The sequence below is a fragment of the Mesorhizobium sp. 2RAF21 genome (assembly GCF_052115345.1).
GTDB lineage: Bacteria > Pseudomonadota > Alphaproteobacteria > Rhizobiales > Rhizobiaceae > Mesorhizobium > Mesorhizobium terrae.
In genome coordinates, this window is sequence record NZ_JBFRGM010000030.1 from 1 (window position 1) to 56,491 (window position 56,491).

Annotated in this window: 53 protein-coding genes, 1 tRNA gene and 1 pseudogene (1 of these 55 cut by a window edge); 37 read left to right on the top strand and 18 right to left on the bottom strand. The window is 64.4% G+C overall.

Annotation, left to right across the window (positions count from 1 at the left end; all coding sequences use genetic code 11):
- The first annotated feature begins 587 nt into the window (after positions 1–587).
- The 10 genes from nrdR (at position 588) to AB4136_RS30750 (ending at position 9,068) form a co-directional block, all read left to right on the top strand.
- Complete coding sequence (gene nrdR, locus AB4136_RS30705; protein ID WP_024926294.1) at positions 588–1,052, top strand: transcriptional regulator NrdR; 465 nt, start codon at positions 588–590, stop codon at positions 1,050–1,052.
- 51 nt (positions 1,053–1,103) lie between these two features.
- Positions 1,104–2,183: a bifunctional diaminohydroxyphosphoribosylaminopyrimidine deaminase/5-amino-6-(5-phosphoribosylamino)uracil reductase RibD gene (gene ribD, locus AB4136_RS30710; RefSeq protein ID WP_137900615.1), complete on the top strand. Its 1,080-nt coding sequence runs from the start codon at positions 1,104–1,106 to the stop codon at positions 2,181–2,183.
- A complete protein-coding gene (locus AB4136_RS30715) occupies positions 2,183–2,800 on the top strand; it encodes a riboflavin synthase (RefSeq protein WP_137900616.1) in 618 nt (205 codons plus the stop codon). The genes ribD and AB4136_RS30715 overlap by 1 nt, the downstream gene beginning before the upstream one ends.
- Before the next feature lie 94 nt (positions 2,801–2,894).
- On the top strand, positions 2,895–3,389 hold the full coding sequence (ribH, locus tag AB4136_RS30720; protein ID WP_024926297.1) for a 6,7-dimethyl-8-ribityllumazine synthase: 495 nt from the start codon (positions 2,895–2,897) through the stop codon (positions 3,387–3,389).
- Positions 3,386–3,883 (top strand): transcription antitermination factor NusB, encoded by a 498-nt coding sequence (gene nusB, locus AB4136_RS30725; RefSeq protein ID WP_024926298.1) that lies wholly within the window; start codon positions 3,386–3,388, stop codon positions 3,881–3,883. Before ribH ends, nusB begins: the two co-directional genes overlap by 4 nt.
- Complete coding sequence (locus AB4136_RS30730) at positions 3,880–5,091, top strand: MFS transporter (RefSeq protein WP_137900573.1); 1,212 nt, start codon at positions 3,880–3,882, stop codon at positions 5,089–5,091. Before nusB ends, AB4136_RS30730 begins: the two co-directional genes overlap by 4 nt.
- 155 nt (positions 5,092–5,246) lie before the next feature.
- Positions 5,247–6,161 (top strand): glycine betaine ABC transporter substrate-binding protein OsmF, encoded by a 915-nt coding sequence (osmF, locus tag AB4136_RS30735; protein WP_024926300.1) that lies wholly within the window; start codon positions 5,247–5,249, stop codon positions 6,159–6,161.
- 59 nt (positions 6,162–6,220) lie between these two features.
- Complete coding sequence (locus AB4136_RS30740) at positions 6,221–7,387, top strand: ABC transporter permease (RefSeq protein WP_137900574.1); 1,167 nt, start codon at positions 6,221–6,223, stop codon at positions 7,385–7,387.
- Positions 7,384–8,322: an ABC transporter ATP-binding protein gene (locus AB4136_RS30745; protein WP_137900575.1), complete on the top strand. Its 939-nt coding sequence runs from the start codon at positions 7,384–7,386 to the stop codon at positions 8,320–8,322. The genes AB4136_RS30740 and AB4136_RS30745 overlap by 4 nt, the downstream gene beginning before the upstream one ends.
- On the top strand, positions 8,319–9,068 hold the full coding sequence (locus AB4136_RS30750; RefSeq protein ID WP_137900576.1) for an ABC transporter permease: 750 nt from the start codon (positions 8,319–8,321) through the stop codon (positions 9,066–9,068). The genes AB4136_RS30745 and AB4136_RS30750 overlap by 4 nt, the downstream gene beginning before the upstream one ends.
- A gap of 33 nt (positions 9,069–9,101) precedes the next feature.
- On the opposite strand, the gene AB4136_RS30755 is transcribed toward AB4136_RS30750, so the two are convergent.
- Positions 9,102–9,368 (bottom strand): hypothetical protein, encoded by a 267-nt coding sequence (locus AB4136_RS30755; protein WP_441932109.1) that lies wholly within the window; start codon positions 9,366–9,368, stop codon positions 9,102–9,104.
- Positions 9,369–9,417: 49 nt separating this feature from the next.
- On the opposite strand from AB4136_RS30755, the gene AB4136_RS30760 reads away from it, so the two are divergent.
- Positions 9,418–9,915, top strand: coding sequence for a DUF2165 domain-containing protein (locus tag AB4136_RS30760; protein ID WP_137900578.1), 498 nt, complete (start codon positions 9,418–9,420; stop codon positions 9,913–9,915).
- 273 nt (positions 9,916–10,188) lie between these two features.
- Positions 10,189–12,333 (top strand): sodium-translocating pyrophosphatase, encoded by a 2,145-nt coding sequence (locus AB4136_RS30765; RefSeq protein WP_137900579.1) that lies wholly within the window; start codon positions 10,189–10,191, stop codon positions 12,331–12,333.
- A gap of 120 nt (positions 12,334–12,453) precedes the next feature.
- Here AB4136_RS30765 and AB4136_RS30770 read toward each other — a convergent pair whose 3' ends face one another.
- Positions 12,454–12,963, bottom strand: a complete 510-nt coding sequence (locus AB4136_RS30770) for an outer membrane protein assembly factor BamE (RefSeq protein WP_024926307.1) — start codon at positions 12,961–12,963, stop codon at positions 12,454–12,456.
- Between the two features lie 122 nt (positions 12,964–13,085).
- Here AB4136_RS30770 and AB4136_RS30775 point away from each other — a divergent pair, with 122 nt between their 5' ends.
- The 8 genes from AB4136_RS30775 to AB4136_RS30810 all read left to right on the top strand — a co-directional run bounded on the left by AB4136_RS30775 (position 13,086) and on the right by AB4136_RS30810 (position 19,698).
- Positions 13,086–13,625, top strand: coding sequence for a ubiquinol-cytochrome C chaperone family protein (locus AB4136_RS30775; protein ID WP_137900580.1), 540 nt, complete (start codon positions 13,086–13,088; stop codon positions 13,623–13,625).
- Between the two features lie 12 nt (positions 13,626–13,637).
- Positions 13,638–14,189, top strand: coding sequence for a YceD family protein (locus tag AB4136_RS30780; RefSeq protein WP_036253999.1), 552 nt, complete (start codon positions 13,638–13,640; stop codon positions 14,187–14,189).
- A gap of 103 nt (positions 14,190–14,292) precedes the next feature.
- Positions 14,293–15,363, top strand: a complete 1,071-nt coding sequence (plsX, locus tag AB4136_RS30785; RefSeq protein WP_024926310.1) for a phosphate acyltransferase PlsX — start codon at positions 14,293–14,295, stop codon at positions 15,361–15,363.
- Between the two features lie 6 nt (positions 15,364–15,369).
- Positions 15,370–16,341: a beta-ketoacyl-ACP synthase III gene (locus AB4136_RS30790; RefSeq protein WP_024926311.1), complete on the top strand. Its 972-nt coding sequence runs from the start codon at positions 15,370–15,372 to the stop codon at positions 16,339–16,341.
- Positions 16,342–16,440: 99 nt separating this feature from the next.
- Positions 16,441–16,764, top strand: coding sequence for an integration host factor subunit alpha (locus tag AB4136_RS30795; RefSeq protein ID WP_024926312.1), 324 nt, complete (start codon positions 16,441–16,443; stop codon positions 16,762–16,764).
- Between the two features lie 195 nt (positions 16,765–16,959).
- Positions 16,960–17,499 (top strand): MerR family transcriptional regulator, encoded by a 540-nt coding sequence (locus AB4136_RS30800; RefSeq protein ID WP_024926313.1) that lies wholly within the window; start codon positions 16,960–16,962, stop codon positions 17,497–17,499.
- A 134-nt stretch (positions 17,500–17,633) separates the two neighbouring features.
- Positions 17,634–18,311: a response regulator gene (locus AB4136_RS30805; RefSeq protein ID WP_024926314.1), complete on the top strand. Its 678-nt coding sequence runs from the start codon at positions 17,634–17,636 to the stop codon at positions 18,309–18,311.
- Entirely contained in the window at positions 18,301–19,698 is a 1,398-nt protein-coding gene (locus tag AB4136_RS30810) for a sensor histidine kinase (RefSeq protein WP_024926315.1), read from the top strand. The genes AB4136_RS30805 and AB4136_RS30810 overlap by 11 nt, the downstream gene beginning before the upstream one ends.
- A 9-nt stretch (positions 19,699–19,707) precedes the next feature.
- Here the strand turns inward: AB4136_RS30810 and AB4136_RS30815 are convergent, their stop codons facing one another.
- The 3 genes from AB4136_RS30815 to AB4136_RS30825 form a co-directional block, all read right to left on the bottom strand.
- Entirely contained in the window at positions 19,708–20,586 is an 879-nt protein-coding gene (locus AB4136_RS30815; protein WP_024926316.1) for an ABC transporter permease, read from the bottom strand.
- A gap of 11 nt (positions 20,587–20,597) precedes the next feature.
- The gene (locus AB4136_RS30820) at positions 20,598–21,413 is read right to left on the bottom strand and encodes an ABC transporter ATP-binding protein (RefSeq protein ID WP_024926317.1); all 816 of its coding nucleotides are present in this window, start codon (positions 21,411–21,413) and stop codon (positions 20,598–20,600) included.
- A gap of 118 nt (positions 21,414–21,531) precedes the next feature.
- Positions 21,532–22,548 carry an ABC transporter substrate-binding protein gene (locus AB4136_RS30825; RefSeq protein ID WP_024926318.1) on the bottom strand — a complete coding sequence of 339 codons (1,017 nt, stop codon included), beginning with the start codon at positions 22,546–22,548 and terminating at the stop codon, positions 21,532–21,534.
- A 168-nt stretch (positions 22,549–22,716) separates the two neighbouring features.
- On the opposite strand from AB4136_RS30825, the gene AB4136_RS30830 reads away from it, so the two are divergent.
- Together AB4136_RS30830 and AB4136_RS30835 are read left to right on the top strand one after the other, a co-directional pair.
- Positions 22,717–23,202, top strand: a complete 486-nt coding sequence (locus tag AB4136_RS30830) for a hypothetical protein (RefSeq protein WP_244431371.1) — start codon at positions 22,717–22,719, stop codon at positions 23,200–23,202.
- Positions 23,203–23,811: 609 nt separating this feature from the next.
- Positions 23,812–23,888 (top strand) — tRNA-Pro (locus AB4136_RS30835).
- A 115-nt stretch (positions 23,889–24,003) separates the two neighbouring features.
- Here AB4136_RS30835 and AB4136_RS30840 read toward each other — a convergent pair.
- The 4 genes from AB4136_RS30840 to AB4136_RS30855 all read right to left on the bottom strand — a co-directional run bounded on the left by AB4136_RS30840 (position 24,004) and on the right by AB4136_RS30855 (position 28,897).
- Positions 24,004–25,350: an O-antigen ligase family protein gene (locus AB4136_RS30840; RefSeq protein WP_024926321.1), complete on the bottom strand. Its 1,347-nt coding sequence runs from the start codon at positions 25,348–25,350 to the stop codon at positions 24,004–24,006.
- Positions 25,347–26,885, bottom strand: a complete 1,539-nt coding sequence (locus tag AB4136_RS30845) for an undecaprenyl-phosphate glucose phosphotransferase (RefSeq protein ID WP_024926322.1) — start codon at positions 26,883–26,885, stop codon at positions 25,347–25,349. The genes AB4136_RS30840 and AB4136_RS30845 overlap by 4 nt, the downstream gene beginning before the upstream one ends.
- A gap of 207 nt (positions 26,886–27,092) precedes the next feature.
- Positions 27,093–28,256, bottom strand: coding sequence for a DmpA family aminopeptidase (locus AB4136_RS30850; protein ID WP_024926323.1), 1,164 nt, complete (start codon positions 28,254–28,256; stop codon positions 27,093–27,095).
- Positions 28,257–28,294: 38 nt separating this feature from the next.
- Positions 28,295–28,897: a TetR/AcrR family transcriptional regulator gene (locus tag AB4136_RS30855; protein ID WP_024926324.1), complete on the bottom strand. Its 603-nt coding sequence runs from the start codon at positions 28,895–28,897 to the stop codon at positions 28,295–28,297.
- Positions 28,898–29,044: 147 nt separating this feature from the next.
- On the opposite strand from AB4136_RS30855, the gene AB4136_RS30860 reads away from it, so the two are divergent.
- Positions 29,045–30,439, top strand: a complete 1,395-nt coding sequence (locus AB4136_RS30860; protein WP_024926325.1) for an APC family permease — start codon at positions 29,045–29,047, stop codon at positions 30,437–30,439.
- 221 nt (positions 30,440–30,660) lie between these two features.
- On the opposite strand, the gene glnA is transcribed toward AB4136_RS30860, so the two are convergent.
- Positions 30,661–32,070, bottom strand: a complete 1,410-nt coding sequence (gene glnA, locus AB4136_RS30865; protein WP_024926326.1) for a type I glutamate--ammonia ligase — start codon at positions 32,068–32,070, stop codon at positions 30,661–30,663.
- A gap of 51 nt (positions 32,071–32,121) precedes the next feature.
- Positions 32,122–32,460, bottom strand: coding sequence for a P-II family nitrogen regulator (locus tag AB4136_RS30870; RefSeq protein WP_024926327.1), 339 nt, complete (start codon positions 32,458–32,460; stop codon positions 32,122–32,124).
- Positions 32,461–32,815: 355 nt separating this feature from the next.
- Between AB4136_RS30870 and AB4136_RS30875 the strand changes: the two genes are divergently transcribed.
- Complete coding sequence (locus tag AB4136_RS30875; protein WP_137900581.1) at positions 32,816–34,342, top strand: NAD(P)H-hydrate dehydratase; 1,527 nt, start codon at positions 32,816–32,818, stop codon at positions 34,340–34,342.
- Here AB4136_RS30875 and AB4136_RS30880 read toward each other — a convergent pair.
- A pseudogene (locus AB4136_RS30880) lies at positions 34,317–34,950 on the bottom strand (bleomycin resistance protein). The gene AB4136_RS30875 and the pseudogene AB4136_RS30880 sit on opposite strands and share 26 nt — an antisense overlap.
- A 238-nt stretch (positions 34,951–35,188) precedes the next feature.
- Here AB4136_RS30880 and AB4136_RS30885 point away from each other — a divergent pair.
- From AB4136_RS30885 to AB4136_RS30900, 4 genes are all read left to right on the top strand, one after another.
- Entirely contained in the window at positions 35,189–37,972 is a 2,784-nt protein-coding gene (locus AB4136_RS30885) for a valine--tRNA ligase (protein ID WP_137900582.1), read from the top strand.
- Between the two features lie 419 nt (positions 37,973–38,391).
- On the top strand, positions 38,392–39,603 hold the full coding sequence (locus tag AB4136_RS30890; RefSeq protein WP_024926331.1) for an outer membrane protein transport protein: 1,212 nt from the start codon (positions 38,392–38,394) through the stop codon (positions 39,601–39,603).
- Positions 39,604–39,909: 306 nt separating this feature from the next.
- Complete coding sequence (locus tag AB4136_RS30895; protein ID WP_024926332.1) at positions 39,910–40,089, top strand: hypothetical protein; 180 nt, start codon at positions 39,910–39,912, stop codon at positions 40,087–40,089.
- A complete protein-coding gene (locus tag AB4136_RS30900; protein ID WP_024926333.1) occupies positions 40,076–40,909 on the top strand; it encodes a tetratricopeptide repeat protein in 834 nt (277 codons plus the stop codon). Before AB4136_RS30895 ends, AB4136_RS30900 begins: the two co-directional genes overlap by 14 nt.
- Before the next feature lie 70 nt (positions 40,910–40,979).
- On the opposite strand, the gene xth is transcribed toward AB4136_RS30900, so the two are convergent.
- Complete coding sequence (gene xth / locus AB4136_RS30905; protein WP_024926334.1) at positions 40,980–41,774, bottom strand: exodeoxyribonuclease III; 795 nt, start codon at positions 41,772–41,774, stop codon at positions 40,980–40,982.
- A 128-nt stretch (positions 41,775–41,902) separates the two neighbouring features.
- Between xth and AB4136_RS30910 the strand changes: the two genes are divergently transcribed.
- Entirely contained in the window at positions 41,903–43,387 is a 1,485-nt protein-coding gene (locus tag AB4136_RS30910; RefSeq protein WP_065998062.1) for a nucleobase:cation symporter-2 family protein, read from the top strand.
- 119 nt (positions 43,388–43,506) lie between these two features.
- On the opposite strand, the gene AB4136_RS30915 is transcribed toward AB4136_RS30910, so the two are convergent.
- Together AB4136_RS30915 and AB4136_RS30920 are read right to left on the bottom strand one after the other, a co-directional pair.
- Entirely contained in the window at positions 43,507–44,463 is a 957-nt protein-coding gene (locus AB4136_RS30915; RefSeq protein WP_024926336.1) for a hypothetical protein, read from the bottom strand.
- Positions 44,464–44,566: 103 nt separating this feature from the next.
- Positions 44,567–45,550 (bottom strand): DMT family transporter, encoded by a 984-nt coding sequence (locus tag AB4136_RS30920; protein WP_024926337.1) that lies wholly within the window; start codon positions 45,548–45,550, stop codon positions 44,567–44,569.
- A gap of 146 nt (positions 45,551–45,696) precedes the next feature.
- On the opposite strand from AB4136_RS30920, the gene AB4136_RS30925 reads away from it, so the two are divergent.
- Together AB4136_RS30925 and AB4136_RS30930 are read left to right on the top strand one after the other, a co-directional pair.
- Positions 45,697–45,975 (top strand): type II toxin-antitoxin system ParD family antitoxin, encoded by a 279-nt coding sequence (locus tag AB4136_RS30925; protein WP_024926338.1) that lies wholly within the window; start codon positions 45,697–45,699, stop codon positions 45,973–45,975.
- Complete coding sequence (locus tag AB4136_RS30930) at positions 45,975–46,277, top strand: type II toxin-antitoxin system RelE/ParE family toxin (protein ID WP_024926339.1); 303 nt, start codon at positions 45,975–45,977, stop codon at positions 46,275–46,277. The genes AB4136_RS30925 and AB4136_RS30930 overlap by 1 nt, the downstream gene beginning before the upstream one ends.
- Here AB4136_RS30930 and AB4136_RS30935 read toward each other — a convergent pair.
- A complete protein-coding gene (locus AB4136_RS30935) occupies positions 46,274–46,657 on the bottom strand; it encodes a VOC family protein (RefSeq protein WP_024926340.1) in 384 nt (127 codons plus the stop codon). The two genes, AB4136_RS30930 and AB4136_RS30935, sit on opposite strands and share 4 nt — an antisense overlap.
- A gap of 1 nt (position 46,658) precedes the next feature.
- On the bottom strand, positions 46,659–47,006 hold the full coding sequence (gene erpA, locus AB4136_RS30940; RefSeq protein ID WP_024926341.1) for an iron-sulfur cluster insertion protein ErpA: 348 nt from the start codon (positions 47,004–47,006) through the stop codon (positions 46,659–46,661).
- A 73-nt stretch (positions 47,007–47,079) separates the two neighbouring features.
- On the opposite strand from erpA, the gene AB4136_RS30945 reads away from it, so the two are divergent.
- The 4 genes from AB4136_RS30945 (at position 47,080) to AB4136_RS30960 (ending at position 54,127) form a co-directional block, all read left to right on the top strand.
- On the top strand, positions 47,080–48,294 hold the full coding sequence (locus AB4136_RS30945) for a deoxyguanosinetriphosphate triphosphohydrolase (protein ID WP_024926342.1): 1,215 nt from the start codon (positions 47,080–47,082) through the stop codon (positions 48,292–48,294).
- 61 nt (positions 48,295–48,355) lie between these two features.
- The gene (argS, locus tag AB4136_RS30950; RefSeq protein ID WP_024926343.1) at positions 48,356–50,113 is read left to right on the top strand and encodes an arginine--tRNA ligase; all 1,758 of its coding nucleotides are present in this window, start codon (positions 48,356–48,358) and stop codon (positions 50,111–50,113) included.
- Between the two features lie 102 nt (positions 50,114–50,215).
- The gene (locus AB4136_RS30955; RefSeq protein ID WP_024926344.1) at positions 50,216–53,290 is read left to right on the top strand and encodes an SPOR domain-containing protein; all 3,075 of its coding nucleotides are present in this window, start codon (positions 50,216–50,218) and stop codon (positions 53,288–53,290) included.
- Between the two features lie 237 nt (positions 53,291–53,527).
- Positions 53,528–54,127: a YdeI/OmpD-associated family protein gene (locus AB4136_RS30960; RefSeq protein ID WP_137900583.1), complete on the top strand. Its 600-nt coding sequence runs from the start codon at positions 53,528–53,530 to the stop codon at positions 54,125–54,127.
- Positions 54,128–54,182: 55 nt separating this feature from the next.
- Here AB4136_RS30960 and cml read toward each other — a convergent pair whose 3' ends face one another.
- Complete coding sequence (gene cml, locus AB4136_RS30965) at positions 54,183–55,385, bottom strand: CmlA/FloR family chloramphenicol efflux MFS transporter (protein WP_024926346.1); 1,203 nt, start codon at positions 55,383–55,385, stop codon at positions 54,183–54,185.
- A 359-nt stretch (positions 55,386–55,744) separates the two neighbouring features.
- Here cml and AB4136_RS30970 point away from each other — a divergent pair, with 359 nt between their 5' ends.
- Both AB4136_RS30970 and AB4136_RS30975 read left to right on the top strand, forming a co-directional pair.
- Positions 55,745–56,065 carry a DMT family transporter gene (locus AB4136_RS30970; protein ID WP_024926347.1) on the top strand — a complete coding sequence of 107 codons (321 nt, stop codon included), beginning with the start codon at positions 55,745–55,747 and terminating at the stop codon, positions 56,063–56,065.
- A 385-nt stretch (positions 56,066–56,450) separates the two neighbouring features.
- Positions 56,451–56,491, top strand: partial view of an MFS transporter gene (locus AB4136_RS30975; protein WP_024926348.1) — the beginning only. It continues 1,168 nt past the right edge of the window; the window shows 41 of its 1,209 coding nt (coding positions 1–41); it begins with the start codon at positions 56,451–56,453; its stop codon lies beyond the right edge, outside the window.

The window sequence follows — 56,491 nt, forward strand, 5'->3', positions numbered from 1 at the left end:
TGCCGTCGCTGCCGTCGCGAACGACGGCGAGGTCGGTCCGGGGCAAGAACACTGGCGGGGCGCCCGGAAGGCGCCAGCATCTAAATAGCGTGAGGCACCGACCCGGCGCCCCGCTTCCCACCTCCCTCAAGGGGAGTGTTTTTTGACAATGGCCAGACGCGAAAGCGGGCGTGGCGATGAATAAGTGTATCAACGCGTCATCGCGTCATCGCGCCGACGCGACTGCACCGCCGCCGTCATTCCGGCCGAGCGCAGCGAGAGCCGGAACCCATTGGCCGCCCGTCGTCGGGCACGGCCCGGTCCTCGTCCTGAACCGTTCAGACAGCCGACCCGGCGCTGTGCGTTTCGTTCTCATCAGCGCGACCTTCGTTCCCGGCCGCGCTGCTCAATGGGTTCCGGGTCGGCGCTCGGCTTCGCCTCGCTGGCCCGGAATGACGAAGGCGTGGGATGGGACAAGCCCGCGACTGCGGGCCGCCGGTCGAAGACCACAAGCGCGACTGACCGATTGGATTCCGCATCCGCGCTTCCTACTTGTGCCGAAAGGCTCTAGCCTCCCGCGCAATCAGAATCGCTAGCCAAGGCTCACCATGCGCTGCCCCTATTGCCAGTCCGAAGACACGCAGGTGAAGGATTCGCGTCCCGCCGAGGATGGCGCCGCCATCCGCCGGCGCCGCGTCTGCCCCGATTGCGGCGGTCGTTTCACCACTTTCGAGCGCGTGCAGCTGCGCGATCTGGTCGTCGTCAAGAAATCGGGCCGCAAGGTGCCGTTCGACCGCGACAAGCTCGCCCGCTCGGTCGAGACGGCGGTGCGCAAGCGCAATGTCGATCCCGACCGCATCGACCGCGCCGTCACCGGCATCGTGCGCCAGCTCGAAAGCTCGGGCGAGACCGAGATTCCCTCGGCCGAGGTCGGGCGCCTGGTGATGGACGCGTTGAAGTCGCTGGACGACGTCGCTTATGTGCGGTTCGCCTCGGTCTATCGCAATTTCCGCGAAGCCAAGGATTTCCATGACGTGCTCGGCGAGCTGAAGGGCGACGAGGACGCCGGCTAGACCGTGGTTTCGCACAGCAGCCCAGAACAGCACGCCCTCGACCGCCGTTTCATGGCGGCGGCGATCCGCCTGTCGCGGCGCAATCTTGGCCGCACCGCCACCAACCCCTCCGTCGGCACCATCATCGTGCGCGACGACGGCAATGGCCCGATGATCGTCGGCACCGGAGTAACCGCGATCGGCGGGCGTCCGCATGCCGAGACCGAGGCCCTGGCCGAGGCCGGCCCGCTGGCGCAAGGCGCCACCGCCTATGTGACGCTGGAGCCCTGTGCGCATCACGGCCGCACGCCGCCTTGCGCCAACGCGCTGGTTTCGGCCGGCATCGCCCGGGTGGTCGGGGCCGCCAGCGACCCCGATCCGCGGGTGTCCGGCAAGGGCTACGCCATTCTGAGGACCGCCGGCGTCGAAGTGGTCGAGCGGCTGCTCGCCGAGGAAGCCGCCGAACAGATGGCCGGTTATATGAACCGGTCGCTCAAGAAGCGGCCTGAAGTGGTTCTGAAACTTGCGCTGTCGGCCGACGGCATGATCGGCCGCAAGGGCGACGGCCAGATATCGATCACCGGCGACGCGGCGCGGCGCGAGGTGCATCTGATCCGGGCGGAAACCGACGCGGTGCTGATCGGTATCGGCACCGCGCTGGAGGACGATCCGGCGCTCACCGTGCGATTGCCCGGACTGGAGACACATTCGCCGGCGCGCATCGTGCTCGACCGCCACATCCGGTTGCCGGAAAACGCCAAGCTGGTGGCCGAGGCTGACCGTGTGCCGCTCTACATCGCCGCCTGCGCCGAGGCCGACCCGCATCGGCGGGCGGCGCTCGAACGGCGCGGCGTGCGCTTCATCGGCACCGAGACGATCGATGGCCGCGTCGCCTTGCCGGAACTCATGGAGGATCTGGCCGCGCTCGGCATGGCGAGTGTGCTGGTCGAGGGCGGCGCGGAGGTGGCGAAAGCCTTTCTCGACGAGGGCTTGGTCGACCGTATCGTGCTGTTCACCGGGCCGGAGGCGATCGGCGAGGGCGGCATTGCCTCGCCCGTCGACGCGGGCAGCATTCCGGCCGGATTCCGCAAATTGCGCGAGACCCGCTTCGGCGAGGATCGCGCCACCGAATGGATAAGGGATATCTACTGATGTTCACCGGCATCGTCACCGACATCGGCACCGTCGCCGCCGTCAGCCCGCGCAAGGAAGGCGTCGGCCTGCGCATCGACACCAGATACGATCCCGCCACCATCGACATCGGCGCCTCGATCTCCTGCGGCGGCGTCTGCCTGACGGTGACGGCGCTGCCCGAACAGGGCTCGAACGCCCGCTGGTTCGAGGTCGAGGCGTGGGAAGAGGCGCTGAGGCTGACGACGGCGTCCGGCTGGCAGGCCGGCACGCGCATCAATCTGGAACGGGCGCTGAAGATCGGCGACGAACTGGGCGGCCATATCGTGTCCGGCCATGTCGACGGCACCGCCACTATCCTGGCGCGGGAGGACGAGGGCGAGGCCGTGCGTTTCACGCTGGAAGCGCCGCGCGAACTCGCCAGGTTCATCGCGCCGAAGGGGTCGGTGGCGTTGGACGGCACCTCGCTCACCGTCAACAAGGTGGAAGGCACACGCTTCGACGTGCTTCTGATCCACCATTCGCTGCAGGTCACCACCTGGGCGGACCGGCAGGCAGGCGACCGCGTCAATCTCGAGATCGACACCATGGCGCGTTATGCGGCGCGCCTGGTGGAGGCCGCTAAAGAGGGGCTCTGACGGAGCCGAACGCCGCCGGCCGGCCAAGACACTGAAACGTCGCTTGCGCCCGCCGCCGCTTCGGCCTAAGTCACCGGCAATCCCGGAGACCTTCATGGCTGGCATATCCCAACACGGCAAGGCGTTCATCCGTCCCGAGCGGAACGCCCATCTACTCATCATCGAGGCGCGTTTCCACGACGACCTCGCCGACGCGCTGCTCGACGGCGCCACCAGCGCGCTCAAGGAAGCCGGCGCAACCTGCGACATCGTCACGGTTCCGGGTTCCCTGGAAATTCCGGCGGTCATCGCCTTCGCGCTCGACGGCATGGCCGAGGGCGGCAAGGTGTATGACGGTTTCGTCGCGCTGGGTTCGATCATTCGCGGCGACACCTATCATTTCGACATCGTGGCCAACGAATCGAGCCGCGCGCTGATGGACCTTTCGGTGCAGGAATCGCTTTGCATCGGCAACGGCATCCTGACCACCGAGAACGACGAACAGGCCTGGGTGCGCGCCAGGAAGAGCGAAGGCGACAAGGGCGGTTTCGCCGCGCGCGCCGCGCTCACCATGATCGCGCTGAAAGACAGACTGGGAGCGCAATCGTGACCGAACCGTCCGAGCCCGGCTCCGTTCCGCGCCAGGCCAACAAGCGCGGTGCCGCTCGGCTTGCCGCCGTGCAGGCGCTCTACCAGATGGACGTCGCCGGCTCCGGCCTGCTAGAGATCACCGCCGAATACGAGGCCTTCCGGCTCGGCAAGGAAGTCGACGGCGCGCTTTACCGCGAGGCTGATGCGCAGTGGTTCCGCGCCATCCTGGCCGGCGTGGTGGAGAACCAGAAGACGGTCGATCCGGTGATCCGCCAGGCGCTGACCGACGACTGGCCGCTGTCGCGGCTCGATTCGACGCTGCGCGCCATCCTGCGCGCAGGCGTCTACGAGTTGATGAAGCGCGAGGACGTGCCGGTGGCGGTCATCGTCTCCGAATATGTCGACATCGCCAAGGCCTTCTATTCCGAGGACGAGCCGAAGCTGGTCAACGCCGTGCTCGACCGTGTGGCGCGCCGCATGCGCGGCGAGGGAAGAGGCAAGGACGCACGATGAGCGTGGTGACGGCGGCCGCACAAAACGAGGCGCGCCGCACCGCCTACATCCTGTCCGCCGCGCAGGCGGTGTTGGGCTCGGCCGGGCCGATCTGTTTCGCGCTCGGCGCGCTGGCCGGCGAATACATGCTGGGGCCGGACAAGTCGCTGGCCACCGCTCCGCTCACCGGTTACTCGGTCGGCCTGGCCGTGGGCGCGCTGCCTTCGGCGGCGCTGATCCGCAAGCTCGGCCATCGCGACGGATTTCTGGTCGGCACGGGCGTGACCGGGCTTGGCGGGCTCGTCGCCACCATCGCCCTGTTCCAGTCGAGCTTCTGGCTGTTCGTCTTCGGCCTGCTGGTCATCGGCGCGGGTGCTGCCTTCGTGCAGCAATTCCGCTTCGCCGCCGCCGACAACGCCCCGCCTGAATTCAAGGCGCGCGCCATTTCCTTCGTCCTGGCCGGCGGCATCATAACCGCCATCCTCGGCCCCCAGGTGGTGATCTTCACCAAGGACCTTCTGGCGCCGGTGCCTTTTGCCGGCGCCTTTGCCTCGATCCTCGGCCTGGTGGCCTTGGGCGCGGCGATCCTGTTCTTCCTGCGCCCCAACCATGCGACCAAGACCGTCGAGGTCGCCGCTGACGGTGGTCGCCCGCTTGCCGAAATCATCAGCCAGCCGCGCTTCTTCATCGCGCTTTTGTGCGCGGTCGGCTCCTATACGCTGATGACCTTCGTCATGACCGGCGCGCCGTTGGCCATGGTCGGCTGCGGCCTCTCGTCGGACGAGGCGACGCTCGGCATCTCCTGGCACGTAATGGCCATGTTCGGGCCGAGCTTCTTTACCGGGCGGCTCATTCACCGTTTCGGCGCTCCGGCCATCGTGGCGATCGGCTTCGTTTTGTTGATCGCCTGCGCAGTGGTGGCGCTCTCGGGAATCCAGCTGTGGCAGTTCTGGACCACGCTGATCCTGCTTGGGCTCGGCTGGAATTTCGGCTTCATCGGTTCGACCGCCATGGTGACGGAAAGCTACCGGCCGGAAGAGAAGGGAACCATCCAGGGTTTCCACGACCTCGTGCTGTTCGGTGCGGTGGCGTTCGCCTCGCTGATGTCAGGAGCGGTCTACAATGCCTGGGGCTGGAACATGCTGGCCTGGGTGGTGTTTCCGATATCGCTTCTGTGCCTTGTCGCGCTCGGCGGGCTTCGCATGACGGCTTTGCGCGCAGCCAACTGACACGACGCTGTCGGGATAGGTGCCGCGAACGCGCGCGGCCCAGATAAAAATATTGCGCTTACCCTCCATCTTATGAAACCGTATGCCCCGACTGGCCGTCTGGGTCGTGCGATATGCAATAATCGTTTCCGGTTCCATCAGAGGGATTTGCCGCCATGTCTTCAACCAGGTTTTTCGCCGGCGCGCTCGTGGCGTTCGGCCTTTCCGTCGCCTCGGCCAATGCCGCCGACGTCGTCGTTTCCTCCAAGATCGACACCGAGGGCGGGGTGCTGGGCAACATCATCCAGTCGGTGCTGAACGCCAACGGCATCAAGACCGTCGACCGCATCCAGCTCGGCGCCACGCCGGTGGTGCGCAAGGCGATCATCGCCGGCGAGATCGACATTTATCCCGAATATACGGGCAACGCCGCCTTCTTCTTCGAGAAGGCCGACGATCCGATCTGGAAGGATGCGGCCAAGGGTTACGAAGCGGCCAAGAAGCTTGAATACGACGCCAACAAGATCGTCTGGCTGACGCCGTCGCCGGCCAACAACACCTGGGCGATCGCGTTGCGCAAGGATGTCGCCGATGCCAACAAGCTGGCCTCGCTCAGCGACTTCGGCAAATACGTCTCCGGTGGCGGCAAGGTGGTGCTGGCGGCCTCGGCCGAGTTCGTCAATTCGGCGGCGGCCCTGCCGGCTTTCCAGACCACCTACGGCTTCAAGCTGAAGTCGGATCAACTGATCACGCTTTCGGGCGGCGACACGGCGGCCACCATCGGCGCCGCCGCCAACCAGACCAATGGCGCCAATGCGGCGATGGTCTACGGCACCGACGGCGGCATCGCGCCGTCCGGGCTGGTGGTGCTCGCCGACGACAAGAACGTGCAGCCGGTCTATCAGCCGACGCCAATCATCCGCGAGGCGGTGCTGAAGGAAAATCCGAAGATCGCCGACCTCCTGAAGCCGGTCTTCGAGAAGCTCGATCTGGTGACGCTGCAGGAACTGAACGGCCGCGTCCAGGTCGGTGGCGAGCCGGCCAAGGCGGTTGCCGAGGACTTCCTGAAGAAAAACGGCTTCCTGAAGTAAGGCATGAAGAGCTTGCCGGCGCCCGCTGAACGGGCGCCGGTTCGCCGGGGACAGGCATTGTGGGCATTCGCTTCGACAAGCTGGGCGTTGTGATCGCCGCGATTGCCGCCTATGCGGCGTTCCTGGCGCCGTTTGCCACGTTCCGTGCCAATCGCATCGTGCCGGGGCAAGGGCGATCCATCGTCGAGGCACTCCCATCGGGCAGTGGGGCGCTGCTTTTGGCGCTGGTGGTTGTCGCGACCGTCGTGGCGCTCGTGAAGACGCCATTGATCTGGCGTCTGGTGGCAAGCGTGGCCGTGCTTGGCGCGCTGGCGCTGGCGATCGGCGCCGCCGGCACCTTTTTGACCCCGGCCGGCAATACCTTCGCCCGTATCTCGCCGGCTTCCGGCTTCTGGCTGCTGATCTTCGCCTTCACGCTGCTCTTGGCCGACGTCCTGACCCGGCTCGAGCTGTCGCCGCTGGCGCGCATCGGCATTCTTGTGATCGCCGCGGTTGCGATCGGCATCCTGCTCGCCTCGGGCAGCTGGGACAGCCTTTCAATCCTCAAGGAATATGCCAATCGCGCTGGCAGCTTCTGGGCCGAAGCGCGCAAGCATCTGACGCTGGCGCTGGGTTCGCTGGCTGCGGCGGTTGTCGTCGGCCTGCCGCTGGGCATCCTGTGCCACCGGGTCGAGCCGATGAAGGCGGCGGTGCTCAACGTGCTCAACATCATCCAGACGATCCCGTCGATCGCGCTGTTCGGCATGCTGATCGCGCCGCTCGGCTGGGTGGCGCTGCATGTGCCGGGGGCGGCGGCGCTCGGCATTCGCGGCATCGGCACCGCGCCGGCCTTCGTGGCGCTGTTCCTCTATTCGCTGCTGCCGGTCGTCGCCAACACCGTGGTGGGACTGGCCGGCGTGCCGCAGGCCGCAAACGAGGCGGCGCGCGGCATGGGCATGACCAGCCGGCAGCGCCTGTTCGACGTCGAGTTCCCGCTGGCCTTTCCGGTGATTTTGACCGGCATCCGCATCGTGCTGGTCCAGAACGTCGGGCTCGCCACCATCGCCGCATTGATCGGCGGCGGCGGTTTCGGGGTTTTTGTGTTCCAGGGCGTCGGCCAGACGGCGATGGACCTTGTTCTGCTCGGTGCCGTGCCAACCGTGGCGCTGGCCTTCGCGGCGGGCATCGTGCTCGACGCCATCATCGAACTGACCGCAACGAGACGGCGCAGGGAAGCGGTAGCATGATCGAGATCGAAAACATCACCAAGCGTTATGACGACCAGACCGTGGTCGACGATGTCTCGATGGTGATCGAGCCGCGCACCATCGCCGCCATCGTCGGCACGTCGGGGTCGGGCAAGACGACGCTGTTGCGCATGATCAACCGGCTGGTCGAGCCGACCTCCGGCACGATCAAGCTGGACGGCGTCGACAACCATTCGCTGCCCGACTACGAACTGCGCCGCTCGATCGGCTATGCCATCCAGGGCCATGGCCTGTTCCCGCACCGCACGGTGGCCCAGAACATCGCCACCGTGCCGCTGCTGCTCGGCTGGGACAAGGAGCGTATCGACGAGCGCGTCGACGAGTTGCTGCGCCTGTTCCAGCTCGATCCCGCCGCCTTCGGCCCGCGCTATCCGCACGAATTGTCCGGCGGTCAGCAGCAACGCGTCGGTGTGGCGCGCGCGCTGGCCGCCAAGCCCAACGTGCTTTTGATGGACGAGCCGTTCGGCGCGCTCGACCCGATCATCCGCACCAAGGCGCAGGAAGACCTGCTGGCGATCCAGAAGCATTTCGGCACCACCATCATCCTGGTTACGCACGACATGGAGGAGGCGGTGCATCTCGGCCACAAGATCGCCGTCATGGATGGCGGCAAGCTGGTGCAATATGCCAAGCCCGCCGAGATCCTGGCGAAACCGGCCAGTTCCTTCGTCGAGACACTGGTCGGCTCGTCCGAGCGGCCGTTCCGGCTCCTGTCGCTCGGCCGCGTCGCCGATGCGGTCGAGAAGGGTACGGCGGAAGGCGAGGCCATCCCCGCCGAGGCCAGCCAGCGCGACGCGCTGGCCGAGCTTTTGTGGTCGGGTCGTCCCGCATTGCCGGTCAAGGGCGCCGACGGCAAGGCGCTCGGTCGGGTCACCGTGGATGGGCTGGTCAAACTGGCGGCGAGACCGGCATGAGACGGTTCCTGCCCGCACTGTTGCGGTTGGCGCTGTTCGTGATCCTGGTGGCGTTCATCGTCAGCCCGGACTGGTTCGAGCCGTTGCTCAAGCCGCTGACGGAAAACAACGCGCCGGCGATCTACAATCAGGGCAGCCTGTTGACGCTCACCTTGCAGCATCTGGGCACAGTGGCGGTCGCTACGCTCGGAGCAATCATCGTCGCCATCGGGCTGGCGATCCTGGTGACACGGCCCTTCGGCGCCGAATTCCTGCCGCTGTCGCGCAGCCTGGTCAATATCGGCCAGACCTTCCCGCCGGTGGCGGTGCTGGCGCTGACCGTGCCGGCGGTCGGCTTCGGCGAGAAGCCGACGCTGATCGCGCTCTTCCTCTACGGCCTGCTGCCGATCTTCGAGAACGCGCTGACCGGTCTCACCACGCTGCCGGGCAATGTGGTTGAGGCGGCGAGGGGGGCCGGCATGACCAGTCGTCAGCGACTGCTCAAGGTGGAGCTGCCGCTCAGCCTGCCGGTCATCCTGGCCGGCATCCGGCTTTCGGTGGTCATCAGCCTGGCTACCGCGACGATCGGTTCCACGGTGGCGGCCAAGACTTTGGGTGAGGTCATCATCGCTGGCCTCATCTCCAACAATCTCGCCTTCGTCGTGCAAGGCGGCCTGATCGTCGCCGGGCTCGCCGTCTTCATCTATGACGGCCTGGTCGCGTTGGAACGCGTGGCGGCGCGCCGCATGGGTCTGTCGGGCCTTTAACCGCCTCAGGCTGGGCCGAACGGCCGTCGTCCTTCAGCGTCGGGATGCCGCCGCGGGATGGTCGAGCGTGATTTCCAGCCTTGTCCCGCTGCTATCCGCGATCCAACGGCGCCGGATGATGGAAAACGCGTGATGATCGGCGGCGTTTTCCAGTGAGACAAGATCATCCACCGCGCAGGTTTCCGGCAGTTGCAAGGCCGCAAGCGTCGCCGAAAGGCCGTGGGCGGCAGCGTGGCGGCTCGCGGTCGCGGTCAAGGCGATGACGACGGGATGGATTGCGTGCCGGGCGGGACTCGGCAATCTTCCGTCACCGTGACTTGCACCATCGAAAGCAGAAGGGGCTTTTGCCATGACGTCACGTCTTTCCAAGATCATCATGTGCCTGTGTCTGGCGGTTTTCGCCTTCCTTGTCGCCTTTGGCAACATCACCGACTATGGCTCGAACTTCGCCTTTGTCCAACACGTGCTGTCCATGGACACGACGTTCCCTGGCAACGCATTGATGTACCGCTCCATTACCAATCCGGCGCTTTGGACAGCCGGCTACTGGTTGATCATCGCCGGCGAGGCGTTGACCTGCGTGCTCTTCCTGATCGCCGCATGGAACCTGTGGAGCGCCCGCAACGGCAGCGGGGCAGCGTTCAACAAGGCCAAGAATTTCGCGATCGTCGCCACCACCATGGGCTTTCTCGTATGGTATTTCGGCTTCATGGCGATTGGCGGCGAATGGTTTGCCATGTGGCAGTCAAAGACCTGGAACGGCCAGGAAGCGGCTTTCAAGTTCTACATGACCATGCTTGTCGTGCTGATTTACGTCATGCAGCCGGACCACGATCTGGCCGATTAACAAGGGGTCGTCCTATCGGGGCTCGTCGCCGGCGCCGCGAAACGACGGCGCCGGCGTTCACCACCTTGGTGCGGACAGGCCGACTGGCCCAACAAGACCGCGCTAAAGTGTCGCAAGGAAATGCGGGCAAATGTCGCACGCCGGCTTGACGGTCGAGACCGCGGCTCTGCATAAATCGCTGCGAGGGGTCGGGACTCTGCTCAGAGCCCCGGTTCGGTTCCACGGCCCGGGGGAGGAGGTCTGCCGGGCCACAGATCGAGGAAAAATCCGCACATGAGTATGCTTTTTGTCGTCATCCTCTGCGGCGTGCTTTCGATCGTCTACGCCATATGGGCTACGCAGTCCGTACTGGCATCCGATCAGGGCAACGCCCGCATGCAGGAAATCGCCGCGGCCATCCGCGAGGGCGCGCAAGCCTATCTGGCGCGCCAGTACACCACCATCGCCATTGTCGGGGTCGTCGTGTTCCTGCTGGCCTGGTGGCTGCTTTCGGGTACCGCTGCGATCGGTTTCCTGGTCGGCGCCGTGCTTTCGGGCGCCGCTGGCTTCATAGGCATGCACGTTTCGGTGCGCGCCAATGTGCGCACCGCGCAGGCTGCATCGAACAGCCTGGCGGCCGGTCTCGACATCGCCTTCAAGTCGGGTGCCATCACCGGCCTTCTGGTGGCCGGCCTCGCGCTGCTCGGCGTCTCCGTCTACTACTGGGTGCTGACCGGCCCGCTCGGCCTGGCCCCCGGCGACCGCAAGGTCATCGATTCGCTGGTGGCGCTCGGCTTCGGCGCTTCGCTCATCTCGATCTTCGCCCGTCTCGGCGGCGGCATCTTCACCAAGGGTGCCGATGTCGGCGGCGATCTGGTCGGCAAGGTCGAAGCCGGAATTCCGGAAGATGATCCGCGCAACCCGGCCACGATCGCCGACAATGTGGGCGACAATGTCGGCGACTGCGCCGGCATGGCGGCCGACCTGTTCGAGACCTATGCGGTGACCGTGGTCGCCACCATGGTGCTTGCGGCGATCTTCTTTGCCGGCACGCCCGTTCTGTCGAGCATGATGCTCTACCCGCTCGTCATCTGCGGCGCCTGCATCGTCACCTCGATCATCGGCACCTTCTTCGTCAAGCTGGGGTCGAACGGCTCCATCATGGGCGCGCTCTACAAGGGCCTGATCGTCACCGGCCTGCTCTCCATCGTCGGCCTAGGTGCCGCCACCTCGATGACCATCGGCTGGGGCGACATCCAGGCCGCTGCCGGGCAGCATCCGGTCAACGGCACCAAGCTGTTCATCTGCGGGCTGGTCGGCCTCTTGGTGACGGCGCTGATCGTGGTGATCACCGAATACTACACCGGCACCAACAAGCGCCCGGTCAATTCGATCGCCCAGGCCTCGGTCACCGGTCACGGCACCAACGTCATCCAGGGCCTCGCGGTCTCGCTGGAATCGACGGCGCTGCCGGCCATCGTCATCGTCGGCGGCATCATCGGCACCTATCAGCTGGCCGGCCTGTTCGGCACGGCCATCGCAGTCACCACCATGCTCGGCCTTGCCGGCATGATCGTGGCGCTCGACGCGTTCGGCCCGGTCACCGACAATGCCGGCGGTATCGCCGAAATGTCGGGCATGCCGAAGGAAGTGCGTCATTCCACCGACGCGCTCGATGCGGTCGGCAACACCACCAAGGCGGTCACCAAGGGGTATGCCATCGGTTCGGCCGGCCTCGGCGCGCTGGTGCTGTTCGCCGCCTATTCGAACGACCTGCAATATTTCGCGGCCAATGCCGCGCAATATCCTTACTTCGCCAATGTCGGCACGATCTCCTTCGACCTGTCGAACCCCTATGTGGTTGCCGGCCTGATCTTCGGCGGCCTGATCCCCTATCTGTTCGGCGGCATCGCCATGACCGCCGTCGGCCGTGCCGCAGGCGCGATCGTCGAGGAAGTGCGCAAGCAGTTCCGCGAGGATCCGGGCATCATGAAGGGCACGTCCAAGCCCAATTATGCCCGCGCCGTCGACCTTTTGACCAAGGCGGCGATCAAGGAGATGATCATCCCGTCGCTGCTGCCGGTGCTGGCGCCGCTGGTCGTCTATTTCGGCGTGCTTTTGATCTCCGGCTCCAAGGCCTCGGCCTTCGCGGCGCTCGGCGCCTCGCTGCTCGGCGTCATCGTCAACGGCCTGTTCGTGGCCATCTCGATGACCTCCGGCGGCGGTGCCTGGGACAACGCCAAGAAGTCGTTCGAGGACGGTTTCGTCGACAAGGACGGCGTCAAGCACCTGAAGGGTTCCGAGGCGCACAAGGCTTCGGTGACCGGCGACACCGTCGGCGATCCCTACAAGGATACCGCTGGTCCGGCCGTCAACCCGGCGATCAAGATCACCAACATCGTGGCGCTGCTGCTTCTGGCAGTGCTCGCCCACGGCTGACGCGCAAGAACCTCCGCCCGGTCGCATTGGCCGGGCGGCGGCGACAAATCAAAAAAACCCGCGGGAGCGATCCTGCGGGTTTTTTCATGGACGATGGTGCTGTGGGCGTAGCCCGCGCGCCTAGAGCAGCGAGCCAGCGCTCGGCTTGAGCTTGCCGGCGCCGGAAATGATCTGGCCGAGGAAGTTCTGGTCCTTGCCGCCGGTCGGCGTCGTGCGCGAGATGAAGTCGAACACCCTGCCGTCCTTGAGGCCGTAATTGGCGATGCGGGCGACGCGGTTGTCGGCGCCGAAATAGACGGCCAGTACCTTCTGGTCGACCACGCCGGGATTGGCGAAGGCGACCGGGCGGCGGCGCGTCTGGGAAATGTAATAGAAGACCTCGTTGTCGAAGGTCGCGGTGGTGGACGGCGTGCCCAGAGACAGGAGCACCTGTTCGCGGCTGGAGCCGACCGGCACCGAATCCAGCGTCTGCTGGTCGACGACATAGCCCTGGGTCAGCGTCTCGCCGGGGGTCAGGTCCCCGAACATCTTGGACGAATTGCAGCCAGAGAGCGCCGATACGACGATCAGCATCGAGGCGACGGAAGCGGGACCTGCCAAGGCGGTCGACTTGAATTTCAGCGCGCGCAACAACAACTCCATAGTCCGCTCTCGGGCACCGGCTTGCGCGAGGCGGCAAAACCGGTAAACCAGCTTAGCCGCCGATGCAACAATCGTGCCTTAACAAACAGGTCCCTGGGAGACCGTCCCCAATGTTTCAGCGCCTGTTCGGCCGCGAACGCCATGCCAACCGCGCCATCACCGAGGCGCTGTACGGACAAATCGTGGCGGCGGCGCGGCAAACTTTCTTTTATTCGGACTGGAATGTGCCGGATATGCCACTCGGTCGTTTCGAGATGCTGTCGCTGCACATGTTCCTGTTCCAGCATCGCCTGCATGGCGAAAGCGGCGTCGCCGCCGACGTCGCCCAGGTGCTGATCGACGAGTTCTTCACCGATGTCGATCATTCGCTGCGCGAGCTCGGCATCAGCGATGTCGGCGTGCCGAAGCGGATGAAGAAGCTCGCCAAGATGTATTATGGCCGCACCGCCGCCTATGCCGACGCGCTGGAGCGCAACGACGCGGGCGATCTCGGCGCAGCGCTCGGCCGCAATGTCCGCCCCGATGTCGCGGAATGGCCGGAGGCCGCGGCGCTGGCCGCCTATGTGATGCGGGCGAGGGATGAATTGGCCGCCCAGCCGACCGCGACGATCTGCACCGGCACGGTCGTCTTTCCGGCGGCGGCCGGTTGAAGGATGATGATCATGCAAAACGAACCCGGTTCCAGAAGTTCGGTATCGTTCGAGGCGCATGTCTCGCGTTTGCCGCAAAAAGGCATGCCTGTGCGCATCGAAGCCACTGCCGCGCAACGCGAGGCGCTGGCCAAGGACCATGAACTGCAGTCGGTCGAACGGTATGTCGCCGATCTCCTGGTGACGCCCTGGAAACGGCATGGCGTGAAGGTCAGCGGCAGCGTCGAGGCCGACATCACCCAGGCCTGCGTGGTGACGCTGGAGCCGGTGACGACGCATATCGACGAAGCGGTCGAGGGTCTGTTCCTGCCGGAAGAATCAAAGCTTGGCCGGCAGGGCTTCGAGGGCGGCGGCGAGATCCTGATCGATGCCGACGGGCCGGACAGTCCGGAGACGTTCTCGGGCGACACCATCGATGTCGGCGCGCTGGCCGAGCAGTTTTTCGGACTGGGAATCGACCCTTATCCCCGCAAGCCCGGCGTGGAGTTGGAACTCGCCCCGGACGAGGCCGAGCCCGAAAGCGAATTCCAGCGGAAGCTCAAATCGCTGCTCGGAAAATCCTGAAAGCAGCGGGAAGGCGACAAAAGCCGGTTGTGTGGAGACTCAAAACCGCTATTTTCGCCAAAAGTCATGATGGCCCGAAGCCAACACACGAGATGAACAACGCGTGATTAAAATTTCCATCGATGCCATGGGCGGTGACCACGGACCCAACGTGGTCATCCCGGCGCTCCAGATAGTCGCCACCCGCCGCCCGGACATCCGTTTCGCCATTTATGGCCGCGAAGAGGTCGTGCGGCCGGAACTGGCGAAATTTCCCGGTCTCGCCGAGAAAAGCGAACTGATCCATTGCGATGTCGCCGTGCGCATGGACGACAAGCCAAGCCAGGCCTTGCGCCACGGCCGCTGGAAGTCGTCGATGTGGAAGGCGATCGAGGCGGTGAAGGCCGGTTCGGCCGACGCCTGCGTTTCCGCCGGCAACACCGGCGCGCTGATGGCGATGTCGAAGTTCTGCCTGCGCACCATGGCCACCATCGACCGGCCGGCGATCGCCGCGATCTGGCCGAACATGCGCGGCGAAAGCGTGGTGCTGGATGTCGGCGCCACCATCGGTGCCGACGCGCACCAGCTTATCGATTTCGCCATTCTCGGCACCGGCATGGCGCGTGCCGTGTTTGGCATCGAGCGGCCGACCGTCGGCCTGCTCAATGTCGGCGTCGAGGAGGTCAAGGGCCAGGAAGAGGTCAAGGAAGCCGGGCGCATGCTGCGCGAGGCCAACATGGCCTCCATGAGCTATCACGGTTTCGTCGAGGGCGACGATATCGGCAAGGGCACGGTCGACGTGGTGGTGACCGAAGGTTTCGCCGGCAACATCGCGCTGAAGACCGCCGAAGGCACCGCCCGCCAGATCGGCGGTTATCTGCGCGCCGCGATGAGCCGTACCCTGATGGCCCGCATCGGCTATCTCTTCGCCAAGGGGGCTTTCGACCTTTTGCGCGAAAAAATGGATGTCAGCCGCTCCAATGGCGGTGTCTTCCTCGGACTGAACGGGGTCGTGGTAAAAAGCCACGGCGGTGCTGATTCGGCGGGGTTTGCGGCGGCCGTGGAACTGGCCTACGACATGGTGCGCAACCGGCTGCTCGACCGGATCGAAGCGGATCTCGATCTGTTCCACGCTCGTAATCCGCAGTCACCGGCAATCAGACGGTCCGACGTCGCAGCCGACGAAGAAGGATAAAAAGACTTGATTAGATCAGTCGTGCGCGGCACGGGCCAGTCACTGCCCCGCCGCATCATGAAGAATGCCGATTTCGAAGGCATGGTCGAGACGTCGGACGAGTGGATCGCCCAGCGGACCGGCATCCGCCAGCGCCATATCGCCTCCGACGACGAGACGACGGCGTCGCTCGGCGAGGGGGCGGCGCGCGCCGCACTTGCCGATGCCGGTCTGACCCCGGACGACATCGACCTGATCGTGCTGGCGACGTCGACGCCCAACAACACGTTCCCCGCCACCGCGGTCGAAATCCAGCAGCGGCTCGGCATGCGCCACGGCTACGCCTTCGACATGCAGGCGGTGTGTTCCGGCTTCGTCTATGCCGTCACCACGGCCGATGCCTATATCCGCGCCGGGCTGGCCAAGCGTGTCCTGGTGATCGGCTCCGAGACATTCTCGCGCATTCTCGACTGGAGCGACCGCTCGACCTGCGTTCTGTTCGGCGATGGCGCCGGCGCAATGGTGCTGGAAGCGACGGAAGGGGCGGGCACCATCGCCGACCGCGGCGTTCTGGCTGCCTCCCTGCGTTCCGACGGTACGCACAAGGAAAAACTCTATGTCGACGGCGGTCCGTCGACCACCGGCACGGTCGGCCATCTCAGGATGGAGGGGCGCGAGGTTTTCAAGCATGCCGTGGGCATGATCACGGACGTCATAGAGGCGACGTTCTCGCAAGCCGGCATCACCGCCGACGATCTCGACTGGTTCGTGCCGCATCAGGCCAACAAGCGCATCATCGACGCTTCCGCCAAGAAGCTCGGCATTGCCGAGGAGAAGGTGGTGATAACCGTCAATCTGCACGGCAACACTTCGGCCGCATCGGTGCCGCTGGCGCTGGCCATCGCAGCTGCGGACGGGCGGATCAAGCGCGGCGACCTCGTGCTTCTGGAGGCGATGGGCGGCGGTTTTACCTGGGGTGCCGTGCTCGTCAGATGGTGAGGCGAACCGGTCGGTTCGGTCCTTGACCTTGTCGAGTCAATTACTTAGGCTCCGGCGGCGTTTGATCGATACATTTGAGATAACTGATAGGGCGGTCCGATGGGAGGAAAGACACTGACACGTGCCGACCTTGCGGAGGCCGTTTATCGGAAGGTCGGCCTGTCGCGCACGGAGTCTGCCGAACTGGTCGAAGCGGTGCTCGACGAGATTTGCGAGGCGATCGTGCGCGGGGAGACGGTGAAGCTGTCATCCTTCGCCACTTTCCATGTTCGTTCCAAGAACGAACGGATCGGCCGCAATCCCAAGACCGGCGAGGAAGTGCCGATTCTGCCGCGCCGGGTGATGACCTTCAAGGCGTCCAACGTGCTGAAAAGCCGTATCCTGCGCTCGCACCAGACCAACAAGTCCAAGGCCGGCAAATAGCCGGTGGCCTCATTCAACGGTTGAAAACCTGGCCCGGCTTGATGCCGGGCTTGAATATTTGGCGATAAACCGCTGAAATGAGCTTCGATTCGGCGCAATCGGCGTCGAATCTTCGGTTGTCTGTTGTTTGCGCATCGGGTTGGCCAGCACGGGCGCCGACCTTTACGATCCGATGCCCAGCGCGAGGATTCGCCCATGGACAAGAGCCCCGACGCCTTCCGCACCATTTCCGAGGTTGCCGAAGACCTTGACTTGCCGCAGCACGTGCTGCGCTTCTGGGAAACGCGTTTCACCCAGATCAAGCCGATGAAGCGCGGCGGTGGCCGCCGCTATTACCGGCCGCAGGACGTGGAACTGATCAAGGGCATCCGGCATATGCTCTACGACCAGGGTTACACCATTAAAGGCGTGCAGAAACTCCTGCGCGAGAACGGCAACCAGTTCTTGATCGCTGTCGGTCATGGCGACGTTGCCGCCGTCGAGGCGATCGCGCAGCGCCGGCAGGCCGAGGAAGTGCCGCTGACGCCCGCCGCCCAGCCGCGCGGCGACGACGAGATGCTGGTCGGCCAGCCGACCGCCAAGCCGAACCGTCGTTTCTTCGGCCTCGGCAAAGCGGACGACGAGGGCCCGGTGCAATCGGGTTCCGGCAAGCTGTCGCGCGACAACCGCGCGCTGCTGCAGGAAGCGCTGTTCGACCTTCTGGAGTGCAAGCGCCTGCTCGACCAGGTGCGCTGACCGCCCGAGCCCTCGGCGCGCCTTTCGGGCGACATGCGGTGCCGCCGCCTCGGTATTGTTGACAGTGCCGTTCGGCATGAAACACTGTGCCTCGCGGGCAGGTGCCCGAGGCAGGAGCAAGGCGACCAACCTCATTGCGCATCTTGTTGGCCGAAGACGACCGCGACCTTTCGCAGTGGATCACCAGGCTGCTGCGGCGCGAGCACTATGTCATCGATTGCGTCCATCGCGGCGACGATGCCGACGCGGCACTCGCCGCCTGCCAGGACTATGCGCTGGTCATCCTCGACCTCGCGCTGCCGCATCTCGACGGCATCGAGGTTTTGAAACGGCTGCGGGGGCGCGGCAACACCACGCCGGTTATCATCCTGACCGCCAATGACGCCGTTTCCAGCCGTATCCGCGGTCTCGACAGCGGCGCCGACGACTATCTGGTCAAGCCATTCGAGGTCGGTGAATTCGAGGCGCGCATCCGTGCACAGTTGAGGCGCGGGCGCGGCAATTTCGAACCCGCGATCAAGCTCGGCCAGCTGTCTTTCGACACGCGCGGCCGCGCGTTCAGCCTTGGCGACCAGCCGCTGCATCTGACCGGCCGCGAGCACGCGGTGCTGGAAACGCTGATGCTGCGTGCCGGCCGCCCGGTGTTGAAGGATGCGCTGACGGAAAACGTCTTCGGTTTCAACGAGGAGAGCAACGCCAACGCCATCGAGATCTGCGTGCATCGCGTGCGGCGCAAGCTGGAGGGCAGCGATGTCGGCATCGTCACGCTGCGGGGCTTGGGTTATGTGCTGAGGGTGTCGGGTGGCGGGTAGGAGCCTCCAGCGCGAACTCTTGGCCTGGCTGATCGTGCCGATGGCCGCGGTCGTCGTCTTCAACGTGTGGACCACCTACAAGGGTGCGCTGGATACCGCGAACCTTATCACCGACCGCACGCTGCTTGCCTCCGCCAGGGTCATCGCCGAGCGGGTCCGCAAGAGCGACGGGCTGGTCGAGGCGCCGATCCCGCCCTCGGCGCTCGAGATGTTCGCTTCCAGCGACCAGGACCTCGTGCTCTACCGGGTGGCGACATCGGACGGACTGTTGCTGGCCGGTTATCCCGACATCGTCGCGCCGCCGCAATTGCCGGTCGGGCTGGAGCCACTCTATTTCGACACGCTGTTTCGCGGCACGCCCGTTCGGGCGGTGGTGCTGTCGCGGCCGATCATCGACACCGGCAACCAGCAGACCGCGATCATCGCGGTGGGCGAAACGCTGAAGAACCGCAACAGRCTGGTGACCGATCTGTGGCTCAAGGCGCTGCGCGACCAGGTGCTGCTGGTGGCGGCGGCTGGCATGCTCGCGGTGTTCGGGCTGCGGCGCGGCATCGCGCCCCTGATGCGGCTTCGCGACGAGGTGGTCAGCCGCGATCCGGCGGAACTACAGCCATTCGACGCGGGTGCCGTGCAGACCGAGGTCAGGCCGCTGGTCGAGGCCCTCAACGAAGCGTTCGACCGTGTGCAGCGGCTGATTGCGACGCAGCGCCGTTTCGTCGCCAATGCGGCGCACCAATTGCGCACGCCGTTGGCGCTGCTCAAGACGCAGATCGTGGTCGGGCGCCGCGAGCAGGGCACGGAGGCCAAGGAAGAGGCGCTGGCCGCGATCGACCGTTCCGTCGACCGCATGGCGCGGCTGTCGAACCAGCTTCTGTCGCTGGCGCGCGCCGAGCAGGGCGTCTCGTCGCTGCGCAAGGAAGCGGTAGACATGGAGATGGCGGCGCGCAACGCGCTGGACACGCTGGCGCTGGCGGCGGTCGACCGCGACATCGATCTCGGCTTCGATCCGGTCGGCGGCCCGTTCCTTGTCTGGGGGCACTCCAACCTGTTGCGCGAACTGGTCTTCAACCTCGCCGACAACGCGCTGCGCTACACACCGCGCGGTGGCGCGGTGACGGTGCGCCTGGAGCACCAGGCGGGCGAGGTCGTTCTTCTGGTAGAGGACAATGGTCCGGGCATTCCGGCAACCGAGCGCGAAAACGTGTTCGAACGCTTCTACCGCCGTCTCGACACAGGCGGCGAGGGCACCGGCCTCGGCCTTGCCATCGTCAAGGAGATCGCGGCCTCGCACGAGGCGACGATCGAACTGAAAGACCGGGCGCAAGGGCCCGGTCTCGTCGTCGAAGTCAGGCTGGCCGCCCATGAAGAAGGTGCGGCCGAAGGCTGATGTGTCGCCTCACTCGGTTTCCTGCAGAGGCTGCGGACGCCATTTCGCCAGGCGATCCTCGATCATCGTCATCAGATATTCAGCGACCAGCGCCACCACCATGACGATGACGATGGCGGCATACATGCCGGCGGCGTCGAACGAGCCCTTGGCGACGTTGATCAACAGGCCGATACCGTAGCGCGAGCCGACGAACTCGCCGACGATGGCGCCGATGATGGCGAAGCCGAACGACACGTGCAGGCTGGCGAAGATCCAGCTCATGGCCGACGGCACGATGACCGAGCGGGTCACCTGCCAGTCCGACGCGCCGAGGATGCGGGCATTGGCGATCATGGCGCGGTCGGCCTCGCGCACGCCCTGGAAGGCGTTGTGGAAGACCACGAAAAACACCATGACGAAGGCCAGTGCCACCTTGGATGCCAGGCCGAGGCCGAACAGCATGATGAAGATCGGCGCCAGCACGACGCGCGGAATGGAGTTGATGACCTTGATGTAGATGGAGAAGATGTCGGAGGCCATGCGATTGCGGCCGAGCGCGATGCCGGCCAGGATGCCGGCGACCGAGCCGGTGAGGAAGCCGAGCATCGCTTCCTCCATCGTCACCCATAGATGATACCAGAGCGGCCCCTCGGAGGTGCCTTCGGTGATCCATTCATACAGGCGCCCGACGATGGTCGAGGGCATGGCGTAGAAGAACGGGTCGATCCAGTTCAGCCGTCCCGCGACTTCCCAAAGTCCGAGGAAGGCGACCAGGATGCCGACGCGCCAGAACAGCACCGTGTTCTGGCGCTGGCGTGCCGCCTGGCGGGCAGCCGCCTCGATTTCGGCGTCGGAAGTACCTGGGCGAAAGCCGGTCTCTGCCGGTTGCAATGCCGCATTTGCCATGTCGTCCTCCTTCAAGCCGCCGCGCGGGCGTAGCTTGTCTGGACTTCCTCCTTGAGGTCGGACCAGATCGTGCGGGAATAGTCGATGAAGCGCTGGTCGTAGCGGATGTCCGCAACGACGCGCGGCCGTGGCAGGTCGATCTCGTAGACCGACTTCACCGTCGCCGGGCCGGCGGTCAGCACATAAACCTTGTCGGCCAGTGCGATTGCTTCCTCGAGATCGTGGGTGACGAAGACGACCGATGCCTTGGCCTGCGACCACAGTTTCAGCAGTTCCTCGTGCATGAGCACGCGGGTCTGCACGTCGAGCGCGGAGAAGGGTTCGTCCATCAACAGGATTTCCGGACCGTTGATGAAAGTCTGCGCCAGCGCGACGCGCTTGCGCATGCCGCCGGAGAGCTGGTGCGGGTAGTGGTGTTCGAAACGCGAGAGGCCGACACGCGCCAGCCAGTCGCGGGCCGACGCATAGGCCTCGGTCTTGCCCTTGCCGCGAAACAGCGGCCCGGCGACGACATTGTCGACGACGGAGCGCCAGGGAAACAGCGCGTCTGTCTGGAAGACGAAGCCGACGCGCGGATCGATGCCGTTGACCGGCGCGCCCATGACGCGGACCTCGCCGGCGCTGGGTTTGGCGAGGCCGGTGACGAGGTTCAGCGTGGTCGACTTGCCGCAGCCGGTCGGGCCGACCACGGCGACGAATTCGCCGCGGCCGACTGTCATGGTGAAATTGCGCAGCGCCGTCAGCGACTTTCCGGTCGGCGAAAGGAAGCGACGGCTGACATTGATGAGTTCGATGGCGGGCGCGCTGGCGCCGTTGAGACTGTTCATCGTGGTTGTTTCCTCATGCCAAGCGGGAAGGGCGCGGACATCGGCCCACGCTGCACATGCACTAAGCGGGCCGGGCCTCGTCGAGGCCGGCCGCGCTCAGGCTCCCGTCACGGCTTCTTTATTTCGCGTTCTTGACGAAGGCGGTGGTGTAGGTCTTCGACAGGTCGATCTGCTTGCCCTGCAGGTCCTTGGAGAAGGTCGACAGAACCTTCAGCACCGTCTCCGGGCCACCTTCGGGCATGACGCCATCGGCCGTGAACATCGCCTTGCCGTCGCCCAGCGCCTTCACATAGCCGTCCTTGTCGCCGACATAATAATCCTTGGGCATCTTCTCGGCAATTTCGGCGGCGCTGTGGGTGTTGATGAACTTCAGCGTCTTGACGAAGGCGTTGGCGAGCTTTTGGGTGTCTTCCTTGTGCGCTTCGACCCAATCCGTCTGCATGTAGAGCGAGGCGGCGGGATAGGTGCCGCCGAGCGCCGCCTTGGTGCCTTCGATGGTGCGCATGTCGATCAGCACCTTGGCCTCGCCGGTCTTGAGCAGGCGCGAGATGGTCGGCTCGGTGGTCATGCCGGCCTGGATCTTGTCCTGCTGCATGGCGGCGATGAAGGTGTTGCCGGCGCCGACGGGCACGGACGTGAAGTCACCGAGCTTCAGGCCGGCCTTGACCGCCAGGAACTGGGTCAGGAAATTGGTCGAGGAACCGAGCCCGGTGACGCCGAGGCTCTTGCCCTTGAAGTCGGCGGCCGACTTGATTTCGGGGTGTTTGGTGGAAACCAGCTCGACCTCGCCCGGCGCCTGGCTGAACTGGACGACGGATTCGACGAACTTGCCCTTGGCCTGCAGGTCGATGCAGTGGTCGTAGAAGCCGACCACGCCCTGCACGGCGCCGGCGAGCATCTCGTTTTCGGCGTCGACGCCAGCCGGTTCGTTCAGCAGTTCGACGTCGAGACCCTCGTCCTTGAAATAGCCCAGCGCCTCGGCGAGCTTGGCGGGCAGGTAGATCTGCTTTTCATAACCGCCGACCATGAGCGTGACCTTGTCGGCGGCGAAGGCCTGATGGCCGGAGAAAAGGGCGCCAGCCGCGACGAGGGCGCCAAGGGCGGTCTGCTGGAGAAATGCACGCGAAATGGACATGAGCCGGTTCCTTGTTGGTTTCCTGACGTCCCGTCCGCGCTGTTTGCCGCCCGGTTCATGAACGCTTGAAGGGAGGATGGGCACCCAACCTTTCATGAACCTTTCAATCTGTGGTGGCGAATAGAAGGCGGAGAACGTCAGGCGGGCGGGCAAGGGAGCATTGAAACGATGGGCCCCGATTGCCGTTCACTATCCAAGCCGATCACTCCTGACAGGATTGCGCGAGCTGAGGTGCTAGGGTGTGTCTTAAGGCATCTTCTGGCCAAAGGAGAATTCATCACGTCCAGGATCAATCGTCGCGCTTTGCTTCTTCAATCAGGTGCCGCCGTCGTCGCCACAACTGTTGAAGCCCCGGCTTTCGATGCTTCGAGCACAGAACCGCGCGCCCAATTGGTGGCTCTGATAGAAGCCCACAAATCGGCATACATGGCGCTCCGCAAAACAGTCGAGGGAATCGGCAGTCGCGGCAACGCTTTCGACAATGCCTGCCGAACTGAAGAAGAGGCCCTTATAGCAATCTGCGCCTATCCTGCGGCCACGGAAGGCGATCGCCTGGCCAAATCCACCTACCTTTTGCAAACCGAAGCGCGGGGCGAACTCGACCTACCGCAGCACATGCAGGCAATTCTGCGTTCGGCGATGTGGAAGGCGTGACAGCCTCTCCTGGAGCAGTGCCAGTACCCGCTCGCCAGCCTTCCAAGTGCCTAGCAGCGGCGTGCTGCCTATATCAGTATCGAACGTATGGTCAGATACATCGAATATGCCATCAAGCCCGCCACTCCAGTGAAGATCCAGAAGGCGGCGCTCTTCTCCAATCGCGACTGAAACGCTGACCAACATGCGAAACCCGCAGTCAGTAGGGACATCACAAACAACGCGACGAAGATGCTTTTGGGATATTGGGCTCGCAACAGAAAGCCTGCCACGCCAATCGCGTAGATGGTGGCGCAAAACGCCCTATATCGCCATGGCAGCCAAACGTTCATATTGTGAGCCCCTCATGCCCGCGGTGCCGCTGGCAGTTAGAACAAGCTTAGCACCCACTCGCCAGCTTTCCACAGCCCAACCGCAGAGCCCTATGCAAAGTCGAGGGCGATAATCAGGCGAGCGTCGGGCGCAGTCGGCCCGGGAACCAAGGCGGAATATCCGTGGGACATTGTATCCCGTGTTATCCACATTCGCCCGCAACGATCGGCTTCTGTTCTTTTTCCCCAAATCAGGGCTTGCGACTTAATCCTTGTTCCCATAAGGCTTTGCGCGGTCCGGAGTGTAGCGCAGCCCGGTAGCGCACTTGACTGGGGGTCAAGGGGTCGTCGGTTCGAATCCGGCCACTCCGACCATTTTTCCAAAGCTTGACTTGACCCCACTCGCCGCGCCGACGGCGCGACCGTCCCGATTTGCAGAAATCATGTCCGGATGGAGCCCCGCACGATCGTCGCGGGTGATTTTCCGCGACTATTGTCCGGCGGGGACCATGGAAAGCAGCGAGCGCGACCGGGTCCCGGACGCGGGCAAGGGCGCCGCGATCGACGCAGGACGCGGGCGATCCGCGTTGGCGGGCGTGGTTCCCGGCAGGGCGATCAGGCCGCGCTGGTAGCGGTATTCCAGCGCGATGCCGCCCCAGACCAGGCCAAGCAGCAGATAGAAATGGCGCCAGTGGTCGGTGTCGATGACGCTGCCGAGCCCAACATGGCCGACATAGACGACATAGGCGCACAACACGTAGGGCTGCCAGGGGCGGTTGCGCAGCAAAAGCCGGAAGCCGGCCGCCAGCGTCCACAAGGTCAGGCCGAGATAGGAGATGAAACCCAGCCAGCCATAATCCATCAGCGTCTTCAGCCAGATGTTGTGGGTGTCTTCGCCATAGATGGTGCCGAACACCAGCGCGCCGATGCCGAACGGCCGTTCCAGCGCCAGCATGAAGCCGATGGCGTAGCGGGCGAAGCGGCCGAGACGGGCGGAATCATAGTCCTGCGCCAGCTTGGCGCGGGTGGTCAGCATCTCGGAGACGCCCGGGATCTGGAGGACGACGATCATGGCCAGCACCAGCAGCGCCAGTGCGGCGATCGTCATCACCACGACGCGCAGCCGGAACCTGCCGCTGGTGCTCTGCAGGAAAAGGATGCCGGTGAGCAGGATGACGGCGACGCCGAACAGGCCCCAGGCGCCGCGCGAAAACGACAGGAAGATGCCGCCGACAACGATCAGCAGCGGCACGGCGACGAGCGGCATGCGCTGCACCGGGCCGGTCAGCAACCGGTAGAGCAGATAGGTGCCGGGCAACGCCAGGAAGGGGCCGAAGACGTTGGGGTCCTGGAAGGCACCGGCGGCGCGCTCGTATTTGGTGAAGATTTCGGCGGCGTGGAACAGCTTGAAATAGCCGGCGATGCCGAGCGTCGAGGTGACGACGGCCGCCGTCACATAGGCCGTGAAGATCAATCGGTAGAGGTCGGGCTTTTGCTCGACGACGGAGGCAAAGAACACCGCCGTGAAGGCCAGGAACAGCGAGACGGCGAGGTAGAGCGGCGTCCACGACAGCTCGGCCATCTGCGTCATGGCGATCATGCCGCCGATGTTCATGGAGACCAGCAGAATGAGCAGCGGCACGATCGGACGCGAGATGCGCAGGCCGAACAGCGCCCACATGCCGATCAGCCCGGTCATGTAGACTTCATAAGGCGCCGGTTCCCCGATGACGAAGCCGGACAAAAGGATGCCGAGGATGATCGCGCCCGACGACAGCAAGCCGATCAGCTTGGCGTTGACCGCCTGCGGGGGCAGTTCATGCGTCAGCGCGCTCAATAGGCGTTTTCCGTGTTGAGCAGACGCACCGGGGTCAGGAGCAGGATCTTCAGATCGAACAGCAGCGACCAGTTCTCGATGTAATAGAGATCGTATTCGGTGCGCATGCGGATTTTTTCATTGGTGTCCATCTCGCCGCGCCAGCCATTGATCTGGGCCCAGCCGGTGACGCCCGGCTTGACGCGGTGGCGGGCGAAATAGCCGTCGACCACTTCGTTGTAGAGCAGGTTGTGCGATTGGGCGGCGATGGCATGCGGGCGCGGGCCGACCAGCGACAGCGTGCCGAACAGCGAATTGAAGAATTGCGGCAGTTCGTCGATCGAGGTCTTGCGGATGAAGCGGCCGACGCGGGTGACGCGCGGGTCGTTCTTGGTCACCGTCTTCTTGGCCGACGGATCTGACTTGTCGGTGTACATGGAGCGGAACTTGTAGACCTCGACCTCTTCGTTGTTGAAGCCGTGCCGCTTCTGCTTGAACAGAACCGGGCCCTTGCTGTCGAGCTTGATGGCGATGGCGGTGGCCAGCATGACCGGCGAAAACACGATGATGCCGATGATCGAAAAGACGATGTCGAAGGCGCGCTTGGCCACCGAATCCCAGTCGTTGATCGGCTTGTCGAAAATGTCGAGCAGCGGCACCGAGCCGATATAGGAATAGGATCGCGGCCTGAACTGCAGGTGGTTGGAATGCGCCGACAGGCGGATATCGACCGGCAGCACCCACAGCTTCTTCAACAGCTGCAGCACGCGCGCCTCGGCCGAAATCGGCAGCGACACGATCAACATGTCGATGCGGGCGATGCGGGCGAATTCGATCAGTTCGGAGATGGTGCCGAGCTTGGGATAGCCGGCCACGACGGGCGGCGAGCGGCTGTCGTCGCGGTCGTCGAAGATGCCGCAGATGCGGATGTCGTTATAGGGCTGCTTCTCCACCGAGCGGATCAGCGTCTCGGCGGCCTTGCCGCCGCCGACGATGACGGCACGGCGTTCCATGCGTCCGTCGCGCGCCCAGCGGCGCAGCAGTCGGGCGGTGATCAGGCGCATCAGGAAAATCAACGCGAAGCCGAGCAGGAACCAGCTGGCGAACAAAAGGCGCGAATAATTTTCCGAGATCTTCATGAAGAAGGCGGTCAGCGCCAGCGCCGCGAAAGTGCCAGACCACATCGCCAGGATGCGGCCGAAATTGGCGACGGGGCGGAACAGGGCCGAGATCTGGTAGCAATCGGCGATGTCGAGCAAGACGATCGCCAGCAGCGAAGCCGAGCCGAAGGTCAGCGCGTATTGCCAGCCGAGATTGTGGAAGAAGCCCTCGAAATACACATAGAGCGCAAGGCCGGACAGAAACAGCAGCGCGAATTCGATCAGCCGCAGCACGCCGGTGACCATCACCGGCGACATGGTGTCCCGGCCATACTGCGCCGCGACCTGGCGCGCGAGATCGCTGAGGCCGCCGGAAGGTCCGTTACCCGCCGACTGGTCTTCGAACTTGCGTACCGCGTCGGCTGAGAAGCGGCTCGCGGGATCGCGTCTGTTCATGGAGTGGTTCCCAAGCTCCCGTATGTTCTAGCATAGGAGAGCTAAGAATCCCTTCCAAGAACCTTTTGCGTTAGACCTTTCAGCCAGGGACCACCCCGCGCATCGTTCGAGAATGCGCGGGGGAGATCGCGAAAAGGCGTAGCCGTGGCAACGTCGCATGCCGGGAACCGGCGTGGACACCGAGCCTCAAGCCGTTGCAAAAAGTACTTAGCCGGTGATGACGTTGCGCGCCTTCAGGGCATGTATCAGCCTGTCATGCGGCAAAGCGGGGCTGCGGTGGCCGTCACGGCCGACCATGTCGGCGTTGGCCACCAGCGCATTCACCACCGCTTCCTCCGCTGCCTGCACGGTGGCGGCGTAGAAATCGTCCATGCGGCCCCACGGGATGAAATCCATGTGACTGTAGGTGCCGGCGTCAGGCTCGCCCCTTGGAAAGCGACCGTTCAGCGCATCGCGATTGGCGGTCGAGAAGGCCAGGAAGATGTCGCCCGAGAAATGCGAGCCGGCGGTGCCGGTGCGCGCCAGCCCCAGCGGCACGCGACGGGCCAGCGCCTTGCACTGGCCGGGCAGGAGAGGGGCATCGGTGGCGACGATGCCGATGCAGGAGCCGGCGCCGGCCGGCTGCAGGCTGGCGGCGAAGGCCTCCATCGGGTTGTCGTCGGCAAGGGTGGCGCCCAGCGGCACGCCGGCAACGGTCAGCTCATGGCGCGAGCCGAAATTGGTCTGCAGGAAAACGGCGACCGTGTAGTCGCGATGACCGTAGTTGACGATGCGCGAGGCCGTACCGTTGCCACCCTTGAAAGCGTAGCAGTTCATGCCGGTGCCGCCGCCGACCGAGCCTTCCTCGATGGCGCCGCCCCTGGCCGCATCGAGCGCCGCGACGGCGTGCTCGGAGGTCACGTGCGGGCCGTTGATGTCGTTCAGATAGCCGTCCCAGGTCTCCGCCGTGACGGGCAGCATCCACTGGCTGGCGATGTCGGGCTTGTTTCGCACCATCCAGTCGATCGTGCCGCGGTGGCAAGGGCCGATGGCATGGGTGTTGGTGATGAGGATCGGCATGTTGAGGGCGCCGGCCTCTTCCAGCCACGACACGCCGGTCATTTCGCCATTGCCGTTGAAGGAATGGTAGCCGGCGGCGATCGCCTGGCCAGCACCCTCGCGGCCGAGCGGCAGGATGGCGGTGACGCCGGTGCGCACCGGGCCCTTGCCGATTTCCATCTGGCCGTCGCCGGAAATCAGCGTGGTGTAGCCGACTTCGACGCCCGTCACGTCGGTGATCGCGTTGAGGCGGCCGGGCGTGCCGGTGAAGGGAATGCCCAGCGCCCGGGCGCGTGGTTTTCCGGCGGGCGTGACGTGCGAGGTCTGCGTCATTCGATCTGTCCTGTGGTTGGAAATGGGCTTGGCGACGATCAGCCGAGATGGCAGCCGGTCGCCGTTTCGGCATAGGCGGTGAGGATGCCGAGCGCGGTCGGGTAATCCACCGCCGGCACGACATTGAGAAGATGCAGGCCGAGCCCGTCCTCGAGCACGACGAGGCTGCGCGCCAGCGTGTCGCTGGCGTCGGCCAGCTTGAACGCGCCGGTGATGGCGCCGGCCTCCAGAATGCCGACATAGATCGCCACCTGCCGCTCGAACAATGTGATGTGGCGCGCGGCATAGGCGGCATCGGAGCGGGCATAAGCGCCGAGTTCCATCAAGAGCCGGCAGAGGCGATCGGAAGGATCGTCGGGGATGCCGGTCAGGATCATCGCTTTCAGCCGCGCGCGCGGATCGGCGATCTGGGCAATGGCGGCCGCGCGCAGTGTGCAGAAGCGCTCGACAGCCTGTTTCTGCACGTCGTCCAGAAGCTCCTTCAGGCCCGGATAATAATAGAGCGCGGCGCTGGAGCTCATGCCGGCCTCATTGGCGACGGCGCGCAGCGTCACGCCGGCCAGGCCATGCCTGGCGATCATCGTCTCGGCGGCGCTGATGAGGGTCAGTCGGCGTTCGGCCTGGGCGGCGGGTCTGCTCATCATATCTCCTGAATGCCATTCAAATTAAAATGGGCTCTGTGAATCTTGCAAGCGATTTTACGATGGTTTGTTGACGAAATGCCGACTCCATCGTAGCATTTTGATGGGAACAGAATTTTAATTGCATAAAAACAATGGGAGGGCTTGATGCCATCGGAAGTACCAAACTCGAGCGGCGGTCTTGATCGCGCGCTCAATGCACTGGGCACGCTGATGATCGTGCTGTCGGCGGTGACGCCGGCATCCTCGGTCTTCATCATCGTGCCGGGCGTCATCGCTCTGGCCGGTACGGGATCGTTCCTGTCCTTCGTGCTGGCCGGCGTCATCGGGCTGTTCATGGCCTTCGTCTATGCGGAATTGTCGTCAGCCTATCCGACGGCCGGCGGCGAATACACCATGATCGGCCGCACGCTCGGCCGCTTCTGGGGCTTTGTCACACTCGTCCTCGTCTTCGTCTCCATCGTGCTGATCATCGCCGTGGTGGCGCTCGGCGTCGGCACCTATCTCGGCGTGCTCATGCCCAACCTCAACGCGCAATGGGTCGGCGTGGCCACCATCATCCTGGCCGGCGTGGTGGCGGCGTTGCGCATCAAGCTCAACGCCTTCGTCACCGGCATTTTCCTCGGCATCGAGATGCTGGCGCTGGTCATCCTGACGGTGCTGGGCTTCATCCATGTCGAGCGGCCGCTTTCCAGCCTGTTCACGGCGCCGCAAATCCTCGACACCACCAATGCGCTGGTGCCGGCCTCGGCGGGCCTCATCATGGCGGCCACCGCCGTCGCCATCTTCGCCTATAACGGCTATGGCGCCGCCGCCTATTTCGGCGAGGAGACGCAGGACGCCAAGCGCAGCATCGGCAAGGTGGTGGTGTGGGCGCTGCTCATCACCGTGGCGGCGGAACTGATCCCGCTGACCGCCGTCCTGCTCGGTTCGCCGGACCTGGTCGGCCTCCTGGCCGCGCCGCAGAAGATCGAATATTTCCTCGAGGCGCGCGGTGGTCATACGCTCACCGTGCTGGTCAGCCTGGCGATCGCGGTTGCCATCTTCAACGCGGTCATCGCCATCGTGCTGCAGGCGGCGCGGCTGCTGTTCTCGTCGGGCCGCGACAAGACCTGGTTCGGGCCGATCAACAATGCGGTTGCTTCGGTGCACGGCACCTACGCGTCGCCGTGGATCGCCACCATCGTCGTCGCCGTGCTGGCCGCCGCGGCCTGCTTCATCGACATCAACCTGCTTCTGGTGGTCTCCGGCACCTCGCTGGTGGTCATCTACGCGCTACTCTGCCTCGGCGCGATCGCGGGGCGGCGCAACGGCGCCACCGCCAATGGCCATTATCGCATGCCGTTCTTCCCGGTGCCGGCCGTCCTGGCCTTCCTGGCGCTGGTCTATGTCGCCTACCAGAACCTGCTCGACGCTTCCTTCGGGCGGCCGAGCCTGATGGCGACACTGGCGATCATGGCGGTGGCGGCGGTCTACTACGTGCTGTTCCTGGCACGGCGCGCCGACTGGACCATGCATGCACCCGAGGAGATTGCCGGGTAGGTCCTCCCTCCTTCGATCGACCCGACAGAGACCCCGGCCGCGAGGCCGGGGTTTTTTTGACGCTTGCGCAAGGCGGGTCTGCCCAGCCGGGGCCGTCGCCGAGCCTCGCGAGGCTTGGGCACTTTCCTGCTTGGCCCGGAAGGAACCCGAAGGCTCATCACAGGCAAAGAAAAACCCCGGCCTCGCGGCCGGGGTTTCTTTTATCCAGCGATGCGAACCGCTTAGATCGAATAATACATGTCGTATTCGACCGGATGCGGGGTCATTTCAAAACGCATCACCTCGGCCATCTTCAGTTCGATGAACGAGTCGATCTGGTCGTCGTCGAACACGCCGCCGGCCTTCAGGAACCCGCGATCCTTGTCGAGGCTCTGCAGGGCTTCGCGCAGCGAGCCGCAGACGGTCGGGATCTTCTTCAGTTCCTTCGGCGGCAGGTCGTACAGATCCTTGTCCATCGGCTGGCCGGGGTGGATCTTGTTCTTGATGCCGTCGAGGCCGGCCATCAGCAGTGCCGCGAAGCCGAGATAGGGGTTCGCGCCCGGATCGGGGAAGCGGACCTCGACGCGCTTGGCCTTCGGCGAATTGCCGAACGGGATGCGGCAGGAAGCCGAACGGTTGCGCGCCGAGTAGGCGAGCAGCACCGGAGCCTCGTAGCCCGGCACCAGACGCTTGTAGGAGTTGGTGAGCGGGTTGGTGAAGGCGTTGACGGCCTTGGCGTGCTTGATGACGCCGCCGATGAAGTACAGGCAGTTTTCCGACAGGCCGGCATATTCGTTGCCAGCGAAGGTCGGCTTGCCGTTCTTCCAGATCGACATGTGGACGTGCATGCCCGAGCCGTTGTCGCCGAAGATCGGCTTCGGCATGAAGGTCGAGGTCTTGCCGTAGGCATTGGCGACCTGATGCACGACATACTTGTAGATCAGCATCTTGTCGGCGTTGCGGACCAGCGTGTCGAACTTGATGCCGAGCTCGTGCTGGGCAGCGGCCACCTCATGGTGATGCTTCTCGACGCGCACGCCCATGTCGGTGAGCACGGTCAGCATTTCCGAGCGCATGTCCTGCGCGGAATCGATCGGCGGAACCGGGAAATAGCCGCCTTTGACGCGCGGACGGTGACCGAGGTTGCCGGTCTCGTAGTCGGTGTCGTCGTTGGACGGCAGTTCCGAGGAGTCCAGCTTGAAGCCGGTGTTGTAGGGATCGGCCTTGTACTTGACGTCGTCGAAGACGAAGAATTCGGCTTCGGGGCCGACGAAGATGGTGTCGCCGATGCCTTCGGCCTTCATGTAGGCCTCGGCCTTCTTGGCGGTGCCGCGCGGGTCGCGGTTATAGGCTTCGCCGGAGACCGGATCGAGGATGTCGCACAGGATGACCATGGTCGACTGCGCGAAGAACGGGTCCATGTGAACCGTGTCCATGTCGGGCATCAGCACCATGTCGGACTCATTGATCGCCTTCCAGCCGGCGATCGAGGAGCCGTCGAACATGACGCCGTCGGCGAACATGTCCTCGTCGACCTCGGCGATGTCCATGGTCACGTGCTGCAGCTTGCCCTTGGGGTCGGTGAAGCGCAGATCGACGAACTTCACGTCGTTGTCCTTGATCTGCTTGAGAATGTCCTTGGCTGTCGTCATGTCATGCTTTCCTATGTGATGACGTTGAAACTTGAAAAGGCGGGCAGGTCGTCAGATCGCGTCCGGACCGGTCTCGCCGGTGCGGATGCGTACGACTTCCTCGATGTTGGAGACGAAGATCTTGCCGTCGCCGATGCGGCCGGTTTGGGCGGCCTTGCGGATCGCCTCGATGGCCGCCTCGACGGACTCGTCGCCGAGCACAACCTCGATCTTCACCTTGGGCAGGAAGTCGACGACATATTCGGCGCCGCGATAGAGCTCTGTATGGCCCTTCTGACGGCCGAAACCCTTGGCCTCGGTGACGGTGATGCCCTGCAAGCCGGCTTCCTGAAGTGCTTCTTTCACTTCATCCAGTTTGAACGGCTTGATGATCGCTTCGATCTTTTTCATTCGGATATGGGCCTCCACTGCCGGAAAAACGGGTTGTCAGTCCCGCTCGCGCATCCTTCAAGCATGAAGCGTGCCAGTTTGAACCGCGTGACGGTTTTGTCGCGAATTTTCATGCCAGCTTCGTGACAGGCACGGTTTTGCGGCGCAGGCGCGGTCGCGGCCGAAAGCTCGTTGCCCAAGAGATGTGCGTGCAGGGTTTTCGAGATGTGCCTGAATTTTGTGCAACATGCGCATTTCGCGGGCTTGGTGCTTGCCTCATCCTTCCCGGGCGAGGGCGTGTTCGACGCAAACGCCCATTTGCCTCGAACGGCAAACTGTTCGAATGTCCGCCCAGACGCCTGCCGGGATGCCGCCGATGACGCTTGAATTGCTCACGCCCGCCGAAATGGCCGAGGCCGATTGCCTGGCCATCGCCGCCGGGCCTTTCGACGGCATCGGGCTGATGCGCAATGCGGGGCGCGCGGTTGCGGCAGTCGTGCTGGCGCGTTTCCCGGGTGCCGCGCACGTCCATGTGCTCGTCGGACCTGGCAACAATGGCGGCGACGGTTATGTCGTGGCGAAGATCCTGCACGAGAGCGGCGTTGCCGTTTCGCTGTGGGCATCTGGTCCGCCCCGTGCCGGCAGCGATGCAGCGCTTGCGACCAATGAGTGTCCGGTGCCGGTAAAACCGCTCACGGAGTTTGAGGCCGGGCTAGGGGATGTGGTGGTCGATGCGCTTTATGGCGCCGGCCTGTCGAAGCCGCTTGCGGGCGATGCGGCGCGGGCGGTCGCGCTCGTCGTGGCCAAGGGCCTGCCGGTCGTCGCCGTCGACCTGCCGTCCGGCGTTTCGGGCGACAGCGGCGCGGTGCTCGGTTGTGCCTTTACGGCGACCCTCACCATCACCTTCGCGCGGCGCAAGCCGGGTCATCTGCTTTTGCCCGGCCGCGACCTGTGCGGCGAACTGATCGTCGCCGACATCGGCATCGCGCCGGCTGTCATCGAGGCGCTCGTGGTCAAGACCTTCGAGAACCGGCCGGCCTTGTGGCGGCGATCGTTTCCGTCGCCGGCGGTCGATACGCACAAATACCGGCGCGGCCATGTCGGTGTCTTTTCCGGCGGTGCGAGTTCAACGGGCGCGGCGCGGCTGTCGGCACTGGCCGCGGCGCGCAGCGGGGCAGGGGCGGCCACGGTGCTGTCGCCCGGCGGCGCCATGCAGGCAAATGCCGCCCATCTCACCGCCGTCATGCTGCGGCAGGTGGACGAACTTGCCGACCTTGCCGCCTTTCTTGCTGACCGAAGGCCGTCTGCCTTCGTGCTCGGCCCCGCCTTCGGCGTCGGCGACAAGGCGCGGGCGTTTACGCTGGCCGTGCTGGCGTCGGGCAGCGGGGTGGGCTCCGGCGTGGAAGGGCTGGTGCTGGACGCCGATGGCATCACTTCCTTCCGCGATGAACCCGCGCGCCTGTTCGAGGCTGCCACGCTCCCGGGCGCCCCGGCGCTGGTGCTGACGCCGCATGAAGGCGAATTCGCCCGGCTTTTCCCGGCGATTGCCGAGGACGGCAGCCTGTCGAAGCTCGGCAAGGCACGTGCTGCCGCCGCTGCCGCGCATGCCGTCGTCATCTACAAGGGCGCGGATACGGTGATTGCGTCATTCGATGGCCGCGCCGCCATCAACGCCAATGGCGCGCCCTGGCTGGCGACCGCCGGTTCGGGCGACGTGCTGGCCGGCATCGTCGCCGGCCTGATCGCGCAAGGCATGCCGGCCTTCGAAGCGGCCTGCGCCGGCGTCTGGCTGCACGCCGAGGCGGGCAGCCGCTTCGGGCCGGGGCTGATCGCGGAAGACCTGCCCGGTGCGCTGCCGCCGATGCTGCGAGACCTGTTCAGCCTTCCGCCGCAAAGCAGATGAGATTGCCGTCCGGGTCTCTGACGATGAAGGTGCGTGCACCCCACGGCTCGGTTCTCAATGGCTGGTGGAAGTCGACGCCGGCTGCCTGATATTCGAGAAACAGCGGCTTGATCGCGGTCACCGCAATTGTCGCCGACAGGAGCTCCTCCCGTTCGCGCGCGATCCGGTCGAGGGGCAACGCATCGACATGGCGCAGATTGAGGCGCGCGCCGTCGCGTTGCACTTGCGCGTAGAAGGGCGGTTCGCCATAGGCGAAGTTATCGGGAAAGCCGAGCTTCTCAGCATAGAAGGCAAGCGCCGCCGCCATATTGGTCACGAAAAGCTGCGGTTCGGCATGGGCGAGAACGGGTGCCGCGGCGCGGCTTTCATCTGGTTCTGTCATGGTGTCGAGACCTTTCGTCAGCGCCTGCCAGCTGTCGAAGCCGGCCTTGCGGGCCACCAGTTCCTGGGCATCGGCGCTTGAACTCGGCATCGAGAACCTGCCGGTCATCGAGATGCCGGAAGCGTGGCAGAACCCACGCGATCGTCGCCGCGACGGGATAATACCGTTCGCGATGCCATTTGAGGTGCAGCTTGGCCTGCTTGCGGAAATGGTCGAGCCGGGACATGGGCGCATCATGGGTTGGTGTGGCGTAGGCGGGCAATGCCCCTTCGGCCAAGGCCGGTGCGCCCTACAGCAGCGAAGGGATGGTAGGCGACGCCGCGGGAGGAGGCAAGGCTTGCGGGTATTGTCCACCCGGTTGCCGCGCCTATCTGTCGGATGATGGCCTTTCGCCACGGTTGACTTGGCCAAAACCTTCCGATTTACCGTCACCAGCAAATCCCGACAGCCCGGACGCCTTTCCCATGCTTGAAAAAACCTATGACGCCCAAAGCGTCGAGCCGAAGATCGCCAGGATTTGGGAGGAGGCGGACGCTTTCCGCGCCGGTGCCGGCGCCGAGGACGGTGCGGAGCCCTTCACCATCGTCATCCCGCCGCCCAATGTCACCGGCTCGCTGCACATGGGGCACGCGCTCAACAATACGTTGCAGGACATTCTCATCCGCTTCGAGCGCATGCGCGGCAAGAACGTCTTGTGGCAGCCGGGCATGGACCATGCCGGCATCGCCACGCAGATGGTGGTCGAGCGCCGGCTGATGGAAAAGCAGGTGCATCGCCGCGATCTCACCCGCGAACAGTTCGTCGACAAGATCTGGGAGTGGAAGGCCGAATCCGGCGGCGCCATCTTCAACCAGCTGAAGCGGCTCGGCGCCTCGGCCGACTGGTCGCGCGAGCGCTTCACCATGGACGAGGGCCTGTCCAAGGCCGTGCTCGAAGTCTTTGTCACGCTCTACAAGCAGGGCCTGATCTACAAGGACAAGCGCCTTGTGAACTGGGACCCGAAGCTGCTGACCGCGATCTCCGACCTTGAGGTCGAGCAGCACGAGGTCAACGGCAATCTCTGGCATTTCCGCTATCCGGTCGAAGGCGAGACCTACGATCCGGAGAACCCCAAGACCTTCATCACCGTGGCCACGACCCGCCCCGAGACGATGCTGGGCGACACCGGCGTCGCCGTGCACCCGGAAGACGAGCGCTACAGGGACCTCATCGGCAAGAACGTCATCCTGCCGCTGGTCGGCCGCCGCATTCCGATTGTCGCCGACGAATATTCCGATCCGGAGAAGGGCACCGGCGCGGTCAAGATCACGCCCGCGCACGACTTCAACGACTTCGAGGTCGGCAAGCGCCACAAGCTGCCGGCGATCAACATCCTCACCGTCGAGGCGGCGATAAACCTCAACGACAACGAGGATTTCCTGGCCGGGCTCGAGGCGACGCCGGAGCGCCAGGCCGTGTGGAGCGAGTTGCACGGGCAGGACCGTTTCGCGGCCCGCAAGCGCATCGTCGAATTGATGGAAGAGGGCGGTTTCCTCGACAAGATCGAGCCGCACCGCCACACCGTGCCGCACGGCGACCGTGGCGGCGTGCCGATCGAGCCGTTCCTGACCGACCAGTGGTACGTCAACGCACACGAAATGGCCAAGCCGGCAATGGCTTCGGTGCGCGAGGGCCGCACCAATTTCGTGCCGAAGAACTGGGAAAAGACCTATTTCGACTGGATGGAGAACATCCAGCCCTGGTGTATTTCGCGCCAGCTGTGGTGGGGCCACCAGATTCCGGCCTGGTATGGCCCGGATGGGCAGGTCTTCGTCGAAAAGACCGAAGAAGAAGCGCTTGAATCGGCGATCCAGCACTATCTCGCCCTTGAAGGGCCGTGGAAGGCCTGGGTCGAGGAGAAGCTGGAAAACTTCCAGCCCGGCGAGATCCTGACCCGCGACGAGGACGTGCTGGACACCTGGTTCTCGTCGGCGCTGTGGCCGTTCTCGACGCTCGGCTGGCCGGACAAGACGCCGGAACTGAAGACCTATTACCAGACCGACGTTCTGGTCACCGGCTTCGACATCATCTTCTTCTGGGTCGCCCGCATGATGATGATGGGCCTGCATTTCATGGACGAGGAGCCGTTCCACACGGTCTATGTCCATGCGCTTGTCCGCGACAAAAACGGGCAGAAGATGTCGAAGTCGAAGGGCAACGTCATCGACCCGCTCGAACTGATCGACGAATATGGCGCCGACGCGCTGCGCTTCACGCTGGCGATCATGGCCGCGCAAGGGCGCGACGTGAAGCTCGACCCCGCCCGCATCGCCGGCTACCGCAATTTCGGTACCAAGCTGTGGAACGCCACGCGCTTCGCCGAGATGAACGGCGTCGCCCGCGACGATACGTTCTGGCTCAACGACGCCAAGCTCGCGGTCAACCGCTGGATATTGACGGAATTGACCCGCGCGGCGCGCGAGATCACCGACGCCATCGCCTCCTATCGCTTCAACGAGGCGGCGGGCGCGGCCTACCGCTTCGTCTGGAACCTGTTCTGCGATTGGTATCTCGAACTGTTGAAGCCGGTCTTCATGGGCGAGGACGAGGCCGCCAAAGCCGAAAGCCGCGCCTGCGTCGCCTTTGTGCTGGACGAAATCTACAAGCTCCTGCATCCGATGATGCCGTTCATGACCGAGGAGCTTTGGGCGCAGACCGTGGGCGAAGGGCAGGAGCGGCAATCGTTGCTGTGCCATGCCGCCTGGCCGGCGCCTGATTTCGAGGATGTCGAGGCAGCCGCCGATATCAACTGGCTGGTCGATCTCGTTTCCGGCATTCGCTCCGTGCGCTCGGAAATGAACGTGCCGCCGGCCGCGATCGCGCCGCTGGTGGTGATCGGCGCCAACGCGACGACGCGCGAACGCCTGGTTCGCCACGAGGCGGCGATCAAGCGCCTGGCGCGTGTCGGCGACATCTCCCATGGCGAGACCGCACCCAAGGGCTCGGCGCAGATCGTGCTCGGCGAAGCGACCGTATGCCTGCCGCTCGGCAGCCTCATCGACCTCAAGGCCGAGGCCGCGCGCCTGCAGAAGGAACTGGCCAAGGTGACCGAGGAAATCGCGCGCCTGCACAAGAAGCTGTCGAACGAGAAGTTCGTCGCCAACGCGCCGGAAGACGTGGTCGAGGCCGAGCGCGAGAAACTCGCCGAATACAACGAGCAGCAGACACGGCTGTCGGTGGCGCTGGAGCGCGTGCGCGACGCCGGCTGACCCGAACAACAATCGAGCCAAAACAACCTCGATCCCGGTGCTTCGCAAGAGCGCCGGGATCGTTGATTCTGACGTTGCGGAAGTGCCGCGGAAACTGCGTGAGTAGGTACGGTTTCGGCATTCCGCAACGTCACAATTGACGTAAACGGAATGTTTTGGGCCCCATTGTTGCCATAATGTAACAATGGGGCGTTTGACCTGCCAAAATGAGGCTTTTTCGGGCGTTTCCTGCCAATTTCCGCGCGGTTTTGCTTCGCCTGCCTCTAAAAATGGTGGCTTTTCGGTGTCCTCGCCAATGCAGCCGACTGTATTCGCGCGCCACCAGCTCGATTGTACTAGTACGGCCGGAAAAATCGTTATTGCGCCATTAATGCGAATTGGTTCTAGCTTGGTGTACGAATTTCCGGGGAGAGGATTTCATGATCAATTTGCGTTTCAAGGCGCTCCTGGGGGCAGGGTGCATTTCGGTGGCGATGATGGGCGGGGCTCAGGCCGGCGGCTTCTCGCGCGGCTCGGCCGATACCGACATCATCTTCGAGCCGGGCAATTTCAACATGCGCTCGAGCGTCACCTATGTGAGCCCGACGCGTAAGTTCAACAAGAACGGCAATCCGAGGCTGATTGGCACCAACTACGCCGAAGATTATATTATCCCGTCCTTCGCGGCGAAGTTCAACCTGACCGACAATCTGCGCTGCGCCGGCACGCTGGTGAACAACAATGGCGGCAATGCGAGATACGCGTCGCCGACGCTGAGCGGCAAGATTTCCGAAGAATTCACAACCTATGAATCCGCGCTGACCTGCGGCCTCGGCTTCGATGCCGGCCAGGGCAAGTTCTGGCTGCTCGGCGGCGGCTTCATGGAAAAGTTTGAATACAACCGCGTGAATTCCTACGCGGCGCTCGGCATGGGCAACGCTACCCTTAATCTCGACGGTCAGAAATATGGCTTCCGGATCGGCGCTGCCTACGAAATCCCGGACATCGCCCTGCGCGCGCAGCTGATGTATCGCTCGGGCACGAAATACGGTGCCGACGGCAATCTGAATGCGCCTGCCGGCGTTTTGTTCGCTGCGACCGCAGGAACACCGCTGCAGGCTCAGTTCGCAAGGATCATTGCAGCTTCGCCGCTGGGCAAGAATACGCCCGTTGATGTCCCCGCGATCGGCGTTGGCGCCCTGCCGCAAAGCGTCGAGTTCAAGTTGCAGAGCGGTATTGCGCCCGGCTGGCTGGCTTTCGGCAGCGTCAAGTGGACCGACTGGAGCCAGCTGACGACCCTCGACGTTCGCTCGAAGTCGGCGGGCTTCACCATCAGCCAGGACAAGTATTTCTGGAAGGATGGCTGGACCGTAACCGGCGGTGTCGGCCATGCCTTTAACGACAAGGTTTCCGGTTTCGCCAGCCTGACCTGGGATCAGGGCGTCGGCACCGGCTGGGACATCACCGGCGACACCTATACGGTGGCTGTGGGCGGTTCCGCCAAGGACGGCATCGGTGGCGAGTTCCGCGGCGGTGTCGGCTTCAGCTATCTCGGCGCCGGCGAGGAAACCAACTACGCCCCAGGCACCAACCAGGGTGTCAAGGCCGGCTATGCGATTGCCTTCAATGCAGGTTATAGCCTGAAGTGGTAAGCCCTTCATTCTAATCAACAAAGCCGGGCTCTATGCCCGGCTTTTTTGTTGTCCGGGGTTCGTTACAGTCGAATTCTCGAGGTCGGCTGACCGCCCTCCGATGCGTGCCGTAAATGCAACATTAGCTGCGGCATCCATTATTGTGACGTTTCGGCAACAGTTTCGAAACAAGCCATCGGCTAAGAAGACCGGGACGCGGCGATGCCCATTTCCCGCCATAAACCCGGAGCACCTCGATGGGGTACCCGGCAAGACCGATGACGGTCAGGCGAGGGAATGGGCCGCAGATCCGCGGCAGGAACAGAAATGCACGCTGACGAGTTTTCCATTGCCAGTCTGCCGGAGCGCGGTGCGAACGCCATGTCGTCGCCCGAGACCGACCGCAGTTTGGCCGGAAATGCGTGCCATCATGTGCTGAATTCTAGCAAAGTTTCCATCGTCCGCGTCGGCGATGTCGAAGAAATGCACTGCCATGCGGGTTGTTGAGTTGGCAAGGTCGTCGGTGTTCACGGTGATGGTCGCGGTTGCGACCCTCAGCGCCGCCGGCTCGGCTTTTGCCTTCGACGACAAGGTTTTCGACGACAAGAGCGGCGTAAAGCCGAAATCCAGCCCTTGGGAAGTCTTCCAGTTCGGCTTTTCCGCCTACAAGAACGGTCACAAGGAGCAGGCGGTCGAAGCCTATAAATACGCCGCCGAGAACGGCCAGATCGGCGCGACCTGGAAGCTGGCGCGCATGTATGCCGAAGGCGACGGCGTGGCGCAGGACGACTACGCCGCCTTCAAGTTCTTTTCGGAAATCGCCGAACAGGATGTCGAGCCGGGTTCGCCCGAGGAAAGCTACGTCTCCGACGCGCTGGTGGCGCTTGGCGATTATCTGAAGCAGGGCATCCCCGGCAGTCCGGTGGGGGCCGATCCGGTCGTCGCGCAGGAATATTTCATGCGCGCCGCCGCCAATTATCGCAATCCGAACGCCCAGTACGAGATGGGCAAGATGTTCCTGAAGGGCGATGGCGGCGTCAAGGTGAGTGTCAAGCAGGCCGGACGCTGGTTGCAGCTTGCCGCCGAAAAGGGCCATGCGGGCGCGCAAGCAACACTCGGCAACCTCTTGTTCCAGAGCGGAAAGGCGGTGCGCGGGCTGGCCATGATGACGGCGGCACTGGCGCGCGCGACGCCGGCCGATCAGCCTTGGATCCGCTCCATGCAGGAAGAGGCTTTCGCGGTGTCCGGCGAGGCCGACCGCCGCACCGCCATCTCATTGGCCGACGATATGCTGGCCAAAGGCGTTACCGGCGCCGAGCAGCAATAGGCGCACACAGCTGCCTCTTCGGGCCGCTTTGCTCAATCTCAGTCGAAAATTCCGCAGGCGTCGACGGCCTTCATGCAGCCGCCAGCGTCAATTCCACCGCCACCGGCACGTGATCGGACGGCTTTTCCCAGGCCCGCACGTGTTTTTCGATCGAGGCCGAGGCGAAGCGGTTCGCCGCCTCCGGCGACAACAATAGATGATCGATGCGGATGCCGTTGTTTTTCTGCCAGGCGCCGGCCTGGTAATCCCAGAAGGTATAAGTTTCCGATGCGTCGGTGACGGAGCGCACCGCCTCGGTGAAGCCGAGGTTTTTCAGGCGCCGGAATGACTGGCGGGTTTGTGGCTGGAACAGCGCGTCGCCGAGCCATGCTTCCGGAGTTCTCGCGTCGACCGGCTCGGGAATGACGTTGTAGTCACCGGCCAGTACCAGCGCTTCCTCCAGCACCAGTCGCTCCGTCGCCCAGCGTTCAAGCCGCGCCATCCAGGACAGCTTGTAGGGGAATTTGACCGGGTCGCTGATCGGGTTACCGTTCGGCAGGTAGAGCGAGACGACGCGCAACACGCCTTTGTCGGTCGAGAACACGCCTTCGATGAAACGCGATTGCTCGTCGGCATCGTCGCCAGGCAGGCCGCGATTGACCTCGTCGAAGCGCAGCTTCGACAGGATGGCGACGCCGTTAAAGCCTTTCTGGCCGTGCGTCTCGACATGGTAGCCGAGCGCCTCGACCTCGGCGCGCGGGAACTGCTCGTCGACCGTCTTGATTTCCTGCAGGCACACAATGTCGGGCTGGCTCTCGCCCAGCCAGTGCACGAGATTATCAATACGGGCGCGGACGCCGTTGATGTTCCAGGTAACGATTTTCATGAAAATCTCGCGACTATTTCAAGCAAATCAAGGATGGCGCAATCCGCATTCCGATTCGATCCTGCAACATCCTTCGCAGGAAGGGAACCCGGTCAGGGAACGGCCGGCACAATAATGGGAACACCGTCATGTCATCAACCACGCATCCCGTGGACGAGGTGCTGCCGGCGCCACGTCTTGCCGCGCTCGGCATCCAGCACGTCCTTGTCATGTATGCCGGCGCCATCGCCGTCCCGCTCATCGTCGGGCGGGCGCTGAAGCTCGACCCGCATCAGGTCGCCTTTCTGATCTCGGCCGATCTCTTCGTCTGCGGCATCGCCACCATCATCCAGTCGCTCGGCGCCACGCAGTGGTTCGGCATCAAGATGCCGGTGATGATGGGGGTGACCTTCGCCGCCGTCGGGCCGATGACGGCGATCGCCAGCGCCAATCCGGGTCCGGATGGCGCGCGGCTTCTGTTCGGCGCCATCATCGGTTCCGGCATCATCGGCATGGTGCTTGCGCCTTTTGCCAGCCGCATGCTGCGTTTCTTTCCGCCGGTGGTGACAGGCACCATCATCGTGGTGATCGGCGCCTCGCTGATGCGCGTCGGCATCAACTGGATTTTCGGCGTTCCGGTGGGGCCGACCGCGCCGCGCCTGGTGGCGCCCGAACATGCGGCTTGGCTCAAGGCGGTAACGGAAATGGCGCAAACGGCCGGCTCCACCGTTCCGGCCATTCCCGCCAATCTGGCGCTGGCGCCGACGCTGGACAACGCCGCCTACGCGCCGCTCACCAACATCGCCGTTTCCGTGGTGGTGCTGGCTTCCATCCTGTTGATCGCCAAGTTTGGCAAGGGCTTCCTCGCCAACATCGCCGTGCTGCTCGGCATCATCATCGGCGGCGTGCTGACCGCGGCGCTCGGCATGATGCATTTCGACAAGGTCGCCAACGCCGAATGGTTCGCCATCATCACGCCGTTCCATTTCGGCACGCCGATCTTCGATCCGATCCTGATCATCACCATGACATTGGTCATGATCGTGACACTGATCGAATCGACGGGCATGTTCCTGGCGCTGAGCGATCTCACCGGCCGCCGCATGACGCCGGCGGGGCTCTCCGCGGGCCTGCGCACGGACGGGCTGGGCACCGTCATTGGCGGCATCTTCAACACCTTCCCCTACACATCCTTCTCGCAAAATGTCGGACTGGTCGGGGTGACGGGCATCAAGAGCCGCTTCGTCTGCGTCGCCGGCGGCATCATCCTCATCGTCTTCGGCCTGATCCCCAAGATGGGCGCGCTGGTCGAGGCGCTGCCGACCGTCGTGCTCGGCGGTGCCGGCCTGGTCATGTTCGGCATGGTGGCGGCCACCGGCATCCGCATCCTGTCCAATGTCGACTTCAAGGGCCAGCGCAACAACATGTTCGTCGTCGCGGTCTCGGTGGGGCTGGGCATGATCCCGCTGGTGGCGCCGGACTTCAAGATGTGGCTGCCGCATGTCATCCACCCGCTGGTCGAGTCCGGCATCCTGCTGGCCACCGTCTCGGCGGTCATGCTCAACGCCTTCTTCAACGGCGCGCAGGTGGATGAAAACGAGATCCGCGAAGCTGCGATGACATCGGAGGCGTGATTTATCCCGTCATCTCGATGCGAAGGCCGCCCGATCAGGGCGGCCTTTTTCGGACGACGGGTTTGCGCGATGTCTGCCGCCGATGGCGGTCTGGATAAAAGCGGTTATCGAAACCCTTGTCACCGCACGATCGGCTCGCCGTGGAAGCGCCGGCTTGACGGCTTGGACACGCCGAAGCCGACTTCCATCATCAATCGCGGCGTGGTTTTCGGCACCGTTCCCATGTGAAAACCGAACGGGTCTTCCACGAAACCGCTGCCGGCCGGGCCGGTAAGCGTCAGCGGGCTTTCGCGCCCGTAGATATCGAGCACGTCCTCCGCAGAATGGCCGACGAGAAGCGTCAGCTGGTGGCGCAACACCCGGCGCTTGTGGCTGCCGCGCACATAGACATGCGGGCCGGTGTCGGCGTCGACAGGCTGCAGGTGGAAGAAGAACTTCAGCATCCGCCAGTCGTCCAGGTCGAAATGGAACTTGTCGAGCGAGGCCAGGCTCTTGTCGCGCTCGGAAGCCGAGCGGGTCGGAAAGCTCCACCAGACGCGTGTCGTGATCAGCTTCGCCTGGTTGCCGAGGTAGCGCGCGGCGATTTCGTGCAGCAGCGGATCGGCCTGCACCGTGCGCACTTCCGGGCATTCGAGAATCGTCTCGAAATAGTGGCCGCTGAGCAGCGGTCGCTTGAAGTGCTGTTCGGCCTGGTCGTGCTCGAGCGGTTGGAACGACAAGCGACGGTCGAAATTGCCGAAACACGGCGTCTTGCGGGCGAAGGCGGCAATCCCCTCGTGGATATCGGCCGGAAGGTCGATGCCGGTCTGGATGCCGTCGGCCCGCAGCCGTGCCGTTGCCTCCTGTGCGTCCACGCCTGCGAAGATCGAGGATGCCGGCCGGTTGTTGGCGGAGAAGGGGCGGGCGCCCAGCCAATGCAAACGGCGTCCGGGCATGGTGCGGGCCAGCATGAACATCGGCAGCCATGCGGGGTTTTCGCGGACATCGGCAAGGTAGGTCGGGATGCGCGCCCTGATCCGCTTGAGCGTGCTGCCGCTGCGCGCGGCGATTTCCAGGTCGGTCGATGCCGTGTTCATAGGGACGTCTCCCGGTGAAAGGCGACCCTGCGGCCCGCCTCACCCTACGAGTTGTTGTCCCCGACCCTTGTGCGGTGCAACATATGAAGGTGCTTATCTACGGTCAACCGTCTTTGCCGCGTTCCGCGCCATCGAATTCGGGAATGGAACGCGGTGTGGCTGGCGATGGGACGATCGCCATTGTCGCGTCGGCCACTGCCTTCTTGCGCGCTGGCAGCGTCATCGCGACCACGCCGGCGATGACCGCGACCAGCCCGATGCCGGCCGTGCTCGTCACCGTCTCGCCCAGGAAGACGACGCCGATGGCGATGCCGATCGGCACCCTGAGGTAGGCTTGCGCCGTGGCGCCGACCGAACCCAGCGTCTGCAGCAGTCGGAAATAGATGGCGAAGGCGAGCGCGGTCGAGAACACGGACAGGCCGAGCAGCGCCAGCATGGAATGTGTCGATGGCGCCAGCGCCCAGGGATGGTCGACCGCAAGGCTGACCGGAATCAGCAGCACCGTGCCGGCGATGAGGGAGCCGGCCGCCGGCACCATCGGGTCCACGCCCTTGAAGCCTTTGCCGGTAATGGCGGCCGCGCCATAGCAGATGGTCGCCGCGACCACGGCAAGCTGGGCCCACAACTGCGCGCCGAGCCCGTTCAGCGCCTCCATGCCGATGATCAGGCAGGTGCCGGCAAGCCCGGCGACGACGCCGAACAGCTTGCGCATCGTCACCTGTTCATGCCTGGTGATGAGTGCCGTCAGCAGGAAGGCGAAGATCGGCGTCATCGAATTGAGGATGACGGCAAGGCCCGCGTCGATGGAGCGCTCGGCCCAGGCGATCAGCGTGAACGGGATCGCGCTGCTCAGCACCGCCTGGGCCACGAATCTGCCCCACATCGCGGCATCCGTCGGCAGCCTCACGCCGCGCCAGCGCAACACGACAAGCAGGATCAGCCCGGCGATCAATGTGCGCGCGGCAATGAACGTCACCGGCGGGATGGTCTCCACGCCGATCTTGATGAAGGTGTAGGAGGCCCCCCACAGCGTCGACAGGAGGACGAGCAGGGCGAGTTCGGTGACGGGAAGAGTTTTTGCGGGCATGACGGTCGCGCGGTCCTGATGGCGTGTTACCGTTCTCTAGCGCGCCATCGCGATGCAATGTTTCGATGCCGGTCGAAGTGTTGGTCCACACTTGCGCATCGCCGGTATGAAGGTATCATACCGCAAGGCAATGGAGAGCGTATTTGATGGCGGCCACCGAGAAACGGACCTTCAGTCTCCCGCGAGAGCAGGCGGATTACATTGATGAACTGGTTCAGTCTGGAGCATACGCCTCGGCGAGTGAAGTGATGCGGGCGGGCTTGCGAGCCTTGCGGGAGCGCGACGCCGCCGTGGAACGTTGGCTGCTGGAAGAAGTCGTGCCGGTCGCTGCGGCGATGCAGGCGAATCCCGACCGCGGTCTTTCGGCGGAAGACGTTTTTGGCGGCCTCCGGGCTTTGCACACCGCATCCCGCAAGGGTAATTGATGCCCTACCGGATCGTCTTCGCGCCCGAGGCACGAGACGATCTCGAAGCGCTATATTTCTATATTTCCGGGCAAAATGGTGCGTCTCGCGCCATCGCATATCTTGATCGGATCGAAAAATTCTGCCTGACGTTTATGGATTTCCCGGAGCGGGGCGCAAAACGGGACGATCTTTTTCCAGGCTTGCGGATCGTCGGTTTTGAGCGGCGCATTTCAATCGCCTTCGGCATCAGTGGCGATACGGTGATCTTCTACCGGTTTCTGTACGGTGGGCGCGATCTGGACGCGGCGATTGGCGGTTAGCTCACTTTCCGCTCGACCAGGCCGATCGTGTTGCCGGCCGGGTCTTTCAGGAACGCCATCCACTCGCTTTGGCCGGCTGGGCCGAACAGGCCGTTGACGTCGTGATGCACCATTGCCGGCGCCGCGGTGAACGGCACGCCGGCGGCCTTGGCCTCGGCATGGAAGGTGTCGATGTCGGTGATGTCGAGATAGACGGTGCCGGCCGGCACGCCGTCGGCGAAATAAAGCCGCACCTCGCCTGCCATGATGAAGGCCATGCCCGGCGGATCGAAGCGCGAATGCAGCGGCAGACCGAGCACGTCGTGCCAGAAGGCCAATGTGGCATCGAGATTGCGCCCGGCCGACAGCGCGACCTGACGGACCGCGCCGACTGAGGGCATGTTAGACGGAGAAGCTGGTTCCGCAGCCGCAGGAGGCGACGGCGTTGGGGTTCCTGATCTGGAAGGACTGGCCCATCAGATCGTCGACGAAATCGATCACCGAACCGCCCATGTAGATCAGCGAGATGTCGTCGATCAAAACCGTGGCGCCGTCGCGCTCGATGGCGACGTCGTCATCGTTGCGGGCGTCGACAAGGTCGAATTTGTAGGAGAAGCCGGAGCAGCCGCCGCCTTCCACCGAAACGCGCAAAGCCGTCTTGCCGGGTTCGTTGCCGACGATCTTCGAAATCCGCTTGGCGGCGGATTCTGTCATTTCGACCTTCATGGCGGTCTTGGCGTCGGCACCCATGGGCGTCACCTTGCGTTCGGTTCTGCATGATAGGTATGAAGCAGGGCGGGGCAAGTCAACAGCGACAGGGGTCATGAGCAGCGAGCTTGGCGATATCGGTTTCGGTTACCGGCCCCGCGCGGCCTATGCCTGCGACCCCGCCCGCTCGCGTGGCCGCCTGTTCGACGAAGTGGAAAGCCCGACCCGCACGCCGTTCCAGCGCGACCGCGACCGCATCATCCATTCCACCGCCTTTCGCCGGCTGAAGCACAAGACCCAGGTCTTCGTGGCGCATGAAGGCGACCATTTCCGCACCCGGCTGACGCATACGATCGAGGTGGCACAGATTGCCCGGGCGCTGGCGCGGGCGCTGTGCGTCGACGAGGATCTGGCCGAGGCGGTGGCGCTGGTCCACGATTTCGGCCACACGCCGTTCGGCCATACCGGCGAGGATGCGCTGAACGAGAAAATGGCGCCCTGGGGCGGCTTCGACCACAACGCCCAGTCGCTGCGCGTGGTGACACGGCTGGAACGGCGTTACGCCGAATTCGATGGGCTGAACCTGACCTGGGAAACGCTGGAAGGGCTGGTCAAGCACAACGGCCCGCTGACCGACGCGGCGGGCAAGGGGCTGAAAGGGCCGGTGCCGCAGGCGATCCGCGACTATTCGGAGCTGCACGATCTGGAATTGTCGCGTTATGCCAGCGTGGAGGCGCAGTGCGCGGCGCTCGCCGACGACATCGCCTACAACACCCATGACATCGACGACGGCATCCGCTCCGGCCTGCTTCGCCTCGACATGCTGGAGGAGGTCGGGCTTCCGGGCTCGATCCTGCGGGGCGTGCGCGAGCGTTATCCCGCGCTCGACCCGGTGCGCACCGGCCACGAACTGATGCGGCGGCAGATCACCATGATGGTCGAGGATGTCATCGTCACCGCCAAGGCCAATCTCGACCGGCTGGCGCCCGGCAGCGCCGACGCCGTGCGCGCCGCCGGCGAAACCATCGTCCGCTTCTCCGGCCAGATGGCGGCGCAGGAGAAGGAACTGAAGACCTTTCTCTATGCGCGCCTCTACCGCCACCCCGAGGTGATGCGGGTGCGCGCCGACGCCGAGCAGATCGTCAAGAACCTGTTCGACGCCTATTTCGCCGATCCGCGCGCCATGCCGGACGGCTGGCGCGAGGGGCTCGACCGCGCCGAGGATCGCATCAAGGCGCGCGATGTCGCCGATTTCATCGCCGGCATGACCGATACCTATGCGTTGAAGGAGCACCGACGCTTGTTTGACCATACGCCGGATTTGAGCTAGGCCGGGCGCGATTTTCGCCGGCCAACGACCGGTTTTCTTGCATGGATGCAGAGTAGTTTTCATGAACATCTTCGCCGACTTCACCGCGCGGGTCATCAAGGCCGTCGAAAGCCTTGATCTGAAAGACAAAGATGGCGGCACGCTCGATCTCGGCCGCATCGCTGTCGAACCGCCGCGAGACGCCAGCCATGGCGATCTCGCCACCAATGCCGCGATGGTGCTGGCCAAGCCGGCCGGACAGAACCCGCGCGCCTTGGCGGATCGGCTTGTCGAGGCGTTGCGCGCCGATGCGGATGTTTCCGGCGCCGAAGTGGCCGGCCCGGGCTTCGTCAATCTGAGGCTGACCGACGCCTTCTGGCACCGGCATCTGGCCGGCCTGATCGCTGAGGGACAGGATTACGGCCGTTCCAAGGTCGGGCAGGGCATCGCGGTCAATGTCGAATATGTCTCGGCCAACCCGACCGGGCCGATGCATGTCGGCCATACGCGCGGCGCCGTGGTCGGCGACACGCTGGCCAACCTGCTTGGCTTCGCTGGCTACAAGGTGACCAAGGAATATGTGATCAACGACGCCGGCGTGCAGATCGACGTGCTCGGCCGCTCCGCCATGCTGCGCTATCGCGAAGCGCTGGGCGACGATATCGGCGAGATCCCCTCCGGCCTCTATCCCGGCGACTATCTGGTGCCGGTCGGCCAGGCGCTGGCCAAGGAATTCGGCCGTTCGCTGCTGCAGATGCCGGAAGACGAGGCGCTGGCCATCGTCAAGGACCGCACCATCGACGCCATGATGGTGTTGATCAAGGAAGACCTGGCGCTGCTCAACGTGCACCACGATGTCTTCTTTTCCGAGCGCACGCTGCATGCCGACAACGCCAAGGCGATCCGGGCGGCGATCGCCGACCTGACGCTGAAGGGCCACATCTACAAGGGCAAGCTGCCGCCGCCGAAGGGCGAGAAGCCGGACGATTGGGAAGACCGCGAGCAGACGCTGTTCCGCTCGACGGCAGTGGGCGACGATATGGATCGCGCGCTGGTCAAGTCGGACGGCGCCTTCACCTATTTCGCCGCCGACGTCGCCTACCTGAAAGACAAGGTTGAACGTGGTTTCGACGAGCTGATCTATGTGCTGGGCGCCGACCACGGCGGCTACGTCAAGCGGCTGGAAGCGCTGGCCAAGGCCGTCACCGACGGTCGGGTCAAGCTTACCGTGCTTTTGTGCCAGCTGGTCAAGCTGTTCCGCGATGGCGAGCCGGTCCGCATGTCGAAGCGGTCGGGCGATTTCGTCACGCTGCGCGAAGTGGTGGAAGAGGTCGGCCGCGACCCGGTCCGCTTCATGATGCTCTATCGCAAGAGCGACGCGCCGCTCGATTTCGATTTCGCCAAGGTGACGGAACAGTCGAAGGACAACCCGGTCTTCTACGTGCAGTATGCCTCGGCGCGCTGCCATTCGGTGTTCCGGCAGGCCAAGGAACAGCTCGGCATCACGGATCCTTCGCGCAAGGAGCTGTCGGCCAGGCTCGACCTCTTGAAGGACGAGGGCGAGCTTTCGCTGGTCAAGAAGCTTGCAGAATATCCGCGTCTGATCGAGCAGGCGGCGCAGTCGCAGGAGCCGCACAGGCTGGCTTTTTACCTCTACGACCTGGCTTCCAGCTTCCACGCACAGTGGAACCGCGGCAATGATCATGTAGACTTACGTTTTGTTAAGGTTAACGACCCAGAATTGACACGTGCCAGACTCGGGCTGGTGCAGGCTGTTTTGGACGTTTTGTCGTCTGGCCTGGCGTTGATCGGAGCGGAAGCCCCGACCGAAATGCGTTAGGTTCGACTAATCAGCCTGTCACCTTTTGCCCACATTGCGCTGGTAGGGGCCAACCTTCCGCGACGTCCATGGCGTCCGATGAGTGCGAGTTCGGGAACGACAATGGCAGATAGAACCCAGGCGCGTGTAGCCAACCATAACGACATCGCAAGCGACGATCCTTTTGCGGAATTGACCCGTATCATGGGCTTCGATCCACGCGAGCCCGTGCAGCGGCAACCCGCCCAGCAGGCGTCCGCCGAGCTGTCCGACGATTTCGACATCGACCTCGAAAAGGAGTTGATGGGCGAATTCTCCGGTCACGAGGCAGAGCCGGCCATGGCCGCCGCACCGCAGCCGCTGCCAGCCATCGCGCCGGTTGCCGCTTTCGCCGACGAGGCGATCGACAACGACATGGTTGCCTCGATGGAAGAGGAATTCCGCGCCGAGGCGCATGCTCCGCTGGCCGCCGCACCGGCCGAAGCGGAAGCGTCCGACTTTGAGTTCGCTGCCGCCGACGAGATGGAAGAGCCGGTCTTTGACGCGGCCGTGACGCATTCGCTGGAACAGGAATTCCAGCCGCAGGCAGGCTTCGCGCCCGTCGTCGACGAGGCCGAGGATTTCGATCTGGCCATGCGCGATATCGATTTCGGCGACATGGAACTGGATCACGAGCCAGTGGCAGAGCCGATGGCTGTCGCCGCCGAGCCTGTCGCCGCCGCTCCGGAAGACTTCGACGCGCATTTTGATACGGCGATGGCCGATGTCGACATGGATTTCAACGCGCGGCTTTCGCCGGTCCACGAAGCGGCGAACGCGGATGTCGCGGTTGCCGAGGAAGACCATGCGCCGGCGCAGGCCGAGCAGTCCTTCCTGCCGACATTCGGCCATCACACGCAGCCGGCGGACAACGTCGCGACCGGTGCCGATTTCGATATCGACATGGACGACGTCTTCACCGACGAGGCGCATGCCGAACCGGTGGCGTTTGCCGCTGCCGCGGCGCAGCCGGAAGTGGCCCCGGCGGCTGCCAATGAGGCCTCGGCCGCCGCCGCGCAGGACCGCAGCCTGGAAGACGAACTCAACGCGCTGCTCGGCCGCATGACGGCACGTCCGGCCGTTGCCGAGCCGGCCGCCGAGACCTGGCGGCCGCAGCTCGCGGCTGCGCCGGTCGTGGAAGAGCCTGCTCTTGACGCCGATCTTGACGCTTCGCTGATCGAGGAACTGTCGGCCGCCGAGGTCGACGACGCCCACAACACCTACGAACAGGCCGCTGAAGAACCGCTCCTGGCCGACGACGAGATCGATTTCGACGTTGATGCCTTCGACGCTGCCATGGCCAAGGGCCTCGACACGCTCGATGACGAACCTGTCCAGAAGGCTGAAGAGGAAGATCCTGTCGAGGCGCTTCGCTGGGCCGCTCCGGCGGTGGCCGCCGCTGCCGCCACGGCCTCGTTCGTGCAGCCGATCAAGGCATGGGGCCGCGGCAATCCGGTGGCGCCGGGTCAGCAATATTCCGCCCCCGTACAGCAATACGCCGCTCCCGTGCAGCAGTACGCGGCGCCGACCCAGCAGTACGCCGCGCCGACCCAGCGGTACGGGGCCCCGGTCGAGCCGGTGATGGAGACCTTGCCATCGATGCCGTTGCAGCCGGCCATGCAGGCGGTCGCGTCGACGCCGTCCTGGCACAAGCCCGCCCAGCCGGCCACCATCCGCGAGGACGTGCCGGACATCGAGACGATGGATGTGCCGGAGCGCGTCGTGGCGCTGGCCGACGATCTCGACATTCCGGAAGTGCCGTTCGAGCAGGATAAGCCGGAGAGCGCTGCCTACGATGAGCTCGACGCCGAATTCTCGACGCTGCTCAACGAGATGGTCCCCAATACTCAGGCATCCGCCAAGGTGGCGCATTACGACGACGAAGCGGACGGTCACCGTCGCGACCGTGTCGAGATGCCGGCCTATGCGGACACGCCGCAGGCGGCAGCTGCCGCGGCGGCCTATGCCGATCTTGGCTACCAGGGTTACGATCCGCAAAGCCCGGCGCGCGGCAAACCGGCCGCTGGTGCTGTCGCCGATGACGGTTTCGACTACGATCCTGATCTCGAAGAGGCGATGTCCATTCCGGAAGCCGCCGCCGCCGGTGCCGCTCAGGAGCCGCGTCGTCGCGGGCTGCTGATCGCCGCCGTGGTCGGTGCGGTCGCCGTGGTTGGCGGTGTCGGCGCCTTCGCGCTCTCTTTCGGCGGTTCCAGCTCGGAAGCGCCGGCCATCGTCAAGGCCGACAACCAGCCGATGAAGGTGAAGCCGGAGAATCCCGGCGGAGCGGTGATCCCGAACCAGGACAACAAGGTCTACGACGCCGTCGCCAAGGGCGCTCGCCCGGCGGTGCCGACGCAGCCGAAGCTGGTCGCCAATGCCGAGGTGCCGGTCGATGTGGTGGCCAAGGAACAGGCCGACCGCGCCGCCTCCCTCTCCGGTCCCGACGACAGCGAAAACGGCGCTCTGGCCCCTGCTCAGGACGCCAACGCCCAGCCGGCTGCCAAGGGCGAAGATCGTGTCGCCCAGGTCGCCCAGGAAAATGCCGGTACGCAGGAAGGCGCACTGGTGACGCCGCGCAAGGTGCGCACCATGGTGGTGAAGCCCGACGGCAGCCTGGCGCCGCGTGAAGAGCCGGTGGCCGCTCCGGTTGCCGCCAGCGAACCGACCGACCCGACGCCGCAGCGCGTTGCCCAGCAGGACCAGACCGGCACCGTGCCGCAGGCGACCGACGGCGATGCGCCACAGGCCGCGCTGAAACCCGCCGCCAAGCCGCAGGCTGTCGCCAAGACCCCGGCCGCAGCTCCGGTGGCGCCGCAGCGTCCGTCCGACCAGCCGGTCAACATCGCCGGCGAAGTCAAGCCGAAGGCCGATCAGCAGGTTGCCTCGGCGCAGCCGCAGGCTCCGGCGCCCGCCGCCGGTGGCTGGTCGATGCAGATCGCCTCGCAGCCGACCGTCGAAGGCGCCCAGTCGACTTATCAGGACCTGGCGCGTCGCTACTCCAGCGTGCTGGCAGGCCGCAGCGCCAACATCGTCAAGGCCGAAGTGGCCGGCAAGGGCACCTTCTACCGGGTGCGCGTGATGGCGCAGTCGCGCGACGACGCCGTCAAGTTGTGCACCAGCTACAAGGCCGCCGGCGGCAACTGCTTCGTCTCGAAGTAATCTCTGGTTTCCATCGATCCCGAACGGCGCGGCCTGGTCCGCGCCGTTTTTCTTTGTGGACGACCCGACAGCGAAATATCCGGTTGCTGCGGAGCTGCCATGGCAATAGGTCTGGAAAATCGATGCCGCGAAAGGTGAGGGCTGACGCGTGTCTTGTTCAACATGGATTTCCGGGTTGAGGATCAATGCGTTGCGGGCAATTTTCGCGACGACGCTTTCGCAGGGCGAGGCAGGCTGATGGCGCCTTTTATCGTCGATCACACCAAGGTCCGTGAATTCGCGGACGCCGAGAGCTTCTACCAATGGCTGTCGCGGAACCATGCCAGCCAGGACGAAGTCTGGATCAAGATCCACAAGGTGAGTTCGGGCCTCGCCTCGATCACGCCGCTCCAGGCCATCGATGTCATTTTGTGCTGGGGCTGGATCGACGGCATCCGCAAGGGGTTCGACGACCGCAGTTATCTGCAGCGCTACACGCCGCGCACCAGAAAGAGCATCTGGAGCCGCATCAATGTCGACAATGTCGCGCGGCTGGTCGAGGAAGGCCGCATGACCGAGCATGGTTTGCGCGAGGTTGAGGCCGCCAAGGCGGACGGGCGCTGGGACCGCGCCTATGACGGCGTCAAGACCATGACCATTCCCGACGACCTCCAGGCGGCAATCGACGCTGAGCCGGCGGCGCGGGAAATGTTGGCCAAGCTCAGCTCGCAAAACCGCTTCGCGCTGATTTTCCGCACCCACAACATGAAAACCGAAGCCGGCCGCAAGAAGAAGATCGAGAGCCTGGTGGCGATGCTGAAACGCGGCGAAACGATCTACCCGCAGAAGAAGAAGTGATACCGGACCGCCTCGGCCCCGCGCGGCATTTTTTTCGCGCGGGGCCGGCGGCGGATCAACTCCGCATGGCTGGGCTTTGGCGGCGTACCAGGCCGAGTGCCGAAAGCACGATCAGCGCCATCGCGGCCATGTAGCCGACGAGCGGCCAGGCCGTATCGCCGCCGAACCCCATGACCGCCAGCGTGCCGGCAATGCCGACGAACAGGCTCTCGATGCAGAAATAGAGCGCGACCGCCGTGCCGGCCCGGTCGCCGAACTCGGCCAGCGCGCCGTTGGCCGCCACCGAGACGGTGAACACCATGCCGATCGCCGCCACCCACATCGGCAGGATGAAGGTGGCGAAGGAGGGTGCTTCCGACATTTGCCCGCCGGCGAGCAGGATCGCAGCCGCCAGCAGCAAAACGATGCCGCGCGCGGCGCTGCCGGCCACGCCCCAGCGCGTGACGAAATGTTTGGCAAAACGCGTGGTCGCGATCATGACCACCGCCACGGTGGCGAAGGCCAGGCTGAAGCCCAGTTCCGAATAGCCGGCCCTGTCGATCAGGACGCGCGGCGCGGTCGAGAAAAAGACGAAGAAACTTCCCATCGCCGCGCTGAAGGCCAATGTGTAGGCCCAGAAGGACGGGCTGCGCAGGATAGGTTTCATCGAAGCCCGGTGCCGGGTGACCGGTGTCGGCCGCGTCTCGTGCCAGCGCAGCGTCGCGTTGATCAGCGCCGGCAGGGTGAGCAAGGCGAGCGTTACGAAGATTGCCCGCCAGCCGAACCGCTCGGCGATCAGCGCGCCGGCGACCGGGCCGAGCGCCGGCACGAAGGCCAGCATCGAGCCGAACAGGCTGTAGATGACGGCGCCCTCGGGGCGTTCGGCATAGACGTCGCGCACGGTCGCGAAGGTGGCGACCAACGCCGCTGCCGCGCCCGCCGCCTGCGCTACCCGCAGAAACAGGAAGACCGGGCCGCTGCCGGCGGCGGCCAGCGCGAGGGAAGCGGCTGCGAACAACGCGGCACCGCCAAGCAGCACCGGCCGGCGGCCGATGCGGTCGGACAACGGCCCGAACACCATCTGTCCGGCGCCGAGCAGGATCATGTAGAGGCTCAGCGTCAGCTGGATGACGGTCGGGCTGGTGCCCAGCCTTTCCGGCATGGCCGGCACGACGGGGAGGTAAATATCCATCGCCAGCGAGGCGAGGAGGTCGAAAGGGGCCATCAGCAGCAGTGCCGCGGGCAGGCCATGGGCCCAGACAGGGTTCTTTTTAGACATGACAAAGGGTCCGCTCAAAAAGGGAATTTGGGCGGCGACTGCCTGTCGGTCCGGTCGGTTGGATGGGAGTGGACAGCGCGCCGCAACAACGAAAGCGTCGTTGCGGCCTATCTGTCTGACTGCGGTAAGGCTCCCATGCCGATGCTCCATAAAAGGATCGCGAAGGCCGGCCGTTTAGCATTGCATCGACACGGGCGCAACGCGGCTTGGCCCGGGGAGCATGGCTGCCATGCGCCGGCAGGTCTTGCCCGGGCCGGGGGAATCGCTAAATTGCCCGACAGAGGACGACCTCTCCCATAGCGGGCCCAATATCGGGAAAGAATGTCCGGGACGGCCCGGCGCCCCCAAGGAGGGTCGCCATGGCCTGGGTCTATCTCATTATCGCCGGATTGCTGGAAGTCGTCTGGGCTTTCTCGATGAAGAAGTCGGAAGGTTTTACGCTTCTCACCCCCACCATCGTCACCATCGTCATGATGACCGCCAGTTTCGGCCTGTTGTCGGTGTCGATGAAGACGCTGCCGCTCGGAACCGCCTACACGATCTGGACCGGCATTGGCGCGGTCGGCGCTTTCGCCGTCGGTGTCGCCGTGCTCGGCGAAGCGGTAACGCCGATGCGCGTGCTTGCCGCCGCCCTCATCGTTGCCGGGCTGGTGATGATGAAGCTGTCGAGCAGCCATTAGGGTTCGGCCGCTGACGCCTTACCTTCTCCCCCTGTGGGAGAAGGTGGATCGGCGCGCAGCGCCGAGACAGATGAGGGGTGCTGGAAGAAGCGAGACGGCGCAAAGCGATCGCCCGTTTCAACAGCACCTCAGTCCGGAAAAGTAACACGCCGTCCAACACCCCTCATCCGACCTCGCCTTCGGCTCGGCCACCTTCTCCCACAAGGGGAGAAGGTAAGGCGCCCAGGCACCTCACTGTCAGGTCATGGCAGCAAGCATCGACATCGCGAAAAAAACCGTCCTTTATTCTGTCGGGACCTGTCCGGCCGAAACGTCATCCTGATGACGGCGGCCGGTGGTCGGCGCGCCTTCGGCAGTTTCCTGCTTATTCGGGAGGCAGACGGACATGGGTGCTTCTTCCTATCGTTGGGTGATCGTCGGCGCCGG

Excerpts from the sequence above, each read along its gene's own strand:
- AB4136_RS30825 (WP_024926318.1), bottom strand. The coding sequence starts at position 22,548 with ATGTCCATTTCGCGTGCATTTCTCCAGCAGACCGCCCTTGGCGCCCTC.
- AB4136_RS30855 (WP_024926324.1), bottom strand. The coding sequence starts at position 28,897 with ATGAGCAGACCCGCCGCCCAGGCCGAACGCCGACTGACCCTCATCAGC.
- AB4136_RS30715 (WP_137900616.1), top strand. The coding sequence starts at position 2,183 with ATGTTCACCGGCATCGTCACCGACATCGGCACCGTCGCCGCCGTCAGC.
- xth (WP_024926334.1), bottom strand. The coding sequence starts at position 41,774 with ATGAAAATCGTTACCTGGAACATCAACGGCGTCCGCGCCCGTATTGAT.
- AB4136_RS30915 (WP_024926336.1), bottom strand. The coding sequence starts at position 44,463 with ATGAACACGGCATCGACCGACCTGGAAATCGCCGCGCGCAGCGGCAGC.
- AB4136_RS30895 (WP_024926332.1), top strand. The coding sequence starts at position 39,910 with ATGCACGCTGACGAGTTTTCCATTGCCAGTCTGCCGGAGCGCGGTGCG.
- AB4136_RS30760 (WP_137900578.1), top strand. The coding sequence starts at position 9,418 with ATGACGTCACGTCTTTCCAAGATCATCATGTGCCTGTGTCTGGCGGTT.
- AB4136_RS30860 (WP_024926325.1), top strand. The coding sequence starts at position 29,045 with ATGCCATCGGAAGTACCAAACTCGAGCGGCGGTCTTGATCGCGCGCTC.
- argS (WP_024926343.1), top strand. The coding sequence starts at position 48,356 with ATGAACATCTTCGCCGACTTCACCGCGCGGGTCATCAAGGCCGTCGAA.
- AB4136_RS30930 (WP_024926339.1), top strand. The coding sequence starts at position 45,975 with ATGCCCTACCGGATCGTCTTCGCGCCCGAGGCACGAGACGATCTCGAA.
- erpA (WP_024926341.1), bottom strand. The coding sequence starts at position 47,006 with ATGGGTGCCGACGCCAAGACCGCCATGAAGGTCGAAATGACAGAATCC.
- AB4136_RS30775 (WP_137900580.1), top strand. The coding sequence starts at position 13,086 with ATGTTTCAGCGCCTGTTCGGCCGCGAACGCCATGCCAACCGCGCCATC.
- AB4136_RS30890 (WP_024926331.1), top strand. The coding sequence starts at position 38,392 with ATGATCAATTTGCGTTTCAAGGCGCTCCTGGGGGCAGGGTGCATTTCG.
- AB4136_RS30960 (WP_137900583.1), top strand. The coding sequence starts at position 53,528 with ATGGCGCCTTTTATCGTCGATCACACCAAGGTCCGTGAATTCGCGGAC.
- AB4136_RS30800 (WP_024926313.1), top strand. The coding sequence starts at position 16,960 with ATGGACAAGAGCCCCGACGCCTTCCGCACCATTTCCGAGGTTGCCGAA.
- AB4136_RS30920 (WP_024926337.1), bottom strand. The coding sequence starts at position 45,550 with ATGCCCGCAAAAACTCTTCCCGTCACCGAACTCGCCCTGCTCGTCCTC.
- AB4136_RS30870 (WP_024926327.1), bottom strand. The coding sequence starts at position 32,460 with ATGAAAAAGATCGAAGCGATCATCAAGCCGTTCAAACTGGATGAAGTG.
- nrdR (WP_024926294.1), top strand. The coding sequence starts at position 588 with ATGCGCTGCCCCTATTGCCAGTCCGAAGACACGCAGGTGAAGGATTCG.
- AB4136_RS30830 (WP_244431371.1), top strand. The coding sequence starts at position 22,717 with ATGGGCCCCGATTGCCGTTCACTATCCAAGCCGATCACTCCTGACAGG.
- AB4136_RS30750 (WP_137900576.1), top strand. The coding sequence starts at position 8,319 with ATGAGACGGTTCCTGCCCGCACTGTTGCGGTTGGCGCTGTTCGTGATC.
- AB4136_RS30815 (WP_024926316.1), bottom strand. The coding sequence starts at position 20,586 with ATGGCAAATGCGGCATTGCAACCGGCAGAGACCGGCTTTCGCCCAGGT.
- osmF (WP_024926300.1), top strand. The coding sequence starts at position 5,247 with ATGTCTTCAACCAGGTTTTTCGCCGGCGCGCTCGTGGCGTTCGGCCTT.
- AB4136_RS30780 (WP_036253999.1), top strand. The coding sequence starts at position 13,638 with ATGCAAAACGAACCCGGTTCCAGAAGTTCGGTATCGTTCGAGGCGCAT.
- AB4136_RS30970 (WP_024926347.1), top strand. The coding sequence starts at position 55,745 with ATGGCCTGGGTCTATCTCATTATCGCCGGATTGCTGGAAGTCGTCTGG.
- AB4136_RS30910 (WP_065998062.1), top strand. The coding sequence starts at position 41,903 with ATGTCATCAACCACGCATCCCGTGGACGAGGTGCTGCCGGCGCCACGT.
- cml (WP_024926346.1), bottom strand. The coding sequence starts at position 55,385 with ATGTCTAAAAAGAACCCTGTCTGGGCCCATGGCCTGCCCGCGGCACTG.
- AB4136_RS30945 (WP_024926342.1), top strand. The coding sequence starts at position 47,080 with ATGAGCAGCGAGCTTGGCGATATCGGTTTCGGTTACCGGCCCCGCGCG.
- ribD (WP_137900615.1), top strand. The coding sequence starts at position 1,104 with ATGGCGGCGGCGATCCGCCTGTCGCGGCGCAATCTTGGCCGCACCGCC.
- AB4136_RS30845 (WP_024926322.1), bottom strand. The coding sequence starts at position 26,885 with ATGAACAGACGCGATCCCGCGAGCCGCTTCTCAGCCGACGCGGTACGC.
- AB4136_RS30765 (WP_137900579.1), top strand. The coding sequence starts at position 10,189 with ATGAGTATGCTTTTTGTCGTCATCCTCTGCGGCGTGCTTTCGATCGTC.
- AB4136_RS30820 (WP_024926317.1), bottom strand. The coding sequence starts at position 21,413 with ATGAACAGTCTCAACGGCGCCAGCGCGCCCGCCATCGAACTCATCAAT.
- AB4136_RS30935 (WP_024926340.1), bottom strand. The coding sequence starts at position 46,657 with ATGCCCTCAGTCGGCGCGGTCCGTCAGGTCGCGCTGTCGGCCGGGCGC.
- AB4136_RS30900 (WP_024926333.1), top strand. The coding sequence starts at position 40,076 with ATGCGGGTTGTTGAGTTGGCAAGGTCGTCGGTGTTCACGGTGATGGTC.
- AB4136_RS30850 (WP_024926323.1), bottom strand. The coding sequence starts at position 28,256 with ATGACGCAGACCTCGCACGTCACGCCCGCCGGAAAACCACGCGCCCGG.
- AB4136_RS30925 (WP_024926338.1), top strand. The coding sequence starts at position 45,697 with ATGGCGGCCACCGAGAAACGGACCTTCAGTCTCCCGCGAGAGCAGGCG.
- ribH (WP_024926297.1), top strand. The coding sequence starts at position 2,895 with ATGGCTGGCATATCCCAACACGGCAAGGCGTTCATCCGTCCCGAGCGG.
- AB4136_RS30795 (WP_024926312.1), top strand. The coding sequence starts at position 16,441 with ATGGGAGGAAAGACACTGACACGTGCCGACCTTGCGGAGGCCGTTTAT.
- AB4136_RS30875 (WP_137900581.1), top strand. The coding sequence starts at position 32,816 with ATGACGCTTGAATTGCTCACGCCCGCCGAAATGGCCGAGGCCGATTGC.
- AB4136_RS30885 (WP_137900582.1), top strand. The coding sequence starts at position 35,189 with ATGCTTGAAAAAACCTATGACGCCCAAAGCGTCGAGCCGAAGATCGCC.
- AB4136_RS30730 (WP_137900573.1), top strand. The coding sequence starts at position 3,880 with ATGAGCGTGGTGACGGCGGCCGCACAAAACGAGGCGCGCCGCACCGCC.
- glnA (WP_024926326.1), bottom strand. The coding sequence starts at position 32,070 with ATGACGACAGCCAAGGACATTCTCAAGCAGATCAAGGACAACGACGTG.
- AB4136_RS30955 (WP_024926344.1), top strand. The coding sequence starts at position 50,216 with ATGGCAGATAGAACCCAGGCGCGTGTAGCCAACCATAACGACATCGCA.
- AB4136_RS30745 (WP_137900575.1), top strand. The coding sequence starts at position 7,384 with ATGATCGAGATCGAAAACATCACCAAGCGTTATGACGACCAGACCGTG.